This window comes from Diaphorobacter oryzae DSM 22780, assembly GCF_059568935.1.
In genome coordinates this window covers 220,556-277,923 of the sequence record NZ_JCANUL010000005.1, presented here as the reverse complement: position 1 = coordinate 277,923, position 57,368 = coordinate 220,556, and the positions used below count along the sequence as shown (strand labels likewise).

General features: G+C 69.5%; 47 protein-coding genes. 21 read left to right on the top strand and 26 right to left on the bottom strand.

All coding sequences use genetic code 11. From position 1 onward, the window contains the following. Window positions 1-128: 128 nt before the first annotated feature. Entirely contained in the window at window positions 129-4,517 is a 4,389-nt protein-coding gene (locus tag BP68_RS10930; RefSeq protein WP_496371577.1) for an EAL domain-containing protein, read from the top strand. Window positions 4,518-4,868: 351 nt separating this feature from the next. On the opposite strand, the gene BP68_RS10925 is transcribed toward BP68_RS10930, so the two are convergent. Next, entirely contained in the window at window positions 4,869-5,468 is a 600-nt protein-coding gene (locus tag BP68_RS10925) for an acyloxyacyl hydrolase (protein ID WP_496371575.1), read from the bottom strand. A 101-nt stretch (window positions 5,469-5,569) separates the two neighbouring features. Then, on the bottom strand, window positions 5,570-6,163 hold the full coding sequence (locus BP68_RS10920) for a Spy/CpxP family protein refolding chaperone (RefSeq protein WP_496371573.1): 594 nt from the start codon (window positions 6,161-6,163) through the stop codon (window positions 5,570-5,572). 312 nt (window positions 6,164-6,475) lie between these two features. Here BP68_RS10920 and BP68_RS10915 point away from each other — a divergent pair, with 312 nt between their 5' ends. Then, window positions 6,476-7,444, top strand: a complete 969-nt coding sequence (locus tag BP68_RS10915) for a recombination-associated protein RdgC (protein ID WP_496371571.1) — start codon at window positions 6,476-6,478, stop codon at window positions 7,442-7,444. A 76-nt stretch (window positions 7,445-7,520) separates the two neighbouring features. Here the strand turns inward: BP68_RS10915 and BP68_RS10910 are convergent, their stop codons facing one another. Further along, complete coding sequence (locus BP68_RS10910; RefSeq protein ID WP_496371569.1) at window positions 7,521-8,870, bottom strand: dicarboxylate/amino acid:cation symporter; 1,350 nt, start codon at window positions 8,868-8,870, stop codon at window positions 7,521-7,523. A 193-nt stretch (window positions 8,871-9,063) separates the two neighbouring features. On the opposite strand from BP68_RS10910, the gene BP68_RS10905 reads away from it, so the two are divergent. Further along, window positions 9,064-11,649, top strand: a complete 2,586-nt coding sequence (locus BP68_RS10905) for a hybrid sensor histidine kinase/response regulator (protein ID WP_496371650.1) — start codon at window positions 9,064-9,066, stop codon at window positions 11,647-11,649. Between the two features lie 42 nt (window positions 11,650-11,691). On the opposite strand, the gene BP68_RS10900 is transcribed toward BP68_RS10905, so the two are convergent. Continuing rightward, window positions 11,692-12,327: a response regulator gene (locus BP68_RS10900; protein ID WP_496371567.1), complete on the bottom strand. Its 636-nt coding sequence runs from the start codon at window positions 12,325-12,327 to the stop codon at window positions 11,692-11,694. A 66-nt stretch (window positions 12,328-12,393) separates the two neighbouring features. Here BP68_RS10900 and BP68_RS10895 point away from each other — a divergent pair, with 66 nt between their 5' ends. Together BP68_RS10895 and BP68_RS10890 are read left to right on the top strand one after the other, a co-directional pair. Continuing rightward, window positions 12,394-13,647, top strand: coding sequence for a nucleoside recognition domain-containing protein (locus tag BP68_RS10895; RefSeq protein ID WP_496371565.1), 1,254 nt, complete (start codon window positions 12,394-12,396; stop codon window positions 13,645-13,647). A gap of 529 nt (window positions 13,648-14,176) precedes the next feature. Then, complete coding sequence (locus BP68_RS10890; protein WP_496371563.1) at window positions 14,177-14,434, top strand: DUF3297 family protein; 258 nt, start codon at window positions 14,177-14,179, stop codon at window positions 14,432-14,434. Window positions 14,435-14,484: 50 nt separating this feature from the next. On the opposite strand, the gene BP68_RS10885 is transcribed toward BP68_RS10890, so the two are convergent. The 9 genes from BP68_RS10885 to BP68_RS10845 form a co-directional block, all read right to left on the bottom strand. Continuing rightward, entirely contained in the window at window positions 14,485-15,651 is a 1,167-nt protein-coding gene (locus BP68_RS10885) for an acyl-CoA dehydrogenase family protein (RefSeq protein ID WP_496371561.1), read from the bottom strand. Window positions 15,652-15,711: 60 nt separating this feature from the next. After that, entirely contained in the window at window positions 15,712-16,899 is a 1,188-nt protein-coding gene (locus BP68_RS10880) for an acetyl-CoA C-acyltransferase family protein (protein ID WP_496371559.1), read from the bottom strand. A 21-nt stretch (window positions 16,900-16,920) separates the two neighbouring features. Further along, window positions 16,921-17,700, bottom strand: coding sequence for an enoyl-CoA hydratase/isomerase family protein (locus tag BP68_RS10875; protein WP_496371557.1), 780 nt, complete (start codon window positions 17,698-17,700; stop codon window positions 16,921-16,923). Window positions 17,701-17,761: 61 nt separating this feature from the next. Further along, window positions 17,762-19,576, bottom strand: a complete 1,815-nt coding sequence (locus BP68_RS10870) for an AMP-dependent synthetase/ligase (RefSeq protein ID WP_496371555.1) — start codon at window positions 19,574-19,576, stop codon at window positions 17,762-17,764. Window positions 19,577-19,748: 172 nt separating this feature from the next. Beyond that, on the bottom strand, window positions 19,749-20,570 hold the full coding sequence (locus tag BP68_RS10865; protein WP_496371553.1) for an ABC transporter ATP-binding protein: 822 nt from the start codon (window positions 20,568-20,570) through the stop codon (window positions 19,749-19,751). Window positions 20,571-20,697: 127 nt separating this feature from the next. Beyond that, window positions 20,698-21,888 (bottom strand): ABC transporter substrate-binding protein, encoded by a 1,191-nt coding sequence (locus BP68_RS10860; RefSeq protein ID WP_496371551.1) that lies wholly within the window; start codon window positions 21,886-21,888, stop codon window positions 20,698-20,700. A gap of 52 nt (window positions 21,889-21,940) precedes the next feature. Continuing rightward, on the bottom strand, window positions 21,941-22,978 hold the full coding sequence (locus BP68_RS10855; RefSeq protein ID WP_496371549.1) for a branched-chain amino acid ABC transporter permease: 1,038 nt from the start codon (window positions 22,976-22,978) through the stop codon (window positions 21,941-21,943). A 12-nt stretch (window positions 22,979-22,990) separates the two neighbouring features. Beyond that, entirely contained in the window at window positions 22,991-23,872 is an 882-nt protein-coding gene (locus BP68_RS10850; protein ID WP_496371547.1) for a branched-chain amino acid ABC transporter permease, read from the bottom strand. Further along, window positions 23,869-24,753, bottom strand: a complete 885-nt coding sequence (locus tag BP68_RS10845) for an ABC transporter ATP-binding protein (RefSeq protein WP_496371545.1) — start codon at window positions 24,751-24,753, stop codon at window positions 23,869-23,871. The genes BP68_RS10850 and BP68_RS10845 overlap by 4 nt, the downstream gene beginning before the upstream one ends. 131 nt (window positions 24,754-24,884) lie before the next feature. Here BP68_RS10845 and BP68_RS10840 point away from each other — a divergent pair, with 131 nt between their 5' ends. After that, window positions 24,885-25,625, top strand: coding sequence for a TetR/AcrR family transcriptional regulator (locus BP68_RS10840; RefSeq protein WP_496371543.1), 741 nt, complete (start codon window positions 24,885-24,887; stop codon window positions 25,623-25,625). A gap of 155 nt (window positions 25,626-25,780) precedes the next feature. After that, window positions 25,781-26,176: a VOC family protein gene (locus tag BP68_RS10835; protein ID WP_496371541.1), complete on the top strand. Its 396-nt coding sequence runs from the start codon at window positions 25,781-25,783 to the stop codon at window positions 26,174-26,176. A gap of 14 nt (window positions 26,177-26,190) precedes the next feature. On the opposite strand, the gene cueR is transcribed toward BP68_RS10835, so the two are convergent. Next, a complete protein-coding gene (cueR, locus tag BP68_RS10830) occupies window positions 26,191-26,625 on the bottom strand; it encodes a Cu(I)-responsive transcriptional regulator (RefSeq protein WP_496371539.1) in 435 nt (144 codons plus the stop codon). Next, window positions 26,622-26,819, bottom strand: coding sequence for a heavy-metal-associated domain-containing protein (locus tag BP68_RS10825; protein WP_496371537.1), 198 nt, complete (start codon window positions 26,817-26,819; stop codon window positions 26,622-26,624). Before BP68_RS10825 ends, cueR begins: the two co-directional genes overlap by 4 nt. A 179-nt stretch (window positions 26,820-26,998) precedes the next feature. Between BP68_RS10825 and BP68_RS10820 the strand changes: the two genes are divergently transcribed. Next, entirely contained in the window at window positions 26,999-29,260 is a 2,262-nt protein-coding gene (locus BP68_RS10820) for a heavy metal translocating P-type ATPase (protein WP_496371535.1), read from the top strand. A gap of 112 nt (window positions 29,261-29,372) precedes the next feature. Continuing rightward, on the top strand, window positions 29,373-31,022 hold the full coding sequence (locus BP68_RS10815) for a methyl-accepting chemotaxis protein (protein ID WP_496371533.1): 1,650 nt from the start codon (window positions 29,373-29,375) through the stop codon (window positions 31,020-31,022). Between the two features lie 168 nt (window positions 31,023-31,190). Here BP68_RS10815 and BP68_RS10810 read toward each other — a convergent pair whose 3' ends face one another. The 4 genes from BP68_RS10810 to BP68_RS10795 all read right to left on the bottom strand — a co-directional run bounded on the left by BP68_RS10810 (window position 31,191) and on the right by BP68_RS10795 (window position 34,101). Next, window positions 31,191-32,312, bottom strand: a complete 1,122-nt coding sequence (locus tag BP68_RS10810) for an alkene reductase (RefSeq protein WP_496371531.1) — start codon at window positions 32,310-32,312, stop codon at window positions 31,191-31,193. Between the two features lie 84 nt (window positions 32,313-32,396). Further along, window positions 32,397-33,005 carry a glutathione transferase GstA gene (gstA, locus tag BP68_RS10805; RefSeq protein ID WP_496371529.1) on the bottom strand — a complete coding sequence of 203 codons (609 nt, stop codon included), beginning with the start codon at window positions 33,003-33,005 and terminating at the stop codon, window positions 32,397-32,399. A gap of 186 nt (window positions 33,006-33,191) precedes the next feature. Beyond that, entirely contained in the window at window positions 33,192-33,449 is a 258-nt protein-coding gene (locus BP68_RS10800) for a YkgJ family cysteine cluster protein (RefSeq protein ID WP_496371527.1), read from the bottom strand. A gap of 67 nt (window positions 33,450-33,516) precedes the next feature. After that, window positions 33,517-34,101: an NADPH-dependent FMN reductase gene (locus tag BP68_RS10795; protein ID WP_496371525.1), complete on the bottom strand. Its 585-nt coding sequence runs from the start codon at window positions 34,099-34,101 to the stop codon at window positions 33,517-33,519. 204 nt (window positions 34,102-34,305) lie between these two features. On the opposite strand from BP68_RS10795, the gene mnmG reads away from it, so the two are divergent. The 9 genes from mnmG to BP68_RS10750 all read left to right on the top strand — a co-directional run bounded on the left by mnmG (window position 34,306) and on the right by BP68_RS10750 (window position 46,837). Further along, a complete protein-coding gene (mnmG, locus tag BP68_RS10790) occupies window positions 34,306-36,291 on the top strand; it encodes a tRNA uridine-5-carboxymethylaminomethyl(34) synthesis enzyme MnmG (protein ID WP_496371523.1) in 1,986 nt (661 codons plus the stop codon). Further along, entirely contained in the window at window positions 36,288-36,965 is a 678-nt protein-coding gene (gene rsmG, locus BP68_RS10785) for a 16S rRNA (guanine(527)-N(7))-methyltransferase RsmG (protein ID WP_496371521.1), read from the top strand. The genes mnmG and rsmG overlap by 4 nt, the downstream gene beginning before the upstream one ends. Before the next feature lie 33 nt (window positions 36,966-36,998). Further along, on the top strand, window positions 36,999-37,613 hold the full coding sequence (locus BP68_RS10780) for a LysE family translocator (RefSeq protein ID WP_496371519.1): 615 nt from the start codon (window positions 36,999-37,001) through the stop codon (window positions 37,611-37,613). 9 nt (window positions 37,614-37,622) lie between these two features. Continuing rightward, window positions 37,623-38,393: a ParA family protein gene (locus tag BP68_RS10775; RefSeq protein ID WP_496371517.1), complete on the top strand. Its 771-nt coding sequence runs from the start codon at window positions 37,623-37,625 to the stop codon at window positions 38,391-38,393. A gap of 224 nt (window positions 38,394-38,617) precedes the next feature. Beyond that, the gene (locus tag BP68_RS10770; RefSeq protein ID WP_496371515.1) at window positions 38,618-43,207 is read left to right on the top strand and encodes an IPTL-CTERM sorting domain-containing protein; all 4,590 of its coding nucleotides are present in this window, start codon (window positions 38,618-38,620) and stop codon (window positions 43,205-43,207) included. A gap of 168 nt (window positions 43,208-43,375) precedes the next feature. After that, complete coding sequence (locus tag BP68_RS10765) at window positions 43,376-43,918, top strand: RBBP9/YdeN family alpha/beta hydrolase (RefSeq protein WP_496371513.1); 543 nt, start codon at window positions 43,376-43,378, stop codon at window positions 43,916-43,918. 9 nt (window positions 43,919-43,927) lie between these two features. After that, the gene (locus BP68_RS10760) at window positions 43,928-44,857 is read left to right on the top strand and encodes a ParB/RepB/Spo0J family partition protein (protein WP_496371511.1); all 930 of its coding nucleotides are present in this window, start codon (window positions 43,928-43,930) and stop codon (window positions 44,855-44,857) included. A 23-nt stretch (window positions 44,858-44,880) separates the two neighbouring features. Then, on the top strand, window positions 44,881-45,648 hold the full coding sequence (locus BP68_RS10755) for a class I SAM-dependent methyltransferase (protein ID WP_496371509.1): 768 nt from the start codon (window positions 44,881-44,883) through the stop codon (window positions 45,646-45,648). Between the two features lie 148 nt (window positions 45,649-45,796). Further along, window positions 45,797-46,837 (top strand): peptidoglycan-binding protein, encoded by a 1,041-nt coding sequence (locus tag BP68_RS10750; RefSeq protein WP_496371507.1) that lies wholly within the window; start codon window positions 45,797-45,799, stop codon window positions 46,835-46,837. Window positions 46,838-47,064: 227 nt separating this feature from the next. On the opposite strand, the gene sorU is transcribed toward BP68_RS10750, so the two are convergent. The 5 genes from sorU to BP68_RS10725 form a co-directional block, all read right to left on the bottom strand. After that, window positions 47,065-47,397, bottom strand: coding sequence for a SorU family sulfite dehydrogenase c-type cytochrome subunit (sorU, locus tag BP68_RS10745; protein WP_496371505.1), 333 nt, complete (start codon window positions 47,395-47,397; stop codon window positions 47,065-47,067). A gap of 98 nt (window positions 47,398-47,495) precedes the next feature. Continuing rightward, window positions 47,496-48,710, bottom strand: a complete 1,215-nt coding sequence (sorT, locus tag BP68_RS10740) for a SorT family sulfite dehydrogenase catalytic subunit (RefSeq protein ID WP_496371503.1) — start codon at window positions 48,708-48,710, stop codon at window positions 47,496-47,498. Between the two features lie 62 nt (window positions 48,711-48,772). Further along, a complete protein-coding gene (locus BP68_RS10735) occupies window positions 48,773-49,357 on the bottom strand; it encodes a hypothetical protein (protein ID WP_496371501.1) in 585 nt (194 codons plus the stop codon). Further along, window positions 49,354-49,884, bottom strand: a complete 531-nt coding sequence (locus BP68_RS10730) for an RNA polymerase sigma factor (protein WP_496371499.1) — start codon at window positions 49,882-49,884, stop codon at window positions 49,354-49,356. The genes BP68_RS10735 and BP68_RS10730 overlap by 4 nt, the downstream gene beginning before the upstream one ends. Window positions 49,885-50,068: 184 nt before the next feature. After that, a complete protein-coding gene (locus tag BP68_RS10725; RefSeq protein ID WP_496371497.1) occupies window positions 50,069-50,989 on the bottom strand; it encodes an AraC family transcriptional regulator in 921 nt (306 codons plus the stop codon). Window positions 50,990-51,054: 65 nt separating this feature from the next. Here BP68_RS10725 and BP68_RS10720 point away from each other — a divergent pair, with 65 nt between their 5' ends. Continuing rightward, window positions 51,055-52,311: an MFS transporter gene (locus BP68_RS10720; RefSeq protein WP_496371495.1), complete on the top strand. Its 1,257-nt coding sequence runs from the start codon at window positions 51,055-51,057 to the stop codon at window positions 52,309-52,311. A gap of 21 nt (window positions 52,312-52,332) precedes the next feature. Here BP68_RS10720 and BP68_RS10715 read toward each other — a convergent pair whose 3' ends face one another. Then, window positions 52,333-53,202, bottom strand: coding sequence for a MurR/RpiR family transcriptional regulator (locus tag BP68_RS10715; RefSeq protein ID WP_496371493.1), 870 nt, complete (start codon window positions 53,200-53,202; stop codon window positions 52,333-52,335). A gap of 100 nt (window positions 53,203-53,302) precedes the next feature. Here BP68_RS10715 and BP68_RS10710 point away from each other — a divergent pair, with 100 nt between their 5' ends. Beyond that, complete coding sequence (locus tag BP68_RS10710; protein ID WP_496371491.1) at window positions 53,303-54,793, top strand: M81 family metallopeptidase; 1,491 nt, start codon at window positions 53,303-53,305, stop codon at window positions 54,791-54,793. A 46-nt stretch (window positions 54,794-54,839) separates the two neighbouring features. Next, window positions 54,840-55,811, top strand: coding sequence for a tripartite tricarboxylate transporter substrate binding protein (locus BP68_RS10705; RefSeq protein WP_496371648.1), 972 nt, complete (start codon window positions 54,840-54,842; stop codon window positions 55,809-55,811). Window positions 55,812-55,836: 25 nt separating this feature from the next. Here BP68_RS10705 and BP68_RS10700 read toward each other — a convergent pair whose 3' ends face one another. Then, window positions 55,837-57,261, bottom strand: coding sequence for an FAD-binding oxidoreductase (locus tag BP68_RS10700; RefSeq protein WP_496371489.1), 1,425 nt, complete (start codon window positions 57,259-57,261; stop codon window positions 55,837-55,839). Between the last annotated feature and the right edge of the window lie 107 nt (window positions 57,262-57,368).

Genomic DNA, 57,368 nt, shown 5'->3' with positions numbered 1-57,368 from the left:
TGCGCAAAGGGACTGTCGCCACCCCGGCGGCCGTGTCCTGAGAGAAGCCATGACCGTGGCCTCCCGCTTCGCCGGCTCCCCGCGCCAGCCTCTTGGCGGGGGTAGTGCGTGACTTGCCGGGAGGGCCCATGGCGCTGAACTTCTTCACCGCCGCGCAGCCGTCCCAGGGCGCCCCCGGCCTGCGGGCCCGCGCTGCCGATGCGCCCGAACCCGGCGCACTGCACGCCAGGCTCCAGGCACGCGACGAGACCCTGCGCGCCGTGGCGCACATGGCCCGCGCTGGCGGCTGGCACATGGAGCTGCCCGGGCACCACTTCTGCTGGTCCCCGGAGGCGGCCACGCTGTTCGGCTGGCCCGCACAGGCCCAGGACCTGGACGAGGCGGTCCTGCAGTTCGCCCCCCAGGCGCAGGCCGCGGTACGCGCCGCCTTGCTGGAATGCGCACGCGACGGCACGCCGCTGGACCTGCAGCTGCTGGCCTTGCTGCCCGACGGGCAGGAGATGCCCGTGCGGTTCGCCGGCCAGGCGGTGCGTGACGATCACGGGCGCATCCGCCAGCTGCACGGCGCGGTGCAGGACGCCCGCACGAGCGAGGAGCGCTTTCACCTCGTGGCGCGGGCCACGGCCGACGCCATCTGGGACTGGAACCTGCTGAGCGACGCCATGTGGTGGAGCGAGGGCATGGAAAAGCTCTTCGGCGTGCCCGCGGACCAGTTGCCCGCCGACAGCAGTTCCTGGACGCAGCGCCTGCACCCCGAAGACGCACCAAGCGTGCTCCAGAGCCTGCGCGAGACCATCGACGGCACGGCCGAGCACTGGAGCGCCCAGTACCGCTTCCGCCGCCAGGACGGCAGCTACGCCTGGGTGGACGACCGCGGCTTCATGCTGCGCGACACCAGCGGCCGGGGCTACCGCATGGTGGGCGGCATGACCGACATCAGCGCCCACAAGCTCGCGAACCTGCAGGCCCACGAGCAGGCCCGGGCCCATGCGTTCCTGCTGCGGGTGCAGCAGTTGATCGCCGATCCGCACAAGCCCCTGGCCCAGGTGCTGGAGCAGGCCGCGCAGGCCGCCCGCGAGATCTCCGGCGCGGCGGGCGCCGTGATCGAGCTGCGCGAGGGCGATTCGCTGGCCGTGCATGCCCGCGCAGGCGAGGCGCCGGGCCCCGCCGCCGGCACCCGCCGGAGCCTGGCCGCGCACCCGCTGTGGCAACACCTGGAGCAGGCGGGCGGTGACGCAGACAGCACCCCTGCGGGGAACGATGGCCTCGTCGCCATGCCGCTGCGCGCGGGGGCGTCCGTGGCGGGCCTGCTGCAGGTGCAGGCCGCGCAGGGCCAGGCCTTTGCGCCACGCCATCTGGTGCACCTGCGGCTCCTGGCCGAATCGCTGGGCGCGATGCTGCAGCTGCGCCGCGTGGATGCGCAGTTGCGGGCCTCCGAGCGCCAGTACCGCGCGCTGTTTGCCGAACACCCGCAACCCATGTGGGTCTGCGAGCGCGGCAGCCTGCGCCTGCTGGCCGTGAACCACGCCATGAGCCGGTACTACGGCTACGACGAGGCCGAGTTGCTGGCCATGGACATGGGTGCGCTGTGGCGGCCCGGGCAGCGCGACGCGGCCCAGGCCGCCATGGCCATGTGCGCCGACCCGCGGGGCGCGCCCACGTCCACGCACGGCCCCGCCGTTTGGCACCACCTGCGCAAGGACGGCTCGCGCATCGATGTGGAGGTCTTCATCGGCGACACGGATTTCGACGGCCGCCCCGCATGGCAGGTGCTGGCCAACGACATCACCGAGCGCTGCCGCATCGAGGAAGAGCTGGCGCGCGTGAACCGCGCCAAGCGCATGCGCAGCGCCTGCAGCGAGACGCTGGTGCGCGCCAGCTGCGAGGCCGACCTGCTGCATGCCGTGTGCCAGGTGGCCGTGGAGATCGGCGGCTACCGCATGGGCTGGGTGGGCATGGTGCGCGACGATGCGCACAAGCGCATCGAGCCCGTGGCCCATGCCGGGCAGACCGGGCATTTCATCCGGCACCTGCGCCTGAGCTGGTCGGCCGCCGAGCCCCGCGGCAACGGGCCGGCCGGCCTGGCCGTGCGCAGCGGCCAGACCGTGATCGTGCGCGACGTGCACGCCAGCCCCGCCTTTCGCGGCTGGGCCGAGCGCATGGCCGGCCTGGGCTTCCATGCCGTGGTGTGCCTGCCACTGCGCAACGCGCGGCGCACCTTCGGACTGCTGTACCTGTATGCCCCCGAGGTGCTGCAGGTGAGCCCCGAGGAGGAGCTGCTGCTCGAGGCCCTGGCCGCGGACCTGGCCTTCGGCATCGAGAACCTGCGCGCCCGCGCCGAGCAGCAGCGCCTGCAGGCCGCCATGCTCAAGGTGGCCACGGCCGTCTCGGCCGGCACGGGCCAGGCGTTCTTCGAGCGCCTGGCGCACCACATGGCGGACGCACTCGATGCGCAGATCGCCTGCGTGGGCCGGCTGCTGCCGGCCGTGGAGGGGCAGCCCCGGCGCGCGGTGACCCTGTCGCATGTGGCCGACGGCACCGTGCAGCCGCTGGCCGAATACCTGCTGGACGGCACGCCCAGCCAGGAGCTGCTCACCCACCCGCAGTTCGTGATCCTCGACAGCGCGGCCGAGCGCTATCCCCGGGCCCCCGTGCTGGCCAGCGCCGGCGCGCGCAGCTTCGTGGGGCAGCAGCTCACCGGCAGCGACGGAACGCCGATCGGCCTGATCTTCGTGATGTTCCGCGAGCCGCTCGAACAGGTGGCCTTCGTCGGCAACACGCTGCGCATCTTCGCCGCGCGCGCCGCGGCGGAGCTGCAGCGCCAGATGGACGACATGCGCATCCGCCACCAGGCCTCGCTGCTGGACAAGGCGCGCGACGCCATCATCGTGCGCAGCCTGGACCACCGCATCACCTTCTGGAACCAGGGCGCCGAGCGCATGTACGGCTGGACCCGCGAGGAGGCGATCGGCCGGTCCATCGCCACCCTGCTGTACCAGGACCCGCAGGATTTCCTGCGCGCCACGGACCAGGTGATGCAGCAGGGCGACTGGAGCGGCGAAATCCTGCAGAACGACCGCGATGGCCGAACCATCGAGGCCGAGGGGCGCTGGACCCTGGTGCGCAACGACCAGGGCGAGCCCGAATCCATCCTGGCGATCAACTCCGACATCGGCCAGCGCAAGAGCAACGAGCGCGAGATCCAGCGCCTGGCCTTCTTCGACCCGCTCACCGGCCTGCCCAACCGCGTCCGGCTGATGGAGCGCGTGGGCCAGGCCCTGGTGGAGGCGCAGCGCCAGCGCCGGGGCGGGGCGCTGCTGTTCATCGACCTGGACAACTTCAAGACCCTCAACGACACGCTGGGCCACGACCAGGGCGACCAGCTGCTGCAGATCGTGGCCCAGCGCCTGAACACCTGCGTGCGCGGCATGGACACGGTGGCGCGCCTGGGCGGCGACGAATTCGTGGTGCTGGTGGAGCAGCTCAGCGCGCAGGCCGAGGCCCTGGCCGAGCATGCGCGCAAGGTGGGCGAGAAAGTCCTGACCGTCCTCTCCGCGCCCTACGCGCTGGCCGGCTACCAGTACCGCAGCACGCCCAGCATCGGCATTGCGCTGTTCGACGACGCACCCACCACCGTGGGCGAGCTGCTCAAGCAGGCGGATCTGGCCATGTACCAGGCCAAGACCGCGGGGCGCAGCACGCTGCGCTTCTTCGACCCGGGCATGGAGCTGGCGGTGGCCGAGCATGCCTCGCTCGAGGCGGATCTACGCAACGCGCTGTCGCAGGAAGAGTTTTTGCTGCACTACCAGCCGCAGGTCAACATCCAGGGCGACATCCTGGGCGTGGAGGCGCTGCTGCGCTGGTCCCACCCACAGCGCGGCATGGTTTCTCCGGCGCAGTTCATCCCGCTGGCGGAAGAGACCGGCCTGGTGCTGCCGCTGGGGCGCTGGGTGCTGCACACGGCCTGCTCCCTGCTCGCGTCATGGCAGCAGGTGCCGGCCCTGGCGCACCTGACCATGGCGGTGAACGTGAGCTCGCGCCAGTTCCGCGACGCCGGCTTCGTGGGCGACGTGGCCCGTGTGCTGGCCGTCACCGGCGCGCCGCCGCAGCTGCTCAAGCTGGAAATCACGGAGAGCCTGCTGGTGGAGGACATGGCGGCCACCATCGCCACCATGGAGGCGCTGCGCGCCTACGGCGTGGGCTTTTCGCTGGACGACTTCGGCACGGGGTATTCGTCGCTGGCCTACCTCAAGCGCATGCCGCTGGGGCAGCTCAAGATCGACCAGAGCTTCGTGCGCGACCTGCTCACGGACCCCAACGACGCGGCCATCGTGCGCACCATCATCGGCCTGGCCGACAGCCTGGGGTTGGAGGTGATCGCCGAGGGCGTGGAGACCGACGAGCAGCGCGACTGGCTGGCGCGCGCCGGCTGCCAGGTCTACCAGGGCTATTTCTTCAGCCGGCCGCAGCCGGCCGAGCGGCTCGACAGCCTGCTGCACGCGCATATCGGCGCCTGAGCCCGAGGCGGCTCATCTTTCATCAAAAAATGGCTGCAGCGCTTGTATTACAAGCGTAAATAGCTACAAAAACAATAGCACACCAGGGCCCGGCATCCGCCGTCCTGCCCCGGCTTTTGTTATTCCTTAAAAGTATTTATCAATACATAGTGGTAGTAGTAGAGCCGCTAGGTTTCTGTGGACAAGCCTTTTTTTCCCAGTCCTGACGGGCACTTAGGCAATGGCCAAGCCTGTGCCCCGGAGCAGGGGCAAGGTGCGGGAGAAAAGAGAACAACTTGGCCGGACTGCGCCGTCCTGTGGACAAGCCATGGGTTGCTCCGAAAGCATCCCCAGCCTTGTCCACAGCCGGGCTCAGAAATGCAGGGCGTAGCGCAGCTGCAGGAAGTTCTGGCCGGGGTTGGGGGTCTTGATGCCCGCGTTGGAGACATGCTGCACGCGCAGCAGCAGCTCGTGCTGGCGCCGCGCGCCGAAATTGAGGCCCAGCCCCAGGTGCGAGGCGAAGTTGAAGCGCGTGCTGAACTCGCGCTCCTCCGTGTGATAGCGGCGGCTGGCCAGCGTGCCGCCCATGCCGGCCTCCCAGAACCAGGCGGCCCGGCCCGCGTCCGGCCGCAGGCGCAGCGTGGGCGTGACGCCCAGCACCAGGCTGCTGTCGTGGCCGGCCACGCCGTCGAAGGACCAGCGGCTCAGGGATATGTCCCAGTGCCCGCGCAGTTCGCCGCCCCACAGCGGCATGTGCCAGGTGCGCCAGGGCAGGGTGGCGCCCACGGTGAACGCGTTGGTGCCGTGGCGCGCCCAGTCGCCCTGCAGATAGACCGAGGGCGTGTGCCAGGGCGCCTGGCCGGCATCCTGTGCCCCGGCGGGGGCCGCGGCAAGCAGCCAGAACCCCGCGGCCAGAACCAGCGGCAGGCGGCCGGTGCCCCGGCGCTGAGCGAACAGGAGGGTGGGCGGCATGGCGTCTTCTTTCTGTGTAACAGATGCTGTAACACTGTAGAACCCGCGCGCCACGCCGGTTTGTAGGCCACGGCCGCTACCCGGCGGCCGGGCCGGGGGGCTTACTTCGTGGCCGGTGCGGCCATGGGGCCCGGGCCGTGGTGGCGCATGCCGTGCATGCCGCCCCAATGGTCGCCCATGCGGTGGCCATAGCCGTACATGCGGGCGCCCTCGGCATCGAAGGTCTTTTGCTGCGCCGGCGTCAGCGTGGCGTAGAAGGCCTTCACGGCGTCGCCGCGGCGGTCGGCATCGGCCGCGCGCTGGGCACGCAGGGCGCGCATGCGGTCGATGCGCTCGGGCGTGGTGAGCTGTTCCATGCCCTGGCGGTCGTCCAGCCGGGCGTGGCGCTTGTCGGCGCCGGCCTGCATGGTCTGCAGCAGCTGGTTCCACGCCGGTTCCTGGGCGGGCGTGAGCTGGAGCTTTTGCTTGAAGGCCTCGGCGCGCTGGGCCATGAACTGCTGGCGCTGCTCGGGCGTCATGTGGCGCATGCGCGGACGCTCGCCGCGGTCCGGGCGCTGGGCCTGGGGCGCGCCCTGTTCGGCCATGGCGGCGGGGCCCGGGCCGGGCTGGGCCAGCGAGGGCGCGGCGACGGCGGCCAGAACGGCCGCGGCCAGGGCGGTGGAGGCGAGGCGCTGGGTGAACTTGCGATGGACCATGGTGGTTTCCTTTCTGTCTTCAGCGGTGAAGCTCTGGCGCCGGGGCTTCCACCCGGACGGGGGAATGGCTGTGAGGCGCTTGGGGGCCAGTGTCCTCCCGCGATGTAACGCCAGCGTGAGCAAATTTGGCGCATGTGTAAAGTTCTGCCAAGTACCGCCTGGCATGCCCGCATGCGGGGTACATTCTTCAGGCATCAAATAGGGCTTTAGCGCTTTATCCACAAGCGCTGGCAGCTATCAAATCAGGAATATCAACGCCTCCCACCGGCCAGGACGGCCGCGGCGGGAGGCATGCAGTTCAAAGGAAATCCCGTGTTCAAGAACATGATCGTGTACCGCATTGCCCCGCAGTGGCAGGCGGATCTGACCCAGCTGGAAGAGGCGCTGGCCAAGACGCCGTTCCAGGAATGCGGCGCCACGCAGGAGCGGTCCAGCGGCTGGGTGCCGCCGCGCGGCGAGGCCCATGGCCTGATGGCCGAGTCCGTGGGCGGGCAGTGGATCCTGCGCTTCATGACCGAGTCCAAGATGCTCCCCGGCACCGTGCTGGCGCGCAAGGTCAAGGAAAAGGCCGCGCAGATCGAGCAGCAGACCGGCCGCAAGCCCGGCAAGAAGGAGACCAAGGAACTCAAGGACGAGGCCAAGCTGGACCTGCTGCCCATGGCCTTCACCAAGCAGGGCTCCACCTGGGTGTGGATCGACATGGCGGCGCGCCTGCTGGTGCTGGACACCGGCAGCCAGGGCCGGGCCGACGAGATCGTCACCGCGCTGGTCGAGGCGCTGCCCGGCCTGTCGGTGGCGCTGCTGGACACGCAGACCAGCCCGCAGGCCGCCATGGCCCACTGGCTCAAGGAGCAGGAGCCGCCGGCGGGTTTCAGCATCGACCGCGAATGCGAGCTGAAGTCACCCGACGAGTCCAAGGCCGTGGTGCGCTATGCGCGCCACCCGCTGGACATCGACGAAATCCGCGACCACATCCAGGCCGGCAAGCTGCCGACCAAGCTGGCCATGAGCTGGGACGACCGCGTGTCCTTCGTCCTGACGGAGGGCCTGCAGCTGAAGAAGGTGGCGTTCCTGGACACGGTGTTCGAGGGCCAGGCGCAGGACGACGGTGGCTTTGACGCCGACGTGGCCATCGCCACGGGCGAGTTGTCCAAGCTGATCCCCGACCTGATCGAGGCGCTGGGCGGGGAGGGGCGCACCGAACTCGGCGGCGCGGCCCCCGCGCTTTCGGGGCCGCTGCATGCGCCCGCGAGCGGCGCGGACGACGACGCGCCGTTCTGAGGACCCGCCCTCCAGGCACAACGGCCCACGCACCGCCGACAGGGCATGGGCCGTGGGCCGGCGGGGCAGGGCGCGCTCAGGCCTGCGGCACCGCCAGCGCGGCGGGCTCGGGCTGCTCCGCGGGATCCGGCAGGAACTCGGGCTCGCCATTGAGCGCCGCATGCAGGCGCTCCATGTCCAGCGCGTTCTCCCAGCGCGACACCACCACGGTGGCCACGGCGTTGCCGATGAAGTTGGTCAGCGAGCGGCATTCGCTCATGAAGCGGTCCACGCCCAGGATCAGCGCCATGCCGGCCACGGGCACCTCGGGCACCACGGCCAGGGTGGCGGCCAGGGTGATGAAGCCGGCGCCGGTCACGCCGGCCGCGCCCTTGGACGACAGCATGGCCACCAGCAGCAGCGCCACCTGGTGGCCCAGCGTCAGCTCGGTGTTGGTGGCCTGGGCGATGAACAGCGCCGCCAGCGTCATGTAGATGTTGGTGCCGTCCAGGTTGAACGAGTAGCCCGTGGGCACCACCAGGCCCACCACCGACTTGCTGCAGCCCGCCTTTTCCATCTTTTCCATCAGCGAGGGCAGGGCCGACTCGGACGAGGAGGTGCCCAGCACGAGCAGCAGCTCGGCCTTCAGGTAGCGGATCAGCTTGACCACGGAGAAGCCGCACAGGCGGGCCACCAGGCCCAGGACGACCAGCACGAACAGCGCCGAGGTGATGTAGAAGGCGGCCACCAGGCCCGCCAGGTTCACCAGCGAACCCAGGCCGAACTTGCCGATGGTGAAGGCCATGGCGCCGAAGGCGCCGATGGGGGCGGCCCTCATGACGAGGTTCACCAGCTTGAACACGGGCGCGGTCAGGGACTCGAAGAAGTTCAGCACGGGCCTGCCGGCGTCGCCGACCAGGGCCAGCGACACGCCGAACAGCACGGCCACGAACAGCACCTGCAGGATGTTGTCGCCCACGAAGGGGCTGACCAGCGTCTTGGGGATGATGTCCAGCGCAAAGCCGCTCAGCGTCATCTCGTGCGACCTGGCCACGTAGCCCTTCACGGCGGTCTGGTCCAGGTCGGCGGGGTTGATGTTCATGCCGGCGCCGGGCTGGGCCAGGTTGGCCACCACCATGCCGACCACCAGGGCCAGCGTGGAGAAGAACAGGAAGTACGCCATGGCCTTGCCGAACACGCGGCCCACGGTGCTCAGCTGCGACATGCCGGCGATGCCGGTGACGATGGTCAGGAAGATCACCGGCGCGATGATCATCTTCACCAGCTTGATGAAGGCGTCCCCCAGGGGCTTGAGCTGCGCGCCGTACTCCGGCTCGAAATGGCCGAGCAGCACGCCCAGAATGATGGCGATCACCACCTGGAAATACAGTTGTCGGTAAAACGGTAGCCGCACCTGCGGTGTGGTGGCTGTGGGAAGGGTGTGCATTCGGCTTCTCCGGGAGAAGAAAAAAAGACGCACGAACCTTCCGCGGCAGCGCATCTCGGACCCCGTGGTTTGTACCCCTGGGGCGCCGGCAAGCCGATAACCTATTGGTATTAGAAAGCCCCTCCCCGTGCCCCATTCCACCGTGTCTTCGCGTCGCCGGCTGCTGCTCACCGTGCTGGCCGTGCTCGCGGGCATGGTGGTGTGCACGGTGCTGGTCAGCCAGTACGCGCTGCGCCGGGCGCTGCAGGAGGACAGCCGGGGCGTGGAGCGCCAACTCACGCTCTACGGCCAGGCCCTGGAGCAGCGCATCGACCGGTTTCGCACGCTGCCGCAGGTGCTGGCCCTGGACCCGCAGTTGCGCGACGCGCTGTCGCACCCGCTCACGCCCGCCCAGGTGGATCTGCTGAACCGCAAGCTCGAACAGGCCAACGGCGCCAGCCATGCGTCCACGCTCACGCTGATCGACCGCCAGGGCCGCGCGATCGCCGCCAGCAACTGGCGGGACGCGCACAGCAACGTGGGGGAGGACTACAGCTTCCGGCCCTATGTCACGCAGGCGCTGAAGGAGGGCGAGGGGCGCTTCTACGGCATCGGCCTGACCACGGGCGAGCCGGGGTACTTTCTGTCCACCTCGATCCGCGACGAACAGGGGAGCATCCTGGGCCTGGTGGCGATCAAGATCGCGCTGAACGCGCTGGAGAGCGAGTGGCGCCAGGGGCCGGACATCGTCTTCGCCTCGGACGCCCGTGGCGTGGTCTTCCTGGCCAGCCGCGATGAATGGCGCTACCGGCTCCTGGCGCCCCTGAGCGCGCAGGACCGGCAGGACATGGAGGCCACGCGCCAGTATGCAGGCCAGGCCCTCACGCCGCTGCGCCTGAACGTGCAGCGCAGCGTGGCCGACGGCACGGTGCTGGCGCGGGTGCTCGACCCGGCGCTGCCCCAGGCCATGCTGTGGCACACCCAGGCCTTGCCGGACAGCGGCTGGACGCTGCACCTGCTGCACACCACGCACGGCGCGGTGAGCGCCAGCCGCTGGGCCGCCGGCGCCGCGGCGGGCCTGTGGCTGGCCCTGGCCCTGCTGGTGCTGTTCGTGCGCCAGCGCCAGCGGCTGGCCCGCCTGCGCCAGCGCAGCCGCCAGGAGCTGGAGACCGTGCTGCGCCAGCATGCGCAGGAGCTGCGCACGGCGCAGGACGGCATCGTGCAGGCGGCGCGCCAGGCCGACACGGGGCTGTCGCGCAGCCTGCAGCACCTGCCGCAGGGCGTGGTGGTCATCGACGCCGATCTGAAGCTGGTGGCCTGGAACTCGCGCTACGTGGAGCTGTTTCGCTTTCCGCCCGACCTCATGCGCGTGGGCGCCCCCGTGGAGGCGCTGCTGCGCCACAACGCCCGGCGCGGCCTGCTGGGCCCGGTGCCCACCGAGGAGGCCGTGCAGCGCCGCCTGCGCCACCTGCGCGAGGGCCGCCCACACCTGCGCGAAAGCGCCAAGGACGACGGCACGGTGCTGGAGATCCGCGGCAACCCCTTGCCCGACGGCGGCTTCGTGACCAGCTACGCCGACATCACCAGCTACAAGAACGCCGCGCGCGAGCTGCGTTCGCTGGCCGACGCGCTGGAGCTGCGCATCGCCGAGCGCACGCGCGACCTGGACGCCGCCCGGCGCGAGGCGGAGGCCGCCAACCGCTACAAGACCCGCTTCGTGGCCGCCGCCGTGCACGACCTGCTGCAGCCCTTGAATGCGGCGCGCATGTTCGGCTCGCTGCTGCGCAGCCACCTGCACGACGAGGCCGGGCGCCAGGCGGCCGACAGCATCGACGGCGCGCTGGCCGCGCAGGACGGCATCCTGAACAGCCTGCTGGACATCTCGCGCATGGAGTCGGGCCAGCTGGAGGTGCATGTGCGCGACTTCGCGCTCGGGCCGCTGCTGCAGGTCATGCAGCACAACTTCGGCATCATGGCCACGAGCCGCGGCCTGCGCCTGAGCACCGTGGGATCGCGCTGCACGGTGCGCAGCGACGAGGCGCTCTTGCGCCGCATCCTGCAGAACCTGCTGTCCAACGCCATCCGCTACACGCCCCGGGGCCGCGTGCTCATCGGCTGCCGGCGCCAGGGCCAGCGGCTGCGCATCGAGGTGCACGACCAGGGGCCGGGCATTCCCGAGAGCCTGCACCGCGAGATCTTCGAGGAGTTCCGCCGCCTGGGCGAGGGCCACGACGAGGACCGCGGCGCGGGCCTGGGCCTGGCCATCGTGGAGCGGCTGGGCAAGCTGCTGGGCCACGAGATCGGCCTGCGCTCGGAGCTGGGGCGCGGCAGCGTGTTCTGGGTGTGCGTGCCGCTGGCGGATGCCGCCGCCACGCCCGGCCCCGCCGCCGCGGGCATGGCCGCCGCGCCCGAGGACGACCAGCCCCTGCAGGGCACCACCGCCTGGTACATCGACGACGACGCGCCCAGCTGCAAGGCCAGCGGCGCGCTGCTGCGCCGCTGGGGCTGCCAGGTGCCGCTGGCCGGCGGCCCGCAGGCGGCGCTGGAACGGGCCGCGCCCGGCAATGCGCCGCAACTGGTGCTGCTGGACGTGCGCATGGGCGCCTTTTACGGCCCCGACCTGTACGACCGCCTGTGCGGCGTGTGGGGCCAGGCGCCCGCGGTGGTGCTGGTGACGGCCGAGCGCGACACCGCCGTGCGCCGCCAGGCCGCCGAACGCGGCTGGGGCTACCTGCTCAAGCCCGTGCGGCCGTCGGCGCTGCGGGCGCTCATCAGCCAGATGATGCTACTAAAACAATAGCTGTTCGCGCTTTATCCACAATCGCCAAAGCCATATTGGGCTTCAATCGATCTCCGTCGCCAGGCTTTTCACCAGCACCGCCGCCTGCGTGCGGCTGTAGCACTCCAGCTTCTTGAGGATGGCCGTCACATGCACCTTGACGGTGTTCTCGGCCAGGCCCAGTTCGTGCGCGATCTGCTTGTTGAGCAGGCCGTCGGCCAGGCACAGCAGCACGCGGAACTGCTGGGGCGTGAGCCGCGCGAGCTTGGCGGCCAGCGCGGCGTCGGCCTCGGAACGCTCGGCCGCCATGGGCGGGAACCAGCTGCCGCCGTCCAGCACGGCCTGGATGGCGCCGGCCATGTCCTCGGCGGGGGCGGACTTGGGGATGAACCCCGCCGCGCCGAACTGCTGCGCGCGGCGGATCACGCGCGGGTGGTCGTTGGACGAGATCACCACCACCGGCACCTGCGGGTATTCGCCGCGCACATGCAGCAGCGCCGAAAAGCCGCGCGCGCCCGGCATGGCCAGGTCCAGCAGCACCAGCTCCACCTCCGGGTGGTCCTGCAGCAGGGTGCCCAGCGTGGCGGCGCTGGCGGCCTCCAGCGTCTGCAGGGGCGCGAAGCGCTCGCGCAGCACCTGGATCAGCGCCGCGCGAAACAGCGGGTGGTCGTCGGCGACGAGAAGCGTGGGCGGTGGCATGGGCCGCAGTCTGCCACGGCGGGTGGCGCGCAGGCAGGGTGGGCAAGGCCGCTACCATCGAGTTCCATGGCACTCAACTGGGTCTGGACGGGCTTTTTCATCGTGGCGTTCGCCACCGCCGTGGTGCGCTGGCTGCTGGGCGAGGCGGGCATCTTCCAGGCGCTGCTCACGGCCATGTTCGACGGCGCGCGCGCGGGCTTCGAGATCTCGCTGGGCCTGGCCGGCATCATGGCGCTGTGGCTGGGCCTGATGCGCGTGGGCGAGCGCGCCGGCATGGTGGAGCTGCTGGCGCGCCTGGCCGGCCCGCTGCTGGCGCGGCTGTTTCCCGGCGTGCCCGCCGGCCACCCGGCGCAGGGCGCAATGACCATGAACATCAGCGCCAACCTGCTGGGGCTGGACAACGCCGCCACGCCGCTGGGCCTGAACGCCATGCGCGAGCTGCAGACGCTGAACCGCGAGCCCGCGGGCCAGGCCAGCAACGCGCAGATCATGTTCGTGGTCATGAACACGGCGGGGCTCACGCTGATTCCCACCTCGGTCATCGCCATCCGCCAGAGCGTGGCGCTCAAGCAGGGGCTGGGCGCGGGCTTCAACGCGGCCGACATCTTTGTGCCCACGCTGCTGGTCACCTTTGCCTCGCTGCTGGCGGGCGTGCTGGCCGTGGCCGTGTGCCAGCGCCTGCCGCTGTGGCGCGCGCGGCTGCTGCTGCCGGTGCTGGCCGTGGGCGGCCTGCTGGCGGCGGCCGTGGCCGGGCTGGCGCGGCTGCCGGCCGAACGGGCGGCCCAGGTGGCAGGCGCCACGGGCGCCGCGGTGATCCTGGGCGTGGTGGCGCTGTTCCTGCTGGCCGGCGCCTGGCGCCGCGTGAATGTGTACGACGCCTTCATCGACGGCGCCAAGGAAGGCTTTGGCGTGGCGGTGCAGATCATTCCCTACCTGATCGCCATCCTGGCGGCCATCGGCGTGTTCCGCGCCGCCGGCTGCATGGACGCGCTGCTGGCGGCCCTGGGCGCGGCGGTGGCGGCGCTGGGCTGGAACACCGACTTCCTGCCGGCCTTGCCCGTGGGGCTGATGAAGGTGCTCTCGGGCGCGGGCGCGCGCGGGCTGATGATCGACGTGCTGCAGACGCATGGCGTGGATTCCTTCGTGGGCCGGCTGGCGGCCATCATCCAGGGCTCCACCGAGACCACCTTCTACGTGCTGGCGGTGTACTTCGGCAGCGTGGGCGTGAAGCACGCGCGCCACGCCCTGGCCTGCGCCCTGCTGGCCGATGCCGTGGGCCTGGTGGCGGCCATCTTGGTGGGCTACGCCATGCTGCGCTGACGCACGGCGGCGTTTCAGCCACCCCACAGCGCCCGTCAGGGCGCTTTTTTTTGCCCGCACGGCCCACAACCCGACCCGCGCCAGGGTCTTCAGGCCACGCCCGCCGGTCCCCGGTTGTTATTCCTTGAATTTATTATTTAAAAATAGTGGTAGTAGTAGAGCCTGGGCCACCGCTGTGGGTAAGCCGATTTTTGGCAGGCGGATCAAGCACTTGCGTGCCGCCAAAGTGTGGGGACGGCGACGAGCGCCCGCTGTACCCGAAATGGGGACAAACCGGCCGGACGGCCGTTCGCTGTGCATAACTGGGCGGTTGTTCCAGAATGCTCCGCAGACTTATCCACAGGGCCGGGGATTTTCGGTTTTTTGAATGAAATGGGCCTGTAGCGCTTGATGGTCAATCGCTGACAGCTCTTATTTCAGGAGCAAACGGACCGTGGCAGGGCCGGCCGGCCCTGGCGGGGGCGCGATTGCGGGACAATGCGGGCCCGGCACTGCCGGCCCACCATCGTTATTCCCCGAGATTGAAGCCGTGACCGATTCCGCCAAGCACCCCCTGCCCGACCGCCTCGCCGTTGACCCGCGCAGCCCGCACCATGTGGCGGCCGTGTTCCAGCAGGACGCGGACATCGGCATCCGCTTCAACGGCAAGGAGCGCTTTGACGTGGAGGAGTACTGCGTGAGCGAGGGCTGGATCAAGGTGCCCGCGGGCAAGACGCTGGACCGCAAGGGCCGCCCGCTGCTGATCACGCTCAAGGGCAGCGTCGAGGTGTTCTACAAGGACGCCTGAAAAAAAAAGCCACCCGTGCGGGTGGCCTTGCCTGGCGGTGCGGCGTGGCGTCAGCGCCCCAGCAGCGACCGCGCCACCAGCTCCTTCATGATTTCCGACGTGCCGCCGTAGATGCGCAGCACGCGCGCGTCGGTCCAGAAGCGCGAGATCGGGTATTCGGCCATGTAGCCGTAGCCGCCGAAGAGTTGCAGGCAGGCGTCGGCCACGCGGCTGAACAGCTCGGTGGTGTGCAGCTTGAGCGCGCTCACCGCCTCGGGCGTGAGTTGGCCCTGCTGGTAGGCGGCGATGCTGGCGTTCAGGAAGGCCTCGGCGGCGGCGATGTCGGCCGCGCACTGCGCCAGCGTGAAGCGCGTGTTCTGGAATTGGGCGATGGCCTGGCCGAAGGCCTGGCGCTCCTGCACGTACTGCAGCGTGGCGGCCAGCGCGCCCTTGGCGCCATGCACCGCCTGCACGCCGATGATGAGGCGCTCGCGCGGCAGCTCGCGCATCATCTGCACGAAGCCCTGGCCCTCCACGCCGCCCAGCAGCGCGTCCGCCGGCACGCGCATGTCGTTGAAGAACAGCTCGGACGTGTCGCCCGCGTGCTGGCCGATCTTCTCCAGGTTCTGGCCGCGCGTGAAGCCGGGCGTTGTCGTGTCCACCAGGAACAGGCTCACGCCCTTGGCGCCGGCGGCCGGATCGGTCTTGGCGGCCAGCACCAGCAGGTCGCAATGCTGGCCGTTGCTGATGAAGATCTTGCTGCCGTTGATGACGTAGTGGTCGCCGTCCTTGCGCGCCGTGGTACGGATGGCCTTGAGGTCGCTGCCCGCGCCGGGCTCGGTCATGCCGATGGCGGCCACGGCCTCGCCGCTGGCCATGCGCGGCAGCCAGTGCTGGCGCTGGGCCTCGGTTCCGCAGTGCAGCAGGTAGGGCGGGACGATGTCGTTGTGCACCTGCAGCCCGCCCACGAAGCCGCCGTAGCCGCGGCGCGAGAGCACCTCCACCACGGCGAACGAGAAGTGCACGCTGGCGCCCGGGCCGCCGTAGGCGTCGGGCACGTCGGCGCACAGGTAGCCGTTCTCGCCCATCTTGCGAAACAGCGCGCGGCTGACCAGGCCGGCCTTTTCCCAGTCGCGGTAATGGGGCTCGATCTCGGCATCGCAAAAGCGCTCCAGCGATGCGCTGAACAGTTCCAGTTCGGCCTTGTCGTCGGCGGTGAGGAGGGTGTTGGGGAGCATGGTGCTATTGAAATAAGAGCTGTCAGCGCTTGACCATCAAGCGCCGATGGCCAAAAAGACTCAAACCCGTTCAAAGATGGCGGCGATGCCCTGGCCGCCGCCGATGCACATGGTGACGAGCGCGTAGCGGCCGCCTGTGCGGTGCAGCTCGGCGATGGCCTTGGTGGTGATGATGGCGCCGGTGGCGCCCACCGGGTGGCCCAGCGAGATGCCCGAGCCGTTGGGGTTGACCTTGGCGGGATCGAACCCCAGCTCCTGCGCCACGGCGCAGGCCTGGGCGGCGAAGGCCTCGTTGGCCTCGATCACGTCCATATCGCTGACCTTCAGGCCGGTGCGCTGCAGCACCTTCTGCGTGGCGGGCACGGGGCCGATGCCCATGTAGCCCGGCTCCACGCCGGCGTGGGCGTAGCCCACCAGGCGCGCCAGGGGCTTGAGGCCCAGGGCGGCCACGCGGTCGCCGGCGGCCAGCACCACGGCGGCGGCGCCGTCGTTGATGCCCGAGGCGTTGCCGGCCGTGACCGTGCCGCCGTCCTTCCTGAACGCGGGCTTCATGCCGGCCAGCACCTCCAGCGTGGTGGCGGCGCGCACATGCTCGTCGGTGTCGAACAGCACCGTGCCCTTGCGGGTGGCAATTTCCACCGGGACGATCTGCTCCTTGAAATAGCCGGCGGCGATGGCGGCGGCGGCGCGCTGCTGGCTGGTCAGGGCCAGCTGGTCCTGCATCTCGCGGCTGATCTTGTAGCGCTCGGCCACGTTCTCGGCGGTGATGCCCATGTGCATCTTCTGCCAGGGGTCGTGCAGGATGCCGAGCATGTAGTCGATGCTCTTGGCGTCGCCCATGCGCGCGCCGTAGCGCGCGGCCTGGTCGAAGTAGGGGCCGCGGCTCATGGATTCCGAGCCGCCGCCCACGGCCACGTCGCAGTCGCCGTAGCCGATGGCCTGGGCCGCCGAGATGATGGCCTGCAGGCCCGAGCCGCACAGGCGGTTGACGTTGAAGGCCGGCGTCTCGATGGGGCAGCCGGCGTCGATGGCGGCCACGCGGGAGAGGTACGCATCCTTGGTGTCGGTGGGGATCACGTTGCCCATGACCACATGGCCCACGGCGTCGGGCGCGATGCCGGCGCGGGTGATGGCGGCCTTGACGGCGGTGGTGGCCAGCTGGGTGTTGGGCACGTCCTTCAGGCTGCCGCCGAAGGTGCCGATGGCGGTGCGGGCGGTGCTGACGACGAAGACGTCACGGTGGGACATGGAGTTTCCTTTCGATCGGGTTTATTGGCCGCTGAACTGCGGCTTGCGCTTGGCGAAGAAGGCCTCGATGCCTTCGCGCAGGTCGGCGGTGCGGGCGCAGGCGTCGAAGGCCTGGGCCTCGGCTGCGAGCTGCGTGGCCAGGTCGCGGTCCAGGCTGGCGCGCATCAGTCGGCGCATGTGGCCGTAGGCCAGGGTGGGGCCGGCGGCGATGCGCTGGGCGAAGGCCTGGGCGGCGGAGTCCAGCTCGGCGGCGGGCAGCACGCGGTTGACCAGGCCCAGGCGCAGCGCGTCGTCGGTGCCGAAGGTGTCGCCCAGCAGGGCGATCTCCAGGGCCTGGCGCAGGCCCACCAGGCGCGGCAGCGCCCACGATGCGCCCACGTCGCAGCTGGTGCCCAGGTTGATGTAGGCCAGGTTGAACTTGGTGCCCTCGGCCGCCAGCACGAAGTCGCACATCAGCATCAGCGACAGGCCGGCGCCCGCCGCCGCGCCATGCACCTGGGCGATGACGGGGGCGTTCAGCCCCTGCAGCAGCAGCAGGGTTTCGTTCAGCGGGCCGAGCAGGTCGCACGCGCCCTGCACCGGGTCGGCGCGCAGCGCGGCCAGGTCGCCCCCGGCCACGAAGGCGCGGCCGCTGCCCTGCAGCAGCACGGCGCGCACGCCGGCGTCCTGGGCGATGGCCCGCACGGCATCGCGCAGGGCCAGCGCGGTGGGCAGGTCCAGCGCGTTCATGGATTCGGGCCGGTTGAAGCGCAGGGTGGCGATGCCGTCTTGCTGCGTGGCGATCAAGGGAGGGGCGCTCATGGTGTGCTATTAAAGTGATAGCTTGCAGCGCTTGATGGAAAAGCGCTGCAGCCGGTTTTTCTTAGGAATACAGCGCCTCGATGTCGGCGGCGTAGGTCTTGTAGATGCTGCTGCGGCGCACCTTCATGGTGGCGGTGACCTCGCCGTCGTCGTGGTCCAGCTCCTTGGTGAGCATGTGGAACTTGCGGATCTGCGCCACCTGGGCCAGCTTGGCGTTGCCGGTGGCGATTTCGCCGTTGATGAGCTGGCGCACCTCGGGCGTTTCCACCAGCGAGCGGAAATGCGTGAACGCGATGCGCCGCGCCTCGGCCCATTTGCCCACGGTCTCGTAGTCGATCATCACCAGCGCGCCGACGAACTTGCGCCCCTCGGCCACGATGACGCACTCCTTGATGTAGGGGCTGGCCTTCATGGTGTTCTCGATCTCGGACGGCGTGAGGTTCTTGCCGCCGGCGGTGATCATGATGTCCTTCAAGCGGTCCACGATCTTGAGCTGGCCGTCCACCTCGCGCACCACGTCGCCCGTGTGCAGCCAGCCGTCCTGGATGCTTTGCGCCGTGGCCTCGGGGTTCTTGTAGTAGCCGGCGAACACCATGTCGCCCTGGATCTGGAACTCCCCGCTGTCCGAGTCGTCGGTGCGGGCGATGCGGTAGCGCACGCCCGCGGTGACGGGGCCCACGGTGCCGGCGGTCACATGGTCGCGCTGGTGGCCGGTGACCATGCCGGTGGATTCGGTCAGGCCGTAGACCTCGATCAGCGGCACGCCCAGGGTGCGAAAGAACCGCACCACGTCGGGCGCGATGGGCGCGGCGCCGGTGAGGGCCACGCGCGCATCGCGCAGGCCGATGAAGTTCTGCAGCGCGCGCAGCACCAGGGCGTAGTGCGCGGCGTAGCGCAGGCGCTCCAGCAGCGTCCACTGGCTGCGCGGCTTCTCGGCCAGCGGGGCGCAGTCGGCCAGGGCGCGCGCGTACAGGGCGCGGCGCAGCGCGCCGGTTTCCTGCATCTTGATGCTGATGGACGAGTGCAGCTTTTCCCAGATGCGCGGCACGCCCAGGAACATGGTGGGCGCCACCTCGCGCAGGTCTTCCTGCACGGTGCGGATGGATTCGCCGAAGTTCACCTGCGAGCCCAGGTAGATGGGGCAGAAGGTGGTGAGCATCTGCTCGGCCACGTGGCACAGCGGCAGGTAGGACAGGTGGGTGGTGTCGCGCGAGAGTTCGAGCCGGTCCACGATGCCCGGCGTCACGCCGCGCATGTTGCGCCACGAGATCATGGCGCCCTTGGGCTTGCCGGTGGAGCCGGAGGTGTAGATCATCAGCCCCACGTCGTCCATGGTCTGGCGCGCCAGCACCTCGTCGATCAGCGCCTGGTTGTGCAGGCCCGCGCCCAGGCGCTCCACCTCGTCGAAGGGGACGATGAGCGCGCGGTGCTCGGGGGCGAAGCTGCGCAGGCCCTTGGTCTCCATGACGATGATCTTCTTCAGGCGCGGCAGCTGGTCCAGCGCCTCCAGCACCTTGTCGGTCTGCTCCTGGTCCTCGCAGACCATGATGTCGATGTCGGCATGGCCCACCACGTAGGCCACCTCGGGCGAGGGGCTGGTGGGGTACACGCCCACGGTGATGCCCCCCACCAGGCCCGCGCCCATCTGCGCCAGCACCCATTCGATGCGGTTCTCGGCGATCACGCCCACATGGCCGCCCGCGGGCAGGCCCAGCTGCAGCAGGCCCTGGCCGAAGTGGCAGGCGCGCTGGTAGTACTGGGCCCAGGTGATGGGCTTCCAGATGCCGAAGTCCTTTTGCCGGATGGCGACGCGCTGGGCGTCGCGCTGCGCGCGCTGGCGCAGCATCTGGGGCAGGGTGAGTTCAGGGAGATTCATGTCTTGTGTGATCCATGGCACTGCGCACGGGGCGCGACCTTGAAAACTGGCGAAACCCAGGTCAGCGGCCACCGCGCAAGGGCCGCCCCGCCGCGCTGGTGGCGTCCCCCTTCCCGCAGCGCGCAGCGATGCGAGAGAAGGGGGAAGGCGCGCAGCGCCTCAGGGGGTTGCTTCATGAAAGCCACCGCTTGCGGCGCTTGTAGTGTTTTATTTCTTTGAAGCTCTTGGCCTCGCCGCCGCCGCCCATGCCCAGGTAGAACTCGCGCACGTCGGGGTCGTTGGCTAGGCGCTCGGCACTGCCGTCGATGACGATCTTGCCGTTCTCCATGATGTAGCCGTTGTGCGCCACAGCCAGGGCCACGGTGGCGTTTTGCTCCACCAGCAGCATGCTGGTGCCGCGCTCGGCGTTGATGCGCGCGATGATGCCGAAGATGTCTTCGGTGAGCTTAGGACTCAGGCCCAGCGAGGGCTCGTCCAGCAGGATCAGCTCGGGCTGGGCGATGAGCGCGCGGCCGATGGCCAGCATCTGCTGCTCGCCGCCCGACAGGTAGCCGGCCAGGCCCTTGCGCCGCTCGTGCAGGCGCGGGAAGTATTCGTACACCAGGTCGAAGTCGGGCCTGGTGGCGCCGTCGCGCCCGCTGAGCGCGTAGGTCGAGGCGACCAGGTTTTCCTCGATGGTCAGGTCTTCGAAGATGCGCCGCCCCTCCATCACGTGCGACAGCCCGCGGCGCACCAGCAGTTGCGGCGCCACGGCCGTGGTGCTCTGCCCGTTGAAGCGGATGCTGCCCGCTTCGAGCGCACCGTTTTCCAGCGGCAGCAGGCCCGAGACGGCCTTGAGCGTGGTGCTCTTGCCCGCGCCGTTGCTGCCCAGCAGCGCCACGATGTGGCCGCGCGGCACGGCCAGCGACAGGCCGCGCAGGGCCTGCACGACCTTGTTGTAGATGACCTCGATGTTGTTGACCTCGAGGACGTAGTCGGGGGACGCTTGTGTCATGGCATCTGGGTGGGGCGGTGCTCTTTTTTGAATAGCTGCTGGCGCTTTATGTGTGCGGATTTCAGGCATGTTCATGCCTGTATGTCCTGTACAGAAAGCGCTGGCAGCTATCAAAAACAGAGTAGGGTCAGAGCTTGATCCAGTCGGAGGCGGGCAGCATCTTCTGCGCCTTCATGTCGGCCTTGTAGACGCGGCCCACGGGGATGGAGTTGCCGGTGATGGTCAGCGGCACGCCGATCAGCCCGCCGGTGTCGAAGTCCTTGAGACTGTTGAGCGCGGCCTTGAGGTTGGCGCCGGTGAGCGGCTTGTTGGCGTCCAGGCAGCGCTTGGCCGATTCGAGGAACAGCATGGCGGCCAGGAAGCCCTGCATGTAGGCCGTGCTCTGGTACTCCGGGCGCAGGGCGCGGATCTTTTCCAGCATGGGCGCCTTCTCGGTGTCGTAGTAGTAGCGGTAGGGCATCACGCCCATGAAGCCGTCGCCCGCCTCGCCCATCTTCATGACGGTGGAGCTGTCCATGGTCCAGAAGGTGCCCATCCACTTCGATTTCATGCCCTGCTGCTTGCCCTGGGTGATGAACTCGGGGATGGGCGCCAGGATGTAGCCGTGGAAGATGGTGTAGTCGGGCGCGGCGCGGCGCAGCTTGATGACCTCGGTGGACACGTCCACGCTGCCCGCGGGCGTCATGATCTTGATCGGCACCGACAGGCCGAGCTTCTTGGCCTCGGCCTCGCTCTTGTCGATCGGGTCGCGGCCGAATTCGGAGTCGGAGTACACGAAGGCCACCTTGGCGCCCGGCTTTTCCTTGGCGATGTGGCGCAGCAGGATGCTGAACATCTCCGTGTAGTCGGGGCCCACCAGGAACTGCTGGGGGTACTTCTTGGGGTCGTTGAGTTCGCTGGCGAAGGAGGCGCCGGCCATCAGGATGTTGCCGTTGCGCTCCAGCTCGGGGTTGATGGTCTTGGAAAAGCCCGTGGAGTCGCCGTAGTACAGATTCACCTTGTTCTGGCTGGTGATCTTCTTGAACGTGGCCACCGACACGTCGACCTTGTAGCCCGTGTCCTCGGGCACGTAGCGCACCTTGCGGCCCTTGATGCCGCCGGCGTCGTTGATGATCTTCACGTAGTCCTGCATGCCGGCGTTGATGCCCACGCCGGCGAAGGCGAACACGCCCGTCATGGGGATGGAGCCGCCGATGACGATCTCCTCGGCGCCCTGCGCCAGCACCGACAGCGGGTGCGTGAGCGCGGCGGCTCCGGCCATGGCGGCGGCGCCGCGCATGAGGCTGCGGCGCTGGTGCGAAATGCGTTGCTGTTCCATGTTTGTCTCCTTGGGTCGTTGTGATGTGCGGGAAGCGGTGGCCTGCGCGGACTCAATTACGGAAGGGCCACAGGTGGAAGAAGCGGCGGATGCGCCGCCACATTTCTGCGAGCCCCAGCGGCTCGAACACCAGAAAACCGATGATCAATGCGCCGAAGATCACCAGGCGCACGGGCGACAGGAACACCGCCAGCTCGCTGCCGCCGGGCAGCAGGTCGACGACGAGCTTGAGCAGCTCGGGCACCATGGTCATGAACACCGCGCCCAGGATGCCGCCCAGAATCGAGCCCATGCCGCCGACGATGATGGCCGCCAGGAAGAAGATGGACATGGACAGCGGAAAGCTCTCGGGCGTGACCACGCGGAAGAAGTAGGCCCACAGCCCCCCGGCGATGCCGGCGTAGAACGACGACAGGCCGAACGACAGCAGCTTGTAGCGCAAGAGCGGAATGCCCAGCACCTCGGCCGAGATGTCGCGGTCGCGGATGGCGATGAAGGCCCGGCCGATGCGCGTGCGAAACAGGTTGGCCGCGCCCAGCAGCATCAGTACCGTCACCGGCACGATCAGCCAGTACAGGCGAAACGACGTGTCCAGGTCGATGCCCAGCAGCTGCGCCGGCGGCAGCGACAGGCCGGCCGTGCCGCCCGTGATCTGGAAGTTGGCGAACAGGAAGTGCGCGATGAACGAGGCCGCGATGGTGGCGATCGCCAGGTACAGCCCCTTCACGCGCAGCGACGGAATGCCCACGATGATGCCGCCCAGCATGGCCACCACGCCCCCGGCCAGCAGGTTCAGCAGGAAGGGCGTGCCGTAGCGCGTCTGCAGGATGGCCACGGTGTACGCACCCAGGCCCATGAAGGCCGCCTGGCCCAGGCTCACCAGGCCGGTGTAGCCGGTGAGGATGTTCAGCCCCGTGGCGCTGGCCACGTTGATGGCCACCAGGCAGGCCAGGTAGAGCCAGTAGTCGCTGGCGACGAAGGGAAACAGCAGCAGCAGCGCGGCGGTGACGGCGAGCCAGGCATGCTGGGTGCGCGAGTCGAACAGCGCGGCGTCGGCGACGTAGGTTTCCTTGAGGGTTCCGATACGCATGGTGATGAGCCCTTAAAGACGTTCGATTTCGTGGGTGCCGAACAGGCCGTAGGGCCGCGCCATCAGGATGACGACCAGCACCACGAAGGTGGCCAGCAGCTTGTATTCGCCGCCCAGGTAGGCGCCGGCCAGGGCCTCGACCAGGCCGATGAGGATGCCGCCCACCAGCGCGCCGAGCACGCTGTCGAGCCCGCCGACGATGACCACCACCAGCACCGACAGGCCGAACACGCCCATGCTGGAGGACAGGCCGCCGATGGAGCCGACGATGATCCCGGAGATGGCCGCCAGCATGGCCGAGGCCACCCAGGCCAGCGAGAACACGCGCGGCACGTTGATGCCCACCGAGTACGCGGCCGCCTGGTCGCTGGCCGTGGCGCGCAGGGCCACGCCGCCGCGCCAGTAGCGGAACACCAGCAGCACGGCGGCGATGAACACGGCCGCGACCACCGCGCCCCAGGCCACCTTGGGCGCGAGGAAGGCATCGCCGATCATGATCGGGTCGCTGGGCATGAACTCGGGCAGGCGGCGCTGGTCGGCCGTCCAGATCATCTCCACCAGGCCGATGAGCACCGAGGACAGGCCCACGGTGACCATGAAGACGGAGATCGGCGGCTCGCCCAGCAGCGGGCGGATCATGGTGCGCTCGATCACCGCGCCCAGCAGGCCGCAGGCCAGCACGGCGGCCGGAATGGCCAGCCACAGCGGCAGCGACCACATGGCGGCGAAGGTGAAGAACAGGTAGCCGCCGGCCATGAGCATCTCGCCGATGGCGATGTTGACCACGCGCGTAGCCTTGTAGACCATGACGAAGGCCAGCGCGGCCAGCGCGTACAGGCCGCCGCTGGCGACGCCGGTGAGGCTGATCTCGAAGAGGTAGGCCCAATCCATCATGCTGCTGCTCCGGCAGGGGTGTTGACGCGGGCGGCCGCGCGCAGCTTGGCGCGCAGCTCATCGACGTTGCCCGAGCCCAGGTAGGCGCGGTTGACCTCGGGGTCGGCCTGCACCACGGCGGGCACGCCCTGGGAGATGACCTGGCCGAAGTTCAGCACCACCACGTGGTCCGACAGGTCCATGACCATGCCCATGTCGTGCTCCACCATCAGCACCGTCACGCCCCACTCGGCGCGCACGTCGAGGATGAAGCGCGCCATGTCTTCCGTCTCCTCGCGGTTCATGCCGGCCACGGGCTCGTCGAGCATCAAAATTTCCGGCTGCATGGCCAGCGCGCGCGCCATCTCCACGCGCTTTTGCAGGCCGTAGGACAGGGCCGAGACGGGCGCGTGGCGGATGTGGTCGATCTCGAGGAAGTCGATGATGCGCTCCTCGATGTCGCGGCGCAGCTCGGCCTCTTCGCGGCGCGCGCGGCCCATGTACAGCAGCGCGTCGAACACGTTGGTCTTGAGGTGCGCGTGGCGCCCGAGCTTGATGTTGTCCAGCACCGTCATGCCGCGAAACAGCGCGATGTTCTGGAAGCTGCGCCCCAGGCCCATCTTGGCGCGCTGCGGCGCGGGAACGCGGGTGATGTCCTGGCCCTTGAACCGGATGCTGCCGCCCGTGGGCCGGTAGAAGCCCGAGATGGTGTTGAACAGCGAGGTCTTGCCCGCGCCGTTGGGCCCGATCACGGCGGTGATGGAGCCCGGCTGCACGCTGAAGCTCACGCCCGACAGCGCCTTGACGCCGCCAAAGGCGAGCGTGACGCTGTCCACCTGCAGCAAGGGCGGGGCGCTGGGGGGCGCGCCGGAATGTGCGCCGCGCGCAAGCGTTGTCTCCATCGGATTCCTCTACGGGTTTGTTCGAACAGATGGTCGTCTACTTTTACGTAGACTTGTTACTTGAAAGTAGATTTTGGTGCAGCCGCGTTTTTGGAAAATCAGTACTTACCCGATGCACGAAGGAATTCCGTATGGGCACATCACGCACAGATCCGCAGACCGGCCTTCCCGCAAAGGCGGCCCGGCGCAGCCGCCGCGCCGAGGACCCGGCCTCGCCCTGGGCCAAGGCCCCCGAGCGCGAGCTGCAGCGCGAGGCCAAGCGCAACGCCGTGCTGTCCACGGCGGCGCAGATGTTCACCGAGCGCGGCTTTCATGCCACCTCGCTGGACGACATCGCCGCGCGCCTGCATGTCACCAAGCCCACGCTGTACTACTACGTGAAGAACAAGGACGAGATCCTGCTGGAGTGCGTGAAGAAGGGCCTGCACATGACGCTGGACGGCATCGAGGCCTCGCGCCAGGCCGGCGGCAACGTGGTGGACCAGCTGCGCGCCTGCATGCGGGTGTATGCCGACATCGTCACCCAGCCCTTCGGCATGTGCCTGATCCGCATCGGCGACGAGGAGGTGCCCGAGCCCAGCCGCACCGAGCTGCGCCGCATGAAGTCGGAGATCGACCAGGCGTTCCGCCGCCTGGTGGCGCAGGGCGTGCAGGAGGGCACGCTGGCGCCGTGCGACCCGAAGATGACGGCCTTCGTGATCGCCGGCGCCCTGAGCTGGATCGGCCGCTGGTACGAGCCCGACGGCGACTACAGCGCCGCGCAGGTGGCCGACCAGTGCATCGGCACGCTGCTCAACGGGGTCTTGAGGCACCCCGCCGCGCCTGCCGTGGCGCCCGCGAAGAGTCCTAAAAGGAGAGCGTCCAGCGCTTGATGGAAGGGCGGGTTGAAGTGTTTTCCCTTTGAGTCGCCCATGGAGAAAGCGCCAGCAGCTACCAAAATAAGAGCGACAGCGGGTCTGGAAAGCCCAGCCCGCGGTTGCGGCTACGCTGGCGGTTTCGCCCCTGCGGGCTTTTCGGGACTTCGACCATGCAATTCGGCTACACCATTCTTTACGTCGAGGACGTTGCGGCCACCGTGGCCTTCTACGAGGCGGCCTTCGGCCTGCGCCGGCGCTTCGTGCACGAGTCGGGCGACTTCGGCGAACTGGACACCGGCGCCACCGCGCTGGCGTTCTCGTCGCTGCGCCTGATGGCGGAGCTGGGCAAGAACCCGCAGCGCGTGGTGGCGGGCGCGCCGTGCTGCGAGATCGCCTTCACCACGGCGGATGTTGCGGCCGCCGTGGAGCGCGCGGTGCGCGCGGGCGCCGCCCTGGTGCAGCCGCCCGAGGCCATGCCCTGGGGCCAGACCGTGGCCTACGTGCACGACAACAACGGCTTTCTGGTGGAGTTGTGCACGCCCATGGGCGCGCCGCCGGCGCCATAGCCTGGCGCGTGCGTTCACCCCTGTGTTCGGGCGGCCAGATCGTCCAGGATGGGGCAGTCCGGCCGGTCGTCGCCGTGGCAGCAGCCGACCAGCGCCTGCAGGCTGCGCTGCATGGCCTGCATGGCGGCGATGCGTTCGCTCAGGTTGTCGATGTGTTTCTGCGCGATCTGCTTGACCTGGCTGCTGGCGCGGCGCTTGTCCTGCCACAGGCCGAGCAGGGTGGCGATCTCGTCCATGGAAAAGCCCAGGTCGCGCGCGCGGCGGATGAAGCGCAGGGTGTGCACGTCGGCCTCGGTGTACTGGCGGTAGCCGCTGTCCGTGCGGGCCACGCCGTTGAGCAGGCCCAGCGACTCGTAGTGCCGCACCATGCGCGCAGAAACGCCGGCGCGCTCGGCCGCCGTGCCGATGGGCACGGGCCGGCCCTGCGCGGCGGCGGGTGGCTGCCTCATGCGGCGACCTTGTAGCCCTCTTCCTGGATGGCGTTGGCCACCGCCTCGCGCGACTGGTCGCTTTCGACCACCACCTGGCCCGTGGCCAGGTCCACCTTGACGATGGCATCGGTATCGACCTGGCGCACGGCGTGCACCACGGCGCGCTCGCAGTGGCCGCAGGTCATTCCCTGAACTTGAAACGTGTATTGCATGATGGCCCTTTCGTGGCTGGACTGTGGATGAAGCGTGGGTCACCGGGTGACCGACAAGCGCATCATGAAGCCTGACATGGTGTCAAAGTCAAGCGCCGCGTGCCGGGTGGGCCGGGGCTTGACCTTGCCACCATGTCAGACCTTAAGTTACGCCCATCATCGATTTCAAGGTGCGTCTCATGACCTCTGCTTCCGTTTCTTCCGGCCTGGCCGATGCCCAGGGGGCGCTGGACCTGGGCATTTCCGGCATGACCTGCGCGAGCTGCGTGGGCCGCGTGGAGCGCGCCCTGCGCAAGGTGCCCGGCGTGCAGGACGCCACGGTGAACCTGGCGACCGAGCGCGCGCACATCGTCTTTGACGCCGCCACCGCCGCGGGCATGGATGCGCTGCTGCGCCGCGCCGTGCGCAACGCCGGCTACGAGCCGCGCTCGCTGGCCGAGCAGGAGGCGGGCGAGGCCGCCGAGCCGTCGCCCTGGGCGGGCTTCGGGCCCGTGGGCCTGGGCCTGCTGCTGTCGGCGCCGCTGGTGGTGCCCATGTTCGGCGATCTGTTCGGCAAGCACTGGATGCTGCCGGCCTGGGTGCAGTTCCTGCTGGCCACGCCGGTGCAGTTCATCCTGGGCGCGCGCTTCTACAAGGCGGGCTGGCATGCGGCCAAGGCCCTCACGGGCAACATGGACCTGCTGGTCGCCATCGGCACCACTGCGGGCTACGGCCTGTCGCTGTGGCTGTGGTTCACCGCCGAATCGGCCCATGGGCCGGGCCATGTGCCGCACCTGTACTTCGAGGCCTCGGCCGTGGTCATCACCCTGGTGCTGCTGGGCAAGTGGCTGGAGGCGCGCGCCAAGCGCCAGACCACGGCGGCTATCCGGGCGCTGCATGCACTGCGGCCCGAGGTGGCGCACCTGCTGGGCCGGGACGGCGAGGTGGATGTGCCCATCGCCGAGGTGATGGCCGGCGACCGCCTGGTGGTGCGCCCGGGCGAGCGCATTCCCGTGGACGGCACGCTGCTGGAGGGCCACACGCAGGTGGACGAGTCCATGCTGACCGGCGAGCCGCTGCCCGTGTCGCGCAGCGCCGACGGGCCCGCCGAGGCGGCGGTGCTCACGGGCGGCTCCATCAACGGCGACGGGCGCATCGTGATGCAGGTGCAGGCCGTGGGGGCCGAGACGGTGCTGGCACGCATCATCCGCCTGGTGGAGGACGCGCAGGCCGCCAAGGCGCCCATCCAGCGGCTGGTGGACCAGGTGTCGGCCATCTTCGTGCCGGTGGTGCTGCTGATCGCGCTGGCCACGCTGCTGGGTTGGCTGTGGGCCGGCGTGGGCCTGGAGACGGCGCTGATCCGCGCCGTGGCGGTGCTGGTGATCGCCTGCCCCTGCGCGCTGGGCCTGGCCACGCCGGCGGCCATCATGGCCGGCACGGGCGTGGCGGCGCGCCACGGCATCCTGATCAAGGACGCGCAGGCGCTGGAGCTGGCCCATCGCGTGGACACGGTGGCCTTCGACAAGACCGGCACGCTGACCGTGGGCCGCCCGCTGCTGACGGCGTTTCACGTGGAACCGGGCGCCGACGAGGCCGCCCTGCTGGCTGCCGTGGCCGGGGTGCAGAGCGGCAGTGAGCACCCGCTCGCAAGGGCCGTGGTCGGCGCCGCGCAGCAGCGCGGCCTGGCCGTGCCCGCGCCCGACGGTGTGCGCGCCGTGCCCGGCCGGGGCACCGAGGGCGAGGTGGGCGGCCGCAGCTACCTGGTGGGCAGCCTGCGCTGGATGCAGGAGCTGGGCGTGGATCTCGGCGCGCTGGCCGACCAGGCCGCGGCGCTGCAGGCCCAGGGCGCCACCGTGTCGGCCGTGGCGGAGCGCGTCACGAATGGCCTGGCGGCGCGTGCGTTGATGGCCTTTGGCGACGAGCCCAAGCCCGGCGCGCAGGAGGCGCTGGCCGCGCTGCGCGCCAAGGGCGTGCGCTGCGTGATGATTTCCGGCGACAACCGCGGCGCCGCCGAGGCCATGGCCCGCCGCCTGGGCCTGCGGCCCGAGGAGGGCGAGGTGCTGGCCGAGGTGCTGCCCGGCGACAAGGCCGCCGCCGTGAACGCCCTGCGGGCCGGCGGCCAGGTGGTGGCGATGGTGGGCGACGGCGTAAACGACGCGCCGGCCCTGGCCGCCGCCGACGTGGGCATGGCCATGGGCAACGGCACCGACGTGGCCATGCACGCCGCCGGCGTCACGCTGATGCGCGGCGACCCCAAGCTCGTGGCCGCGGCGCTGGACATCTCGCACCGCACGGTGGTCAAGATCCGGCAGAACCTGTTCTGGGCCTTTGCCTACAACGTGGCCGGCATTCCGCTGGCGGCCCTGGGCTATCTGAGCCCGGTGGTGGCCGGCGCCGCCATGGCCCTGAGCTCGGTCAGCGTGATGACCAACGCCCTGTTGCTCAAGCGCTGGCGGGGGTGATTGGGTGATGAACGTGACAGAAATCGGTGTTTTTGTCTGGCAAACTGCAACTTTTTGTTGCATATTGACGCGCGGCACCGGGTAGGTGCGGCTCAAGTCAAGGAAGGCAGTGATGAATATTTACGCACTCATGCGGGTCTTCACGATCCGCGTGCGCATGATCGGCGCCATCGCGGTGGTGTTGGGCCTGCTCGGCCTGCTGGGCGGCGCGGGCATGCTGGGCATGTTCCGCATCCATGGCCTGAGCCAGGATTTCATCGCCCAGCCGCATGCGGCCATGAAGCTGCTGGGGCAGTTGCGCGGCGAGATGGGCGAGATCCGCCAGCACGAGAAGGACATGATCATCCACTACGAGCGGCCCGAGTCGGTGCGCGCCGCGCATGCCCAGTGGCAGGCGGCCCTGGACCGCGCCAAGGCCGTGACGGATGGCTTCGGCCGCGTCTGGCAGGGCGGGGCGCTGGCCGACGTGCAGGGCGTGGCCCAGCACCTCGAGGCCTACCGCCAGCAGTTCGCCCATGTGGCCCGCCAGCTGGAGCAGGGCGGCTACGACACGGCCACCATCGCCAACCGCATGAGCGGCAGGGCCGTGGAGCAGTTCACGGTGGCCACCGAGAAGCTGGCCGCGCTGGACAAGCACCTGGCCCAGGAGGTGGACAGCGCCATCGCCCGCGCCGACGGCATCACCGACCAGACCAAGTGGCTGTTCGCCCTGGCGGTGCTGATCACGGTGGTGGTGGTGGTGCCGCTCACGCTGCTGAACATGGTGTCCATCTGCCGCCCGCTGGAGGCGGCGCGTGCGCTGGCGCAGTCGATTGCCGGCGGCAACCTGTCGCAGCGCATCCGCGTGGATGGCCGCGACGAGGTGGCGGACCTGCAGCGTGCGCTGCTGGACATGCAAAACGGCCTGGGCGCCCTGGTGGCGCAGGTGCGCGACGCCAGCGGCAACATCGCCACCGCCAGCCAGGAGATCGCCACGGGCAACCAGGACCTGTCGGCGCGTACCGAGCAGACGGCCAGCAACGCCCAGGAGGCCGTGGCCGCGCTGTCGCAGCTCACGGCCACGGTGCAGCAGACGGCGTCGTCCTCGCAGGTAGCCAACCAGCTCGTCACCTCGGCCTCGGGCATCGCCACGCGCGGCGGCCAGGTGGTGCAGCAGGCGGTGACCAGCATGCACGAGATATCGGCCTCCAGCCGCAAGATCGGCGACATCATCGGCCTGATCGACTCCATCGCCTTCCAGACCAACATCCTGGCGCTCAATGCTGCCGTGGAGGCCGCGCGCGCCGGTGAGCAGGGCCGCGGCTTTGCCGTGGTGGCCGGCGAGGTGCGCAGCCTGGCGCAGCGCAGCGCCGCGGCGGCCAGCGAGATCAAGGGCCTGATCAGCTCCAGCGTGACGGCCGTCGACGGCGGCGTGCGCCACGTGGAGGACGCGGGCCAGGCCATGCAGGAGATCGTGGCCAGCGTGCAGCGCGTGACGGACATCATCGGCGAGATCAACTCCGCCGCCACCGAGCAGGCCACGGGCATTGGTGCGGTCAACACCTCGGTGGGCGAGATCGACCGCATGACGCAGCAGAACGCGGCGCTGGTGGAGGAGTCCGCCGCGGCCGCCGAGTCGCTGCGCGAGCAGGCCGCGCGTCTGTCGCAGGTGGTGCAGCAGTTCCAGCTGGCGGATGGCCAGCAGGTCGCGGCGCTGCACCGCGCACCCGCACCGGCCCTGTTGGCCGAGCCGGCCCAGCCGCGCCGCCTGAGCGCCGCCTGACGCTCCTGAAGCGTCCGCGGCCCGGGGCCGTCCACCCGAACCCTATTTGCGCACCCTCGGGTGCGCTTTTTTTTGGGTCGGCCGAGCGGCGGTGCCCATGGGTGCGCAAATGCTATAAATATAATAGCTGTTTGCGCTTTGTGGGAGGGCGCTACAGCCCGTTTTGCCTTACACCGTGGCGTCGGCCAGCGTGGGGTAGTCGGTGTAGCCCTTGGCGCCGCCGCCGTAGAAGCTGGACTTGTCCCAGGCGTTCAGCGGGGCGTTGTCGCGCAGGCGCTCCACCAGGTCGGGGTTGGCGATGTAGGCCTTGCCGAAGGCCACCATGTCGGCGCGGCCGCTGGCCACGGCCTGCAGGGCCATGTCGCGGTCGTAGCCGTTGTTGACCATCCAGGCGCCGCGCCCGCCGGCGTTGCGGTAGGCGGCCTGGAAGGCGGCGTAGTCGAAGGGGCGGCCCTCGACCTCGCGCGGGCCGCCGGTGGCGCCCTCGATGACGTGGATGAAGGCCAGGGAGAGCGGCGCCAGCGCGCGCGCCAGGTGTTCGAACAGAGGCTGGGGGTCGCTGTCGTGGATGTCGTTGGCCGGCGTGACGGGCGACAGGCGCAGGCCGACACGGCCGCCGCCGATGGCGTCGGCCACGGCGCGGGTCACCTCCAGCATCAGCCGCGCGCGGTGGGCGATGCTGCCGCCGTAGGCGTCCTGGCGCTGGTTGGCGCCGTCCTTGAGGAACTGGTCCAGCAGGTAGCCGTTGGCGCCGTGGATCTCCACGCCGTCGAAGCCCGCCAGCATGGCATGGTGCGCGGCGTCGGCGTAGGCGCGGACGATGCCGGGCAGCTCCTCGGCCGCCAGGGCGCGCGGCGCCGAGGTGGGCACGAACTGGCCCTGATCCGTGGCCGGGTCCACCAGATAGGTCTTGGACTGGGCCGCAATGGCCGACGGCGCCACCGGCGCGGCGCCGCCCGGCTGCAGCGCGCTGTGCGAGACGCGGCCCACATGCCACAGCTGCGTGACGATCTTGCCGCCGCGCGCGTGCACGGCCTGGGTGACCTGGCGCCAGCCTTCGAGCTGCTGCGCTGCGTACAGACCGGGCACGTCGGAGTAGCCTTGGCCCTGGTGGCTGATGGCCGTGCCCTCGGTGATCAGCAGGCCGGCGCTGGCGCGCTGGGCGTAGTAGGTGGCGGTGATGTCGCCGGGCACGGCACCGGGCGAGCGGTTGCGCGTGAGCGGCGCCATGGCGATGCGGTTGGCCAGGCGCAGGTCACCGGCCTGAATGGGGTCGAACAAGGTGGTCATGCGAATGTGGAAATGGGGTGGCGGGGCCGGGCCTGCGCCCCCGCTGTTTCACATGAAACATGGGGCGCAGGGGCGGGGAGCCCGTTACTTGAGCAGGCCCTCGGCCCGCATGGCGGCCTGCACGGCGGGGCGGGCGGCAATGCGCTCGCGGTAGGCGGCCAGGTGCTTCAGGCCCGAGATGTCCAGGCCCACGAAGGGTGCCCAGTTGGTCACGGTGAACAGGTAGGCGTCGGCCACGCTGAAATGCTCGCCCAGCAGGTAGGGCTTGTCCGCCAGCTCGCCATCCACCCACTGCAGGCGCTCCATCAGGCGGGCGTGCAGCTGGGGCTTGTAGTCCTCGGGCGTGGCGGGCGCGAACAGGGGGCCGAAGTTCTTGTGCACCTCGGTGCCGATGAAGGTCAGCCATTCCTGCAGGCGGTAGCGCGCCATGGTGCCGTTGGCCGGGGCCAGGTTCTTGTGCGGCGCCTGGTCGGCCAGGTACTGCACGATGGCCGGGCCTTCGCGCAGGCGCGTGCCGTCGTCCAGCTCCAGCAGCGGCACGTAGCCCAGGGGGTTGATGCCGTAGTAGTCGGTGCCGTCCTGCAGCTTGTGGCTCTTGGTGCTGGCCAGCACGGGGGTGTAGGCCAGGCCGGCCTCGTGCAGCACGATGTGCGGGGACAGGGAACAGGCGCCGGGGGAGTAGTAGAGCTTCATGCCAAGTCGTCCTTTCGGAGGATGGGAGAGGGGCCGGAAATCGGCGGATGCGCTCTGCGCGCCCCGCCGCGGCTGGCGGGCGCAGGGTGCGTCCACCATGCTAGGCGCGGGCGTTGGCCTGCGCTGTCCAAGGGTTTTTGGGGGATGGGGGCCCGCGGCGGAGGCCGCCGGGCCGTTCATGCGCCGTCAGGAGGGCGCCGTGGCGCGCTCCATCCGGTCCAGCCAGTGCAGGGCCTGCGCGCGGCTGGTGCCGCACATGTCCGCGCTGGGCTGCAGCGAGGCGCACACCGCGGGGCGCTGGGGGTGGCCGAAGATGCGGCAGCGCTCGTCGTCGCCCAACTGTACGCAGCGCACGCCCGGCGGCTTGCCGTGCGGCATGCCGGGAATGGGGGAGCTGATGGAGGGCGCCGTGCAACAGGCGCCGCAGCCGGGGCGGCACTCCATTGCTATTAAATATATAGCTTATAGCGCTTGCTGCATAAGCGCTGAAGCCGGTTTTGGCTGTGTATTGTCAAGCCGCAGCATGCAGGCGCTGGGCGGCCCACAACACCTGGTCCACCACGCCGCGCACGCGTTCGCGCTGCTCCGTGTCCAGCAACCGGCCCTCGGCATCGAAGGCGCTGGCGGCGCGCGACAGCGCGAAGGCGCGCGGCGCCAGCCAGCATTCCAGGTTGATGAGCAGCGGCGCCAGATGGCTTTGCGAGCGCAGGCCGCCCAGGGCGCCGTTGGAGGCGCTGAGCATGCCCACCACCTTGCCGGCAAAGGGGCGCGAGCCGTCACCCCACACCGGGTGGCTCGCCACGGGGCTGGAGGCCCAGTCGATGGTGTTCTTGAGCAGGCCGGTGTAGCTGCCGTTGTATTCGGGCGAGCAGATCACCCAGGCGGGGTGCGCGTCCATGGCCTCCTTCAGGCGCAGCACGTCGGGCGGCGTGCCCGCGGCCTCCAGCTCGGCGTTGTACATGGGGATGTCGAAATCGGCCAGCTCCAGCAGGGTGACTTCGGCGCCGGCCTCGCGGGCCAGTTCTGCGGCCACGCGGGCCAGGCGGCGGTTGAAGGATTGTGGGCGGGTGCTGCCCGCGAAGACGAGAAGTTTCATGGCCGCGATTGGAGCACAGGGGGCGGGGTGTTTTCCTGCATCGTTCCACGTGAAACATCCCTGTGGCGCACCGTTCTGGCAAAGATGGGAAAATCATGGGTTCCCCGCGGGCCCGCAAGCCGGGCGCGAAGGGCGGGGCGGTGCCGGCGCCGTGATGCTGGATCTTGTTGATTGATAGGGCCGGCGGGCCCGGAGCACCCCACCATGTTGTACCCCCAGGAATTCGATGTCATCGTCGTCGGCGGCGGCCATGCCGGCACCGAGGCCGCCCTTGCCGCCGCGCGCATGGGCTGCAAAACCTTGCTGCTCACGCACAACATCGAGACCCTGGGCCAGATGAGCTGCAACCCCAGCATTGGCGGCATCGGCAAGGGGCATCTGGTGAAAGAGGTGGACGCGCTGGGCGGCGCCATGGCCCTGGCCACGGACGAGAGCGGCATCCAGTTCCGCATTCTCAACAGCAGCAAGGGCCCGGCCGTGCGCGCCACGCGCGCCCAGGCCGACCGCATTCTCTACAAGGCGGCCATCCGCCGCATGCTGGAGAACCAGCCCAACCTGTGGCTGTTTCAGCAGGCGGTGGACGACCTGATGGTGGAGGGCGACCGCGTGGTGGGCGCCGTCACGCAGGTGGGCATCCGTTTCCGGTCGCGCACCGTGGTGCTGACGGCCGGCACCTTCCTGGACGGCAAGATCCATGTGGGCCTGAACAACTACGCCGCCGGCCGCGCGGGCGACCCGCCGGCCGTGTCGTTGTCGGCCCGGCTCAAGGAGCTGAAGCTGCCGCAGGGGCGCCTGAAGACCGGCACGCCGCCGCGCATCGACGGGCGCAGCATCGACTTCTCGCAATGCGAGGAGCAGCCCGGCGACGGCATGCCCGGCGGCGTGAACGAGGGCGCGGTGCCCGTGTTCAGCTTCATGGCGCACGCGCAGGGCGGGGCCGCCATGCACCCGCGCCAGGTGCCGTGCTGGATCACCCACACGAACGCGCGCACGCACGAGATCATCCGCAGCGGCTTCGACCGCAGCCCCATGTTCACCGGCAAGATCGAGGGCGTGGGCCCGCGCTACTGCCCCAGCGTGGAGGACAAGATCAACCGCTTTGCCGACAAGGAAAGCCACCAGATCTTCCTGGAGCCCGAGGGCCTGACGACCCACGAGTTCTACCCCAACGGCATCAGCACCAGCCTGCCGTTCGACATTCAGTACGACCTGGTGCGCAGCATGCCGGGCCTGGAGAACGCGCATATCCTGCGCCCGGGCTATGCCATCGAGTACGACTACTTCGACCCGCGCTCGCTCAAGAGCAGCTTCGAGACGCGGCAGATCCAGGGCCTGTTCTTCGCGGGCCAGATCAACGGCACCACGGGCTACGAGGAAGCCGCGGCCCAGGGCCTGTTTGCCGGCCTGAATGCGGCCCTGCAGTGCAAGGGCGAGGCCGCCTGGCTGCCCGCGCGCGACGAGGCCTACCTGGGCGTGCTGGTGGACGACCTGGTGACCAAGGGCGTGACCGAGCCCTACCGCATGTTCACCAGCCGCGCCGAGTTCCGCCTGCAGCTGCGCGAGGACAACGCCGACATGCGTCTGACCGAGGTGGGGCGCCGCATGGGCCTGATCGACGACACCCGTTGGAACGCCTTCAGCCGCAAGCGCGATGCGGTTTCACGTGAAACAGAGCGCCTCAAGAGCACCTGGGTGAACCCGCGCATCCTGGCCGCCACCGAGGCCGAGCGCGTGCTGGGCAAGGCCATCGACCACGAGTACAACCTGTTCGACCTGCTGCGCCGCCCGGATGTGGGCTACGCGTCGCTCATGACGCTGGACGGCGGCAAGTACGCCAGCGGCGACGTGGCGCCGGAAACGCTGGGGGAGCTGAGCGCGTCCGTGATCGAGCAGGTGGAGATTGCCGCCAAGTATTCCGGCTACATCGACCGCCAGAAAGACGAGGTGCAGCGCGCCGCGCATTTCGAGAAGCTGCGCCTGCCCGAGGAGCTGGACTACATGCAGGTGGCGGCCCTGTCGATCGAGGTGCGCCAGACGCTGCAGCGGCACCGGCCCGAGACCCTGGGCCAGGCCTCGCGCATCTCGGGCGTGACGCCGGCTGCGATCTCGCTGCTGATGGTGCACCTGAAGAAGGGCGGCTTCAAGGGCTTCGCCGCCCAGCCGGCCGACGCCGCCAAGGTGCCGGCATGAGCGCGCCCCTGCCCACCACCTCGCTGGACGAGGCGCTGCGCAGCGGCGTGCAGGCCTTGGGCCTGGACCTGGGCGAGGCGCAGCTCACCCGGCTGCTGGACTTCATGGCGCTGCTGCAGAAGTGGAACAAGGTCTACAACCTCACGGCCGTGCGCGACCCGCAGGAGATGCTGACGCACCACCTGCTCGACAGCCTGGCGGCGGTGGCACCGCTGCGCCGCCACATCGCGGAGCAGGGCGGGGCGCTGGCGCAGCCGGTGCGTCTGCTGGACGTGGGTTCGGGCGGCGGATTGCCGGGTGTGGTGTTCGCCATCTGCTGCCCCGGGGTGGATGTGAGCTGCGTGGACACCGTGGCCAAGAAGGCCGCGTTCATCCAGCAGGCCGCCGCGGCCCTGGGGTTGCCCAACCTGCATGGCATTCACGCGCGGGTGGAGCAGCTCACGGGGCCGTTCGACGTGGTGAGCTGCCGCGCCTTTGCCTCGCTGCTGGACTTCACCACCTGGTCGCGCCAGGCGCTGGCGCCGCACGCCACTTGGCTGGCCATGAAGGGCAAGCACCCGCAGGACGAGATGGCGGCGCTGCCCGCAGACGTGCAGGTGTTTCACGTGGAACAGCTGACCGTGCCCGGGCTGGACGCGGAACGCTGCATCGTCTGGATGCGGCCCGTGGCGTAAACTCGGGCCTCCCCCTTCGCTAGCAGGCTCCCCATGTTCGGCATTGCTGACTACGGCGCGTTCGTCGCCGCCATCGTGTTGTTCCTGGCCATTCCCGGGCCGGGCAATCTGGCGCTCATCACCTCCACGGGCAAGGGCGGCATTCGCGGCGGCATGGCGGCGGGGCTGGGCGTGATCGCCGGTGACCAGGTGCTCATGTGGATGGCGGTGGCGGGCGTTGCCGGCCTGCTGGCGGCCTACCCCGCGGCCTTCCATGCCGTGCAATGGCTGGGCGCCGTCTACCTGGGCTGGATGGGCTACAAGATGCTCACCGCCAAGCCGGGCGATGCGCCGGTGCTGCACATCGCGCCGCGCCAGTACTTCCGCCAGGGGGCCATCATCACCCTGCTGAATCCCAAGGCCATCGTGTTCTACATGGCCTTCTTCCCGCTGTTCGTGAACCCCGCCACGCACCGTGGCCTGGTCACCTTCGCGGCCATGGCGGCCACCATCGCGGCACTCACGCTCCTGTACAGCCTGGCCGTGGTGCTGCTCACGCATTTTATGGCTGAGCGCATGCGCTCCAGCCCCACGGTGGTGCGCATGCTGGAAAAAACGGCGGGCGTCTTTCTCATCGGCTTCGGCGTCAAGCTGGCCATCTCCAAGTAATACCAGCGCATGGCCAAGATTTTCTGCATCGCCAACCAAAAGGGTGGCGTGGGCAAGACCACCACTTCCGTCAATCTCGCCGCGGGCCTGGCCAAGATCGGCCAGCGCGTGCTGCTCGTCGACCTGGACCCGCAGGGCAATGCCACCATGGGTTCGGGCGTGGACAAGCGCGCACTGGAACTCAGCGTGTACGACGTGCTGCTGGAATCCAGTTCGGTCAAGGAAGCCGCCGTGCTGTCCGAACCCTGCGGCTACCATGTGCTGGGGGCCAACCGCGAACTGGCCGGCGCCGAGGTGGAACTGGTGCCCCTGGAGCACCGCGAGCGCCGCCTGAAGGCCGCGCTGGCCGAGGTGGACAAGGACTACGACTTCGTCCTCATCGACTGCCCGCCCAGCCTGTCCATGCTCACGCTCAACGGCCTGTGCGGCGCACATGGCGTCATCGTGCCCATGCAGTGCGAGTACTTCGCGCTCGAAGGCCTCACGGACCTTGTCAACACCATCAAGCAGGTGCATGCCAACCTGAACAAGGACCTGCAGATCATCGGCCTGCTGCGCGTGATGTTCGACCCGCGCATCACCCTGCAAAGCCAGGTGAGCGAGCAGCTCAAGGACCATTTCGGTGACAAGGTGTTCGACACCGTGATCCCGCGCAACGTGCGCCTGGCCGAGGCGCCTAGCTACGGCCTGCCCGGCGTGGTGTTCGACCCGTCGGCCAAGGGCAGCCAGGCGTTCGTGGAGTTCGCCCGGGAAATGGTCGAGCGCATCAAGCGCATGTGAATTTAGTACATGTAAATTAAGCACATACGAGAGAGGCAAGGCTCTCGTATCGCAAACAATTGTCATTTTCCGGGGGGTCACACGGGGGCAATGGGCACTGGGCGGCCGGGGCCGCCTAGACTCGGGCGCGACGCAATCTGCGGTTACTGCAGTTGCACTTTTTCGCAGGGGCCCTCCGCACCGTTGCAATGGCTGGGCCTCGGCAATCTTCGGAAAGCCTTGCCATGCCAACTCGTCTTTTCAGCTCCCCGACCTCCCTGGGGATCGTGGGAGCCATCCCTCCGCCGCGGCGCGCCGTCCGTTCCAACCGCTGGGCGGCCGCACTGGCCGCGCCACTTCTGTGCTTTGCAGGCAGCGCCTGGGCGGCGCATGACCTGGTGCTGCAGCACACGGGGCCTTCCAACGCCGAGGTGACTTCCACCGCGACCTATACGGTCAACTTGGACAACACCCACCCCACCTGGAAAGACACAGCCACCGGGGTGACGCTGACATATACCTATGACACGGCGAATGCCAGCTTTGCAGGTCTCGCGCGTTTCACCAACGGCGGCGGTTCCTGTTCGGAGGGAACGCCGGGCACAGTCCAGTGCACTCTGAACGATATCCCCTATGGCGTCAGCAGCCTGAAGGTGGAGTTCGACCTCTACATCCACGGTGCAGCCCTGGCCTCCAACTACGTCAGCGGCGTGGCCATCAACCCGAATGCCACGGTCGCCAGTGCCGATGACCGTGTGTCGGGCAACGAATCGGAGACGGTGAACACCACCATCGCTGCGGGTACCGACCTGGGCGTGGCGCTGACGAGCACTCCCGCAGACGGCGGAAGCCTCGTCACAGGCGGTCTCTGGACGCACGACATTCTGGTGACGAACAACGGGCCGCTAGATACCACCAATGCCAAGGTCACGCTGGTGCCGCCAAGCGCTGGCATGCGCTGGGTCGCGTCGACATTGCCCGCCGGCTGCGTGATGGCGGCCCCCAATGTGGAATGCACCGTGCCCGGTGCATTCGCCAAGGGCGCCACGTATCCTTTCAATGGCTTGCAGGCGCAGGCCACGGGTGGGGGCGGCTCCTCGCTGGTGGTCGTGGCCAGCGTCACCTCGGCTCTGCCTGACAACAAGGCCGACAACAACGACGACAACTCGTCCGTCAACGTGACGCCGGGTACCGATCTGGCACTGAAGCTTGGCGCGAGCACGGGCACCATCCTGGCGGGCAATCCGTCCACGATCACCGTGACGCCGACCTATACCGGCGACGTGCCCAGCAACCCCCGTTTCACCATCACCATTCCGTCCACGCTCACCGTGAACACGGCGGCACCGCCCACGGCGAGCGGCTGGAGCGGCTGTTCCTGGAGCGGCAGCACGACGCTGACCTGCCTGACCTGGACCGGCACGGGCGTGCCCGGCGCGGACCAGGCGATGGGCTCGGTGTCCTTCCCCGTCACGGGGCCGGCGGGCACATACAACATCACGGGCAGCGTCACCAGTGACTCGAACGAGGCCAACACGGCCAACAATGACGCGACTGTGCCCGTGCAGTTCGCCACGCCCACGGTGAACGTGACCATTGGCAAGAGCGGTCCCGTCTCGCCCTACAACAAATTCACCCAGGGGGCGACCATCCAGTACCGGGTCACCCTTACCAACCCCAGCAGCAGCAACATCGGTTACTGGGGCGATCTGGAGTTCACCGAAAGTGCGCCTGCAGGGCTGACCATCACGGGTATCGCCCCTCCGGCGGGAGCGGCCGGCACGGGCTGGGCTTGCACGGCATCGGGTTGCAAAAAGAGCTACACACAGGCCGATCCCCTGCCCCGCGACACCAGCTTGGAGTTCACGGTCACCGCGACGGTCAACGACAACACGGGTACGTCCTTGGTCAACCAGGTATGCCGTGCCGCCTTCACCCACCCGCTGGTGGGTACCCCGAATAGCCAGGTGTGCGCCAGCGCCGGCGAGGTCACTGGCAATCCGCCTGGCCCTGGTACCGACCTGGCAGCCGCCAAGGCGGTCATCACCCCCGCCGCCGACATCAAGGCGGGCGAGTGGCTCGCGTATGAAATCACGGCGTCCAATCTGGGTACCAACCCGGCGGCCAATGCCAGTGTGACGGACACGCTGAACAATCTGGCCACCGGCATCGGCTCGCCCGCCGCCAGTTTCGAGATCACCGCCATCCCCGCGGGCTGGACCTGCAGCAATGGCGCCGCGCCCCTGGCCGTCAACGGCACGGTGAATGCGGCAACCGTCAACCTGTCTTGCACGACCGCCAGTTTCGCGGCTGGTAGCACGGCCAAGGTCGCCTTCCGCATTCGCCCGCTGGGCAGCACCAGCAATGGCAATGACCGTCGCCGTGACAATACGGCGGCGATCTCGTCCGACACGCAGGAACCGAACTTCTCCAACAACACGGCAACCGTTACGTCGCAAGTCAAGGCCAGAACCGACTTCACCATCGCCAAGGCGGTTTCCAACGGCTGGGACGGCTCGCCCCCGGGCTCCACGCCGGGCAAGACCGGCACCGAACTGCAGTACACGATCACCGTGACCAATGACGGTGCGACCTCCGGCGCCAACAATGTCGTCGTCACCGACGTACTGCCGGAAAACGTGACCTATCTGGGCATCCAGGGCTCCAGTCTGCCCACCTGCACGGGCGTGGCCGCCAATGCCACCACCACCAGCGCCGCCAAGACGCTGACCTGTCAGTGGAGCAGCTTCCCCAGCTCCGGCGACCGTTCCTTCATCGTGCGCATTCGCCCCAACCATGAGTGGCAGGGCAAGACGCTGACGAACGACGTGTATGTGAACGTCGACGCGGGTACGACCACGCCCAAGGCCGGCACGACCGAGGAAACGAACTACGCCAACAACCACGCCCAGGCGTCGGCTTCGGCTGGCGAGGCGGATATCGACCTGCAGGTCGCCAAGCGCGACACCACCGACCCGGTCATGGTGGGTACCAACGTCGACTACGAGGTGACCATCATCAACAACGGTCCCTCGGTGGCAACCAATGCCAGCATCTACGACTATCTGCCGATCAAGGGCTTCACTTGGGTGGGCAACGTCCGCTTCTTCCATGTGACGGCGGGCGGTGCTCGCGGCGCCGAGATTCTGGCTCCGGAGCAGGCGACGCTGGGCATGAGCTGCTCCAAGCAGCCCACGGCTGGCGCGTATGCCACGGGCGGCGAGGACAAGACCCAGCCTAACAAGCTCAACTGGCTGTGGCCCATGAACGTGACGGGCGATACGTCCACCAACCCCAACTACGTCAACGGTCAGTGGGATGCGCGCATCGCCACCGAGGCCGACATCATCTGCAACATGGGCACCCTGTCCAGCAGCGGCAAACGCATGCTGGTCTATACCCTGCATGCCGAAGAGCGAGGCGTGTACATGAACCATGCCATCGTGCGTTCGCAGGAACACATCGACCGCAAGGCCCAGAACTTTGCCGATGCCGTGTGGAACAACGACGCCATCCAGCACCGCACCACCGTGCGCTCCGTGCCGGACGTGGCCCTGGACAAGCAGGTGAGCCAGCCTGCCGTGTCGCTGCGCGAGCCGTTCACCTACACGATCACCGTGACCAACAAGCTCACGGCAGAACCTGCCCATGCGCCCCAGGTGCGCGACATGCTGCCGGCCAACATGGAGCTGACAGGCGCTCCCTCGCTGACCGCGGGTGCGGCCGACCTGACGGGCGGCGCCTTCGCCTGCAATGCGCCTCCCACGGCACCCGCAGTCCCTCCGGCCGTCGGTGCCGCCAGCAAGGCCGGTGACACGGCCTTCGTCTGCACGCTCGGCACGGGCGTGAAGCCGGGCGCCGCGGTGACCATCACGGTGCCGGTGCGCGTCACCGGTGGCGGTGCGACCACGCTGACGAACAAGGCGGCGCTGCACCTGGATACCGACCTGGAGTTCGACAGCGAGCCGCCTCCGGTGGTGGAAGACGACGTGCCCGTGAACGTGGTGGTGTCCAGCATTGCCGGCAACGTCTATCACGATGTCAACGACAACGGTGTGTGGAATGCCGGCGAGGCGCCGATCAGCGGCGTGACGATCACGCTGACCGGCACGGACGCCTACAACAACCCTGTTTCGTTGACGACGACGACGGTCGGAGGGGCGTACAAGTTCGACGACCTGGCACCCGGCAACTACACGGTGACCGAGACCCACCCCAACACCTGGATGGATGGCAAGGACACCGTGGGTGTGTTCGGTCCGGCCCCGGGCAGCGGTACCGCCGGCAACGACGTGATCAGCACCATCGCACTGCCTGCCGATACGCATGGCACGCAGTACAACTTCGGCGAGCTCAAGCAGTTGCCGCCCGGGCAGACCACGGCCAGCATTTCGGGCTACGTCTACCACGACGCCAACAACGACGGCGTGAAGGATGCCGCTGAAGCGCCCATCAGCGGCGTGACGATCACGCTGACGGGCAGCAACGGCGACGTGCGCACGGCCACGACCGATGGCAGCGGCTTCTACCGGTTCACAGGCCTGGAGCCGGGGGCGACCTACACGGTGGTGGAAACGCAGCCCAGCGTCTGGGCCGACGGCAAGGACACCGCGGGTACGGTGTTCACCGACAACGGTGGCGGCGCCAATGACCGGTTCCAGGTGGTTCCCGGCAGCGGGCAGGATGGCCTGAACTGGAACTTCGGAGAGCGCCGCAATAATCCGACCAGCCCGGCCGCCATCCCCACTCTCTCTGAGTGGGGCCTGATCCTCATGTCCCTGCTGCTGGCGGCGTTCGCCCTGCGCCGCATGCCGCTGCAAGCCGGCCGTCGCTAAGCGCCGCTACGCGCCAGCCTGAGAGCATCGCCGCCGTGCGCCCCGCCAGGGTGCACGGCGGCGATGTGCTTTGGGGCAGGAGGCTTGGGGCAAAATACGGGGGGATAAGGGTCAAATGGGCCGCTACCGCCCGTCCATCAAGCGCAAATAGCTACTAAAATCATAGCAATGAATCTTTCCACCGTGCTGCTCCTGCCCGGCTGGCAGAACTCCGGCCCCGGCCACTGGCAAACCGAGTGGGAACGCCTGCACGGGGATCTGCGCGTGCAGCAGCACGACTGGCTGCGCCCGCTGCGTGGCGACTGGTCGGCGCGGCTGGAGGAGGTGGTGGCCGACGCGCCCGGCCCCGTGCTGCTGGCGGCGCACAGCCTGGGCTGCATCCTCACCGCTTGGTGGGCCGCGCACACGCGCCATGCGCACAAGGTGCGGGGTGCGCTGCTGGTGGCGCCGGGCGATGTGGAACGGCCCGACCTGGCGGCGCAGATCACCGGCTGGGCGCCCATCGCGCGGCAGCCGCTGCCGTTTCCGGCCGTGCTGCTGGGCAGCCGCAACGACCCCTATTGCAGCCTGGCGCGCGCGCAGGCGCTGGCGGGGGACTGGGGCGCGCGCTTCATCGACTATGGCGAGCGCGGGCACATCAACGCCGAATCGGAACTGGGCGCATGGCCCGAGGGGCGGGCGCTGCTCCAATCCCTGGCAGACAAGGACTGAAAGACACACATGGTCACCAAGAAACCCAAGGGCCTGGGACGCGGCCTGGAAGCATTGCTGGGCCCCAAGGTGGCTGACAAGGCGCCGGCCGCGGCCACGGCCGACGGTGCGGCCGACAGCCCCGTGAGCACGCTGGCGCTGGACCAGCTGGTGCCCGGCGTGTACCAGCCGCGCACGCGCATGGACGAGGGCGCGCTGTACGAGCTGGCCGAGAGCATCAAGGCCCAGGGCATCATGCAGCCGATCCTGGTGCGCCGCCTGCAGGAGGGCGAGCATGCCGGCAAGTACGAAATCATCGCCGGCGAGCGGCGCTTTCGCGCCTCGCGCCTGGCGGGCCTGGAGCAGGTGCCGGTGCTGGTGCGCGACGTGCCCAACGAGGCTGCCGCCGCCATGGCGCTCATCGAGAACATCCAGCGCGAGGACCTGAACCCGCTCGAAGAGGCCCAGGGCCTGCAGCGGCTGGTCAAGGAATTCGGCCTGACGCACGAGCAGGCGGCCCAGGCCGTGGGCCGCTCGCGCAGCGCGGCCAGCAACCTGCTGCGCCTCTTGAACCTGGCCGATCCGGTGCAGACCATGCTCATGGCCGGCGACATCGACATGGGCCATGCGCGGGCGCTGCTGGCGCTGGACCGTGCGGCGCAGATCACGGCGGGCAACCAGATCGCGGCCAAGAAGCTGTCGGTGCGCGAGGCCGAGAGCCTGGTGAAGAAGCTGGGCGCAGAGTTCAGCCTGACGCCGCAAAAGCCCCAGAAGGACAAGTCGCGCGACCTCAAGCGCGTGGAGGAAGAGCTGTCCGACCTGCTCATGGCCGAGGTCGAGGTGCGCGTGAAAAAGCGCGTCAAGCGCGGCAGCCGCACCGAGGAGATGGGCGAGCTGGCCATCCAGTTCGGCTCGCTGGAGGCGCTCAACGGCCTCATCGAGCGCCTGCGCGGCAGCTAGGGCGCTCCGGTCCGCTGCCGACTATGTCGCGCCTGCCCTGGCCGCTGCCCGCATTGCTGGTGTGGGGCGCCGCATGGCTGGCGTTCACCGGCCTGCGCCCGGTGGCGCCGCCGCTGGCGGCCCTGGCCCTGGCCTGCGCCGTGGGCACGGCGGGCAGCCTGCTGGCGCAGGGCTGGTGGCGCCGCGGGCTGATCGCGCTGGGCTTTCCGCTGTCCGCCGCACTGACGGGCGTGGTCGCGCTGCCGGCCTGGGCCTGGCTGCTGCCGCTGGCCCTCTTGCTGCTGGTGTATCCGCTCAACGCCTGGCGCGACGCGCCGCTGTTTCCCACGCCGCCGGGCGCGCTGCGCGGGCTGCAGGCCCTGGCGCCGCTGCCCGCGGGTGCGGCCGTGCTGGATGCGGGCTGCGGCCTGGGGGACGGGCTGAAGGCCTTGCGCGCGGCCTATCCGCAGGCGCGGCTGCAGGGGCTGGAATGGAGCGCCGTGCTGGCCCCGCTGTGCCGCCTGCGCTGTCCCTGGGCGCGGGTGCGCCGCGGCGACATCTGGGCCGCCGACTGGAGCGGCTACGCCATGGTCTACGTGTTCCAGCGCCCCGAAAGCATGGCCCGCGTGGCCGCCAAGGCCCGCGCCGAGATGGCGCCGGGCAGCTGGCTGGTCAGCCTGGCGTTCGAGGTGCCCGGCGTGCGCGCCAGCGGCCGGCTGCACTCCTTCGCCGGGCATGCGGCCTGGGTGTACCGCCTGCCCCTGGGGCCCGCGCTGGAAGGGGCCCCAGGGGGGGAATTGGAAACAACTTGAAAGCAAGCGTTGCAAACGGAGCCAGACCGCTATGATTTCGCCCCATCCGTTCGCTCGCCGAACCACCGCGCTTCGCGCGCCGCAGCCGCACCCCGCTGCGTCACTGCATCCACCACATCATTCACATAGAGAGAGAGGAAGGAAGCCCATGTCCCAGAAAACCCTGTCGCTGCTGGCAGCCGCCTGTGCCGTCGTCGCCCTGACGGGCTGCGAAACCACCAGCATGAAGATGGGCAGCGCCGAGTCCAAGACCGTGGCCACCGGTGCGGCAGCGGGCGGCAGCGCCGCCAACGAGAGCAGCCAGCTGGAGCGTTGCCAGTCGCCCCTGGGCACGGTGTCGCTGGTCGAGAACCAGGACGCCGGCTGGTACACCATCCTGCGCAACGAGTACAAGCTGCCGCCTACGGCCAACCTGCTGCGCCTGCTGATCCAGCAGTCCAACTGCTTCATCGTGGTCGAGCGCGGCGCGGCCGGCATGCGCGCCATGGACCGCGAGCGCCAGCTCATGGGTTCGGGCGAGATGCGCGGCGGCAGCAACTTCGGCAAGGGCCAGATGGTGGCGTCCGACTACGGCATGTCGCCCGAGATCATCTTCAGCAACAACGACGCCGGCGGTATCGGTGGCGTGCTGGGTGGCCTGATCGGCGGCGGCAGCGGCCGCGCGGTGGCGGCCATTGGCGGCGGCCTGAAGACCCGCGAAGCCAGCGCCATGCTGACCCTGGTGGACAACCGCTCGGGCGTGCAGGTGGCGGCCTCCGAGGGCAGCGCCTCCAAGAGCGACTTTGCCGGCTTCGGCAGCCTGTTCGGCGGCTCCGCTGGCGGCGGCCTGGGCGGCTACCAGAACACGGCGCAGGGCAAGGTGATCACGGCGGCCTTCATGGACGCCTACAACCAGATGGTCGTGGCGCTGCGCAGTTACAAGGCGCAGTCGGTGCAGGGCCAGGGCCTGGGCGGCGGCGGTCGCCTGGGCGTGGACGGTGGCGCCGCCCCGTCGCAGACCAAGTCGGGCGCGGCCATGTCCGTGCGCGAGGCGCAGGAACGTCTGAATGCCATGGGCTACAACGTGGGCACGCCCGACGGTTCCGCCGGCCCCAAGACGGCGCGGGCGCTGCGCGAGTTCCAGCAGGCCCAGGGCCTGCCCGTGACGGGCCGCCTGGACTCGGCCACTGCCGGCGCGCTGTCGCGCTGATGCCTGGACGCAGTGGGGGATAGCCCCCATGGCATGCAAGCGGCCTTCGGGCCGCTTTTTCGTGGGTGCTTGCTTTTGCTATTGTTTTAATAGCTTTCGGCACTTTGTCCATGAGCCGTGATGGCATAAAACACCAAAAATTTGGGGCTGCATCTTGACGGCGCAGCATCGCAGGTCGCGCTGGCCCGCAGGGGGAGCCGGGGTGCTGTGCCGGCGTCGCGTGGGGCCTATTTCATGCGGCTGGCCCGACTGACGTACAGGGCCACGGCCGCAATGTCAGCGTCGCTGAGTGTGGCCTTGAACGAGGGCATGGCGCCAATGCCGTCACGCATGGCGCGTGCCACACGGGCGGCGTCGGGCTGCAGTTCGTCGAGTACCGGGCCGATGGCGCCCTCGGCACCAGCGTCCTTCAGCGTGTGGCACAGCGCGCAGGCGGGTGTGGCCGTGGTGAACAGCTTCTTGCCCAGGGCCATTTGGGCCGCTTCGTCGGCCTGCGCCGCAGTGGTCAGGGCGAGGGCGGTGGCCAGGGCCAAGGCATGGATCAGGGGTTGGGTCTTCATGAGGGGCTTGTAAGAATCAAAATAAAGCAGCGGCCCGCCCGCCGGCGGGCCCGCAGGCGGTTTGCTGCAATACAGGGGAAAGAAGCGCGCTCGCCGACTCAGGCCACGGTCACGGTGACCGCATGGTCGGCCCAACTGGTGTTGTTGTAGCCGCTCTGGTTTTCGCCGCGCGTCTCGGGCTGCACGTTGCCCTGCGTGTCGGTGGCGCGGCTGGCCAGCACATGGCTGCCCTTGGGCAACCGGGTCTGCAGCGCGAACTGGCGCCAGGCGTACTTGCCCATGTCCGGGCCCACGAGGCGCGCGGCCTGCCAGGTCTTGCCGCCGTCGGTGGAGACCTCCACGCCCTTGACGGCGTGCATGCCGCCAAAGGCCACGCCATGGATCTGCACCATGCCGGCGGCCTGCGGGCCGCTCTCGGGCAGGGGGCTGTTGATCCAGGACTTGACGCTCATCTCCTGCACGGACGGCTGGCTCGGGTCGCCCTTGCTGCCGGGCGGCGAGATGCGGTAGCCATGCGACATGATCTTGGCGTCGCTCTCCTGCGCCGTGAAGGCGAGCTGCTTGATGTATTTGATGTTGTTCACGCCGGTGTAGCCCGGCACGATCAGACGCAGCGGGCCGCCGTGGGCCAGCGGGATCGGCTCGCCATTCATCTCCCAGGCCAGCAGGGCGTCCTGCAGGGCCTCGGCGGGCACCGAGCGTTCCACGATCACGCTCTTGGGGTCGATGCCGGGCGGCAGTACCTCGCCACCGGTGCCGGTCATGTACTTCATGCCGTCGGCCACGCCGCCCAGGGCCTGGACCACGTCGCGTACCGGCACGCCGCTCCAGACCACGCAGCCGGCAGCGCCCACGGTCCAGGGCGTGCCGCTGGGCTTGCTCGGGAAGAAGCCGCGCCCGTTGCCCGAGCATTGCAGCACCATGGTCACCGTCTCCAGGCCCAGGCCCTTGAGTTCGCGCACGCTCAGCAGCCTCGGCTGCTTCACGCCATCGATCTGCACCTGCCAGGCATCACGGTCGGCCACGATGGACTCGGGTGGCGTGGGCAGGTTGTTGCGCACGTACAGCTGGTCGGTGGGCGTGATCACGCTGGTGCCAAAGGCGCTGCGCTTGGTCTCAATGGTGGTGGAGCTGTGCACGATGACCGCGTCGGCCTTCTTCCAGCCCGCATAGGAGGGCAGGGGTCTGGCGGTAGCCACGGCAGTCTGGGTCATGGCGCCGCGGTGGAAGTTCGCCAGGCCGATGGCGGCCAGGGCGCTGGCGCTGCCCGCGAGCAGGCGGCGGCGCGGCAGGGAAGTGGGCGAGGGGGTCATGGGGCGTCTCCTGTGGTGGTTGTGGCTTGTTGTGGGGAAGGGGGACGGCGCAGCGCCTGCCGTCAGCGCGGCGCGGCGCTGCCGGTCAGGGCCTGGCTGGCCACGGCCAGAGCCTGTTTTTTTTGGGCCACGAGCACCAGCGGGCGGCCCTCGCGCGAGCGCACCACCTGCCAGTACATGTTGGACCACCAGCCGCGGTTGTCGGCCAGGGTCTGCGGCTGGTCGAAGGCCAGTACCGTGACGATGCCGCCCTTTTCGAAGAAGGTGATCAGGTGATAGGCCTTGGTGCCGTCGATGTCGCAGGGCCGCAGGAGCTGGGTGTGGCCGGGCAGGGCCTTGCCGGGTTCCAGGTCCAGGTGGCGCGCGATCTCGGCCTCGGGCATGAAGCTGCCGCGCAGCGTGCGCTCGTAGTACTCATGCTCGATGGCCGCGCGTACCAGTTCGGGCGGGCGCATGGCGAACACGGCCGACGCGGCCGATCCGCCCACCAGCAGCGTGGCCAGCAGTCGCCGCACGCTGCGGCGCGCATGCCAGGGCGTGTGGCGCAACAGGTGCGGCGGTGGGTCGCCGGGCGTGAAGGCCAGGGCCAGTTCGGCGCGGGCGCGCAGGTCGAACGCGGTTTCCTGCAGGGGATCGGGGGGCATCATTTCTGGGTCTTTCGCAAAGGGGTCACGCTGGCGGGCCCGGTGGCGAGTGCGGTGGCAGGGCTCAGCGCGGCCCGCAGGGCGTCGCGTGCCCGGGCCAGGCGCGAGAGCACAGTGCCCGGCGCAATGTCCAGCGCCTCGGCCATCTGGGCCGTGGGCATGTCGTCGAAGTAGTACAGCACCAGCACTTCGCGGTGGATGGGGGCGATGCGCCCCAGCGCCTTGACGACGTCCAGCTGGTCGTCCAGCGTCGACGGGGCCGCGGTGTCCTGCCCCTCCTCGGAATAGGTCAGGGGCTGGTCCGGCACCAGATGGCGCAGCGCATGGCGGCGCATGATCTGGAACAGCCAGGCGCGTGCCAGACGCGTGTCGCGCAACTGGTCACGCCAGCGCCAGGCGCTGGTGAAGCAGTCCTGTACCACGTCCTCGGCCAGCGCGCGCGAACCCGTCAGGGCCCAGGCACTGCGCAGCAGGAAGCGGTAGTGATCGCGTACCCACTGGTTGTAGCGCGACTCGGCGGTGGAGATCATGCGGCTTAAGAGCGTGGTGCCAGTGGTTCCATTCCATGGCGCAGATCAGTGAAAACCCTGGTGCGGAAGGCGCGCACTCGGGACCTGCGTGGATGCAGGGCGCCGGGCTGTACTTATTTCGCTCCTAATTAAATAGCGTGTAACGCTTGATGGAAAGGCGCTGGACCGCCTTTTGACCCGTATTTCAGGGCGATCCCAGAAACCGCCCCGGTGCTAGCCCTACGGCGCGGCGCACCATGGCGCTGAAGGCGCTGGGGCTGTTGTAGCCGAGTTCGGCCGCGATCTGGTTGATGGGCTTGCGGCCCGCGGCCAGGGCCACGGCCCGGGCCAGGATGACCTGCTGGCGCCATTGCGTGAAGGTGCTTCCCAGTTCCTGGCGGAACAGCCGCGCCACCGTGCGCGGGCTGGCGCCCGTGTCGCGCGCCCAGTCGGCCAGCGTGTCGTGGCGCGTGGGGTCGGCGATCACGGCCTCGCACAGGTGGCGCAGGCGTTTGTCGCGCGGCAGGTCCACGCCCAGGCGCACGCTGCGGGCGCGGCGCAGCTCGTCGAGGATCAGCGCGCTCAGGTGGCGCTCGCGGCGCAGCAGCTCGGGCGGCAGCGGCGCGCCGTCGTCGGGCTCGGTGGGCATTTCGCGCACCACGGCGCGCAGCAGGTCGGACACCTCCAGCACGCGGCACTGGCGCCAGGGCGACTCCTGCGCGCGGGGCACGCCGGGGCCGCAGCGCCCGGGCGGCTGGTGGAAGTACAGGGTGCGCAGGTCGGCGTCCTCCACCATGGTCACGGCATGCTCCACGCCGGGCGGAATCCACAGCGCGCGCGAGGGCGGCACGATGTAGGTGCCGCGCGGCACCGTCAGCCGCAGCACGCCTGTGGTGGAGATCGCCACCTGCGCCCAGGGGTGGCTGTGCGGCCGCACCTGGGTGTCGGCGCGCAGCTCGCGGTGCTTGGCGCGCACGGGCCGCTCCACGCTGGGCACGAACAGGTGAGGCGTGAGCGATTCCACGTACGACAGCACCCGCGCCGGCCGCGGCGTGCGGGCGGCGCGGGTGTCCGCGTCGGCGGACGGGACGGGCAGAGCAGGGCGGGGGGCGGCAGGGCTTGGCATGGTTGCGACAGCAATTGGCCGTCTATCGTATATCTGCCGCCCGCGTCTTGCCTAAGATCAGGCCCATGACTACTGTTGCCCCTTCCCTGCGCCAGGACGCGCGCACCATCGGCCTGATCGGCCTGGCGCATGGTTCCTCGCACTTCTTTCACCTGCTGCTGCCGCCGCTGTTCCCGTTCCTGATCGCGGAGTTCGGCTTCAGCTACTCGGAGCTGGGACTGCTGGTGTCGGTGTTCTTCGTGGTTTCCGGCGTGGGGCAGGCGCTGGCGGGCTTCCTGGTGGACCGCGTGGGCGCGCGCCCGGTGCTGTTTTGCGCGCTTGCCTGCTTCGCGCTGGCGGGGCTGGTGGCGGGCTCCTCCAGCGGCTACGCGGGGCTGCTGGTGGCCTCGGTGCTGGCGGGGCTGGGCAATGCGCCGTTCCACCCGGTGGACTTCACCATCCTCAACAAGCGCGTGTCGCCCGCGCGCCTGGGCCATGGTTTTTCGGTGCACGGCATCTCGGGCAACCTGGGCTGGGCCACGGCGCCTGTGTTCATGGCCGGCATCGCCACGGCCACGGGATCGTGGCGCATGGCCTGCCTGAGCGGCGCGGCGCTGGCGCTGGTGGTGCTGGCCATCATGGTGTGGAACCGCGACGCGCTGGACGACCGCCAAGGCAGCTGGGCGCACCAGGCGCCCAAGGGCACGGCGGGCGGCGGCGCGGCGGCGGCGGAGCACCCCATGGCCTTCCTGCGGCTGCCCGCCGTGTGGCTGTGTTTCTCGTTCTTTTTCTGGAGCACCTGCTCGCTCAGCGCCATCCAGAGCTTTGCCGGCCCCGCGCTGCAGCGCCTGTACGGCCTGCCGCTGTCGCTGACGGCCATGGTGGTCACGGGCTACATGCTGTGCGGCGCCCTGGGCATGGTGATCGGCGGCTTCCTCGTGGGCCGCGTGGCGCGGCTGGAAAAAACCATCAGCATCTGCCTGCTGGTCTCCGGCGCGCTGCTGGCGCTGGTGGGGGCGGGGCTGCTGCCGGGCAAGGCGGCGCTGGTCGTGGCGGCGCTGGCGGGCATGGGCATCGGCATTGCCGGCCCGTCGCGCGACATGCTCATCAAGCGCGCTTCGCCGCCCGGTGCCACGGGCCGCGTGTATGGCACGGTGTATTCGGGCCTGGACCTGGGCTTTTGCCTGGCCGCACCGGTGTTCGGCGCCATGCTGGACGCGCAGATGAACGCCGGCATTTTCTACGGCTCGGCGCTGTCGCTGGTGCTCAGCGTGGCGTCGGCGGGCCTGGTGGGGGCGGGCGTGGCGGCGCGCGCCGGGCGGCCGGCAGGGGCCGCCGCCTGAGCGCGGCCCGCCGGGCTGGCCTCAGGCGGTGCCGTAGGGCTGTTTGTCGGGGTAGAGGTGTTGCAGGGCGTCGAGCTGCTCGCGCGTGGCCGCGCGCCGCGCCACGGCGTCGCGGCGCGACAGGCTCAGCTCGCCCACCAGCGCATTGCCCAGGGCGGTGAATGCCGCGTACGAGTCGAACATGGTCGCGCCCCGGGTGGGCAGGACCAGCGTGAGGTCGCTGACCAGCGCCAGGGGCGCCATGGCATCGTCGGTCAGCGCCACCAGGCGCACCCGCTGCTCGCGCAGCCAGCGCGCCAGTTGCTGGGTGCTGCGCAGGTAGCGCCGCACCGACAGGCAGAGCACCAGGTCCTGCGCTCCATAGTCCTGCAGGCGATCGGCCGCCGCGCCCATCGGGTCCACGAATTCGGTGGGCAGGGCGATCGACAGCTGGGCCGCCAGCAGCTGCGCGGGCCCCTGGCTGTAGCGTCCGCCGACCACGGCCACCCGCCCCTGGCAGGTGCTCAGCCAGGTCAGCAACTGCGCGAACCGGGGGCTTTGCAGCATGTCGGACAGCGCGGCAAGGTTGCGCAGATCCTGCTCCAGCGCCTGTAGCGACGCGGACTGCGGGCCATGCGCGGCGCGGGCCTCGTCCGCAAGCCGCTGGTGGGGCGCCTCGTATTGCGCGGCCAAGGCCGATTGCAGTTGCTGCTGTGCCTCGGCATAGGACGCATAGCCCAGCCGGGGAAAGAAACGCACCACCGTGGCGGGGCTCACGCCCGCCTGCGCGGCCAGGGTGCGGGCCGAAACAAAGGCCATGGCATGCGGGTTGGTCCGCACGTATTCGGCCAACCGCTGCTCGGCGGAGCCCAGTTGCGGCAGCTTCTCGGCGATCTGGTGCATCAGGTCCATGGTGCGCAGCTTAGGGGGTGTGGCTCCGTCGAGCAACAGATGTTGCACAAAGGGATAGCTGTGATTATTATTGTTTCTCATGAATTTTTCAGAGAAACACTTGTTGCATTCCCTGCCAGCCTCTCCCGCGCGACCATGGCGCATCGGGCTGCTCGGGCTGGTGCACGAGACCAATACCTTCGAGGCCGGGCAGACGGGCTATGACGCCTTCGCCCGGCCCGCCGACCGCGAGCCGCTGATGCGCGGCGCCGAGCTGCTGCGCATGCGCGGCACGCGCAGCGTCATGGGCGGCATGCTGGGGCAGCTGGAGGCCGTGGCGCGCGCGGAGCAGGTCGAGGTCGTGCCCCTGTACCGGGCCTCGGCCGCGCCGTCGGCGCTGGTCGACGGGCAGGCCTGGCTGCGGATGCGGCAGGAGATTCTGGCGCAGGTGGACGAGGCCGGGCCGCTCGACGCCCTGCTGGTCGAGTTGCACGGGGCCATGGTCGCCGACGGCGAGGACGACTGCGAGGGCGCGCTGCTCGCCGCCCTGCGCGAGCGCGTGGGCGGGCGCTGCACCATCGTGGCCTCGCTGGACTTCCATGCCAACGTCAGCCCCGCCATGGTGGGCCACGCCGACATGCTGGTGCCCTACCGGACCTACCCGCATGTGGACATGCACGCCACCGGTGAGCGCTGCGCGCGCCGCCTGCTGGCCTGCCTGGCCACGAGCGCCCGTCCCGCCCGGGCCTGGGCGCAGGCCCGCTTCCTGGTGCCGCTCGTGAGCCAGTACACCGGTGACGGCGCCATGGCCGACTTCATGCAGGCCTGCAGGGAGCGCGCGCGGCGCGATGGCCTGGACATGGCGCTGTGCGGCGGCTTTGCGCTGGCCGACACGCCCCACGCGGGCCCGTCGCTGGCCGTCTATGCGCCAGCCGGAGGCGAGGCAGCGGCGCAGCGGGCCGCCCGGGACCTGATGGCGCTGCTGGACACGCTGCGCCCGCAGCTTGCGGCGCCGCTGCATGCGCCGCAGGAGGCCGTGGCCCTGCTGCGCAGTGGCGAGCGCACCCTTCTTGCCGACGTGGCCGACAACCCCGGCGCGGGCTGCGGCGCCCAGAGCACGGCGCTGCTGTGCGCGCTGCATGACGCGCAAGTGGCACGCAGCCTGGTGGCCACGCTCAACCTGCCCGACTGGGCGGCGGCCGCGCATGCGGCAGGCGAGGGCGGGCAGTTCACCGTGGCCCTGCCCGGGCGGGTGCAGCCGGTGCGGCTGCGCGTGCTCACGCTGAGCGATGGCCGCTACGCCTGCACGGGCGCCATGTGGGCCGGCCGCGAGGTGCGCCAGGGTCCCACGGCCCGGCTGGCCTGGGGCAGTGTCGAGGCCATCGTGGCCAGTGCCCCCGTGCAGGCGCTCGACCCGGGGGCGCTGGCCTGCGTCGGCGCGACGCCGGGGGACTACGACGTGCTGTCCCTCAAGAGCAGCGTGCACTACCGGGCGGCCTTCGGCCCCTGGGCGCAACGCATCCTGAACGTGGACGCGCGCCGCATGCCGGGGCAGGCGGCGCCGTCCCTGGCCTACCGCCGGCTGCGCCCGGGCGTGGCCACCCATCCCTGACCCCCGCAATCACATCAACACAACAGGAGAACCCACCATGCAACCGATGCACCACCGCCGCCACTTCCTGGCCCAGGCCCTGGGCGCGGCCGGCGCGCTCGCCGCTCCCGCCGCCTGGGCGCAGTCCGCGCCCTATCCCAGCCGCGCCATCACCCTGCTGTGCCCCTGGCCCGCGGGCGGCTCGACCGATGTCACGCTGCGCGCCTTCGCCGAGAGCGCCTCGCAGCGGCTCGGCCAGAGCATCGTGATCGTGAACCGGCCGGGTGCGGGCGGCACGCTGGGCGCCACGGCGATGCCCTCGACCAAGCCTGACGGCTACACCATCACGCAACTGCCGCCCGCCACGTTCCGCCTGCCGCAGATGCAAAAGACCGCCTGGGACCCGCTGGCCGACTTCAGCTACATCGTGGGCCTCACGGGCTACACCATGGGCCTGGTGGTGCGGGCCGACGCTCCGTGGAAGAGCATCCAGGAATTCGTGGAGGATGCGCGCGCGCGCCCCGGCAAGATCAACTACGGCTCCACGGGGCTGGCCACCTCGCCGCACATGGTGGTGGAGGAACTGGCGCTGGGGCAAAAGCTCGACCTGGTGCATGTGCCGCACAAGGGGTCGGCCGATCTGGCGACCTCGCTGCTGGGCGGGCACATCATGGCGGCCTCCGACTCCAGCGGCTGGGCTCCCCATGTGGAAGCGGGCCGCATGCGCCTGCTGGCCGTGTATGGATCGCGCCGGGCCAAGCGCTTCCCGCAGGTGCCGACGTTGAGCGAGGCCGGCTACGGCGTCGTCTCGGAGGCGCGCTACGGCATCGTGGGGCCTCGTGGCATGGACGCCGCCGTGGCGGCGCGCCTGCACGATGCCTTCAAGGCCACGCTGGAGGACCCCAAGGTCCTGCAGGTGCTCGACAGGCTCGACCAGCCCGCGCTGTACATGACCGGCGCGCAGTACCTCGACTACGCGCGCAGCGAGGTGGCGCGCGACCGTGAACTCGCCAAGCGGCTGAACCTCACGCAGCTCTGACGCTCTCCCGGCCCGGGCGGCGGCTTCACAGCGTGAAGATCTTGCCCGGGTTCAGGATGTTCTGCGGGTCCAGCGCGCGCTTGATGGCGCGCATCATCTCCACCGCGCCGTCGCCCGCCTCGTCCACGAGGAAGCCCATCTTGTGCACGCCCACGCCGTGCTCACCGGTGCAGGTGCCGCCCAGCCGCAGAGCGCGGGCGACGAGCTGGTGGTTGAGCTGTTCGGCTTTTTCGCGCTCCTCGGGCACGTTCGGGTCCAGCAGATAGCCGAAGTGGAAGTTGCCGTCGCCCACGTGGCCCACCAGGAAGTAGGGGATGCCGCTGGCCTCGGCTTCGGCCACGGAGTCGAGCAGGCAATCGGCCAGGCGGCTGATGGGCACGCAGGTATCGGTGCTGATGGCCTTGCAGCCCGGGCGGCTTTGCACGGCGGCAAAGTAGGCGTTGTGCCGCGCCGTCCACAGGCGCGTGCGCTCCTCGGGCGTGGTGGCCCACTCGAAGGCGTTGCCGCCCCATTCGCGGGCCAGCTCCTGCACCGTTTCGGCCTGCTCCTGCACGCCCGTGGGCGAGCCGTGGAATTCCATGAGCAGCATCGGCTCCTCGCGCAGGGCCAGTTTGCTGTGCGCGTTGACCATGCGCACGCTGTGGGCGTCGATCAGCTCCACGCGCGCGATCGGCACGCCCAGCTGGATGGTCTGGATCACGGTGCGTACGGCGGCCTCGATGCTGGGGAACGAGCAGATGGCCGCGCTCACCGCCTCGGGCAGCGGGTACAGGCGCACGGTGACTTCGGTGAACAGGCCCAGCGTGCCCTCGCTGCCCACCATCAGGCGCGTGAGGTCGTAGCCGGCGCTGCTCTTCTTGGCGCGCGTGCCGGTGCGGATCACCTCGCCGCTGGCCGTCACCACCTCCAGCGCCAGCACGTTCTCGCGCATGGTGCCGTAGCGCACGGCGTTGGTGCCGCTGGCGCGCGTGGCGGCCATGCCGCCGATGCAGGCGTCGGCGCCGGGGTCGATGGGGAAGAACAGGCCCGTGTCCTTGATGGCGTCGTTGAGCTGCTTGCGCGTGATGCCGGGCTGCACGGTGACGGTGAGGTCGTCGGCGTCGACGGACAGCACGCGGTTCATGCGGCTCACATCGATGCTGATGCCGCCCTGGATGGCCAGCAGATGCCCTTCGAGCGACGAGCCCGCGCCGTAGGGAATCACCGGCACCGCATGCTGCGCGGCCAGGCGCACGGCGTCCTGCACGTCCTGCGTGCTCTCGGCGAACACCACGGCGGCGGGCGGCGGAGCCTGCAGCGAGCCCTCGTCGCGGCCATGCTGCTCGCGCACGGCCTGGGCCGTGGAGTACTGCGCGCCGAACCGCTGTGCCAACGCATCCAGCAGGGCTTGCGGCACGGGGCGCAGGGCGACCTGGGGCTGCAGGTGGGAGGCGTGGGCGGGGGCGTTCATGGGACTTCTCCGGACGTGATGGAACCGGCCATTCTAGAAGTCCTGGGGGGCTCGCGTGGCGGCCCGCCCCAATGAGAAACCCCGCCTACACCCTGGAGTACAGTGCA

Coding starts and splice junctions, on each gene's coding strand:
- BP68_RS10900 (WP_496371567.1), bottom strand. CDS start 12,327: ATGCCACCGCCCACGCTTCTCGTCGCCGACGACCACCCGCTGTTTCGC.
- gstA (WP_496371529.1), bottom strand. CDS start 33,005: ATGAAGCTCTACTACTCCCCCGGCGCCTGTTCCCTGTCCCCGCACATC.
- BP68_RS10760 (WP_496371511.1), top strand. CDS start 43,928: ATGGTCACCAAGAAACCCAAGGGCCTGGGACGCGGCCTGGAAGCATTG.
- BP68_RS10880 (WP_496371559.1), bottom strand. CDS start 16,899: ATGTCCCACCGTGACGTCTTCGTCGTCAGCACCGCCCGCACCGCCATC.
- BP68_RS10870 (WP_496371555.1), bottom strand. CDS start 19,576: ATGAATCTCCCTGAACTCACCCTGCCCCAGATGCTGCGCCAGCGCGCG.
- BP68_RS10775 (WP_496371517.1), top strand. CDS start 37,623: ATGGCCAAGATTTTCTGCATCGCCAACCAAAAGGGTGGCGTGGGCAAG.
- BP68_RS10850 (WP_496371547.1), bottom strand. CDS start 23,872: ATGATGGATTGGGCCTACCTCTTCGAGATCAGCCTCACCGGCGTCGCC.
- cueR (WP_496371539.1), bottom strand. CDS start 26,625: ATGAGGCAGCCACCCGCCGCCGCGCAGGGCCGGCCCGTGCCCATCGGC.
- BP68_RS10750 (WP_496371507.1), top strand. CDS start 45,797: ATGTCCCAGAAAACCCTGTCGCTGCTGGCAGCCGCCTGTGCCGTCGTC.
- BP68_RS10855 (WP_496371549.1), bottom strand. CDS start 22,978: ATGCGTATCGGAACCCTCAAGGAAACCTACGTCGCCGACGCCGCGCTG.
- sorU (WP_496371505.1), bottom strand. CDS start 47,397: ATGAAGACCCAACCCCTGATCCATGCCTTGGCCCTGGCCACCGCCCTC.
- BP68_RS10885 (WP_496371561.1), bottom strand. CDS start 15,651: ATGCTCCCCAACACCCTCCTCACCGCCGACGACAAGGCCGAACTGGAA.
- BP68_RS10795 (WP_496371525.1), bottom strand. CDS start 34,101: ATGAAACTTCTCGTCTTCGCGGGCAGCACCCGCCCACAATCCTTCAAC.
- BP68_RS10895 (WP_496371565.1), top strand. CDS start 12,394: ATGGCACTCAACTGGGTCTGGACGGGCTTTTTCATCGTGGCGTTCGCC.
- BP68_RS10920 (WP_496371573.1), bottom strand. CDS start 6,163: ATGGTCCATCGCAAGTTCACCCAGCGCCTCGCCTCCACCGCCCTGGCC.
- BP68_RS10715 (WP_496371493.1), bottom strand. CDS start 53,202: ATGGACCTGATGCACCAGATCGCCGAGAAGCTGCCGCAACTGGGCTCC.
- BP68_RS10905 (WP_496371650.1), top strand. CDS start 9,064: ATGGTGGTGTGCACGGTGCTGGTCAGCCAGTACGCGCTGCGCCGGGCG.
- BP68_RS10925 (WP_496371575.1), bottom strand. CDS start 5,468: ATGCCGCCCACCCTCCTGTTCGCTCAGCGCCGGGGCACCGGCCGCCTG.
- BP68_RS10755 (WP_496371509.1), top strand. CDS start 44,881: ATGTCGCGCCTGCCCTGGCCGCTGCCCGCATTGCTGGTGTGGGGCGCC.
- rsmG (WP_496371521.1), top strand. CDS start 36,288: ATGAGCGCGCCCCTGCCCACCACCTCGCTGGACGAGGCGCTGCGCAGC.
- BP68_RS10800 (WP_496371527.1), bottom strand. CDS start 33,449: ATGGAGTGCCGCCCCGGCTGCGGCGCCTGTTGCACGGCGCCCTCCATC.
- BP68_RS10910 (WP_496371569.1), bottom strand. CDS start 8,870: ATGCACACCCTTCCCACAGCCACCACACCGCAGGTGCGGCTACCGTTT.
- BP68_RS10930 (WP_496371577.1), top strand. CDS start 129: ATGGCGCTGAACTTCTTCACCGCCGCGCAGCCGTCCCAGGGCGCCCCC.
- BP68_RS10840 (WP_496371543.1), top strand. CDS start 24,885: ATGGGCACATCACGCACAGATCCGCAGACCGGCCTTCCCGCAAAGGCG.
- BP68_RS10730 (WP_496371499.1), bottom strand. CDS start 49,884: ATGATCTCCACCGCCGAGTCGCGCTACAACCAGTGGGTACGCGATCAC.
- BP68_RS10835 (WP_496371541.1), top strand. CDS start 25,781: ATGCAATTCGGCTACACCATTCTTTACGTCGAGGACGTTGCGGCCACC.
- BP68_RS10735 (WP_496371501.1), bottom strand. CDS start 49,357: ATGATGCCCCCCGATCCCCTGCAGGAAACCGCGTTCGACCTGCGCGCC.
- BP68_RS10770 (WP_496371515.1), top strand. CDS start 38,618: ATGCCAACTCGTCTTTTCAGCTCCCCGACCTCCCTGGGGATCGTGGGA.
- BP68_RS10815 (WP_496371533.1), top strand. CDS start 29,373: ATGAATATTTACGCACTCATGCGGGTCTTCACGATCCGCGTGCGCATG.
- BP68_RS10780 (WP_496371519.1), top strand. CDS start 36,999: ATGTTCGGCATTGCTGACTACGGCGCGTTCGTCGCCGCCATCGTGTTG.
- BP68_RS10725 (WP_496371497.1), bottom strand. CDS start 50,989: ATGCCAAGCCCTGCCGCCCCCCGCCCTGCTCTGCCCGTCCCGTCCGCC.
- BP68_RS10820 (WP_496371535.1), top strand. CDS start 26,999: ATGACCTCTGCTTCCGTTTCTTCCGGCCTGGCCGATGCCCAGGGGGCG.
- BP68_RS10875 (WP_496371557.1), bottom strand. CDS start 17,700: ATGAGCGCCCCTCCCTTGATCGCCACGCAGCAAGACGGCATCGCCACC.
- BP68_RS10865 (WP_496371553.1), bottom strand. CDS start 20,570: ATGACACAAGCGTCCCCCGACTACGTCCTCGAGGTCAACAACATCGAG.
- BP68_RS10765 (WP_496371513.1), top strand. CDS start 43,376: ATGAATCTTTCCACCGTGCTGCTCCTGCCCGGCTGGCAGAACTCCGGC.
- sorT (WP_496371503.1), bottom strand. CDS start 48,710: ATGACCCCCTCGCCCACTTCCCTGCCGCGCCGCCGCCTGCTCGCGGGC.
- mnmG (WP_496371523.1), top strand. CDS start 34,306: ATGTTGTACCCCCAGGAATTCGATGTCATCGTCGTCGGCGGCGGCCAT.
- BP68_RS10825 (WP_496371537.1), bottom strand. CDS start 26,819: ATGCAATACACGTTTCAAGTTCAGGGAATGACCTGCGGCCACTGCGAG.
- BP68_RS10705 (WP_496371648.1), top strand. CDS start 54,840: ATGCACCACCGCCGCCACTTCCTGGCCCAGGCCCTGGGCGCGGCCGGC.
- BP68_RS10720 (WP_496371495.1), top strand. CDS start 51,055: ATGACTACTGTTGCCCCTTCCCTGCGCCAGGACGCGCGCACCATCGGC.
- BP68_RS10700 (WP_496371489.1), bottom strand. CDS start 57,261: ATGAACGCCCCCGCCCACGCCTCCCACCTGCAGCCCCAGGTCGCCCTG.
- BP68_RS10810 (WP_496371531.1), bottom strand. CDS start 32,312: ATGACCACCTTGTTCGACCCCATTCAGGCCGGTGACCTGCGCCTGGCC.
- BP68_RS10845 (WP_496371545.1), bottom strand. CDS start 24,753: ATGGAGACAACGCTTGCGCGCGGCGCACATTCCGGCGCGCCCCCCAGC.
- BP68_RS10860 (WP_496371551.1), bottom strand. CDS start 21,888: ATGGAACAGCAACGCATTTCGCACCAGCGCCGCAGCCTCATGCGCGGC.